59 protein-coding genes and 1 pseudogene (2 of these 60 running past the window's edge) are annotated in these 55,237 nt (G+C 55.2%); 26 read left to right on the forward strand and 34 right to left on the reverse strand.

Features of this window, described 5'->3' with window-relative positions; translation table 11 throughout:
• From glnQ to rhtA, 9 genes are all read right to left on the reverse strand, one after another.
• On the reverse strand, window positions 1-136 hold the start of the coding sequence (gene glnQ, locus J9880_RS14590; protein WP_095922760.1) for a glutamine ABC transporter ATP-binding protein GlnQ. It extends 587 nt beyond the left edge of the window; only the first 136 of its 723 coding nucleotides appear in the window; the start codon lies at window positions 134-136; the stop codon falls past the left edge of the window.
• Window positions 133-792, reverse strand: a complete 660-nt coding sequence (gene glnP, locus J9880_RS14595; RefSeq protein WP_013574682.1) for a glutamine ABC transporter permease GlnP — start codon at window positions 790-792, stop codon at window positions 133-135. Before glnP ends, glnQ begins: the two co-directional genes overlap by 4 nt.
• A gap of 109 nt (window positions 793-901) precedes the next feature.
• The gene (glnH, locus tag J9880_RS14600; RefSeq protein ID WP_013574683.1) at window positions 902-1,645 is read right to left on the reverse strand and encodes a glutamine ABC transporter substrate-binding protein GlnH; all 744 of its coding nucleotides are present in this window, start codon (window positions 1,643-1,645) and stop codon (window positions 902-904) included.
• A 401-nt stretch (window positions 1,646-2,046) separates the two neighbouring features.
• Window positions 2,047-2,313 carry a DksA/TraR family C4-type zinc finger protein gene (locus J9880_RS14605; protein WP_119822529.1) on the reverse strand — a complete coding sequence of 89 codons (267 nt, stop codon included), beginning with the start codon at window positions 2,311-2,313 and terminating at the stop codon, window positions 2,047-2,049.
• 121 nt (window positions 2,314-2,434) lie between these two features.
• Window positions 2,435-2,938, reverse strand: coding sequence for a DNA starvation/stationary phase protection protein Dps (dps, locus tag J9880_RS14610; RefSeq protein ID WP_015689551.1), 504 nt, complete (start codon window positions 2,936-2,938; stop codon window positions 2,435-2,437).
• Between the two features lie 414 nt (window positions 2,939-3,352).
• Entirely contained in the window at window positions 3,353-4,030 is a 678-nt protein-coding gene (locus J9880_RS14615; RefSeq protein ID WP_232769522.1) for an anti-sigma factor, read from the reverse strand.
• A complete protein-coding gene (locus J9880_RS14620; protein WP_119822527.1) occupies window positions 4,027-4,608 on the reverse strand; it encodes an RNA polymerase sigma factor in 582 nt (193 codons plus the stop codon). Before J9880_RS14620 ends, J9880_RS14615 begins: the two co-directional genes overlap by 4 nt.
• 65 nt (window positions 4,609-4,673) lie before the next feature.
• The gene (locus J9880_RS14625; RefSeq protein WP_095922755.1) at window positions 4,674-5,237 is read right to left on the reverse strand and encodes a fasciclin domain-containing protein; all 564 of its coding nucleotides are present in this window, start codon (window positions 5,235-5,237) and stop codon (window positions 4,674-4,676) included.
• 189 nt (window positions 5,238-5,426) lie between these two features.
• The gene (gene rhtA / locus J9880_RS14630) at window positions 5,427-6,395 is read right to left on the reverse strand and encodes a threonine/homoserine exporter RhtA (protein WP_095922754.1); all 969 of its coding nucleotides are present in this window, start codon (window positions 6,393-6,395) and stop codon (window positions 5,427-5,429) included.
• Between the two features lie 400 nt (window positions 6,396-6,795).
• On the opposite strand from rhtA, the gene ompX reads away from it, so the two are divergent.
• A complete protein-coding gene (ompX, locus tag J9880_RS14635; protein WP_095922753.1) occupies window positions 6,796-7,329 on the forward strand; it encodes an outer membrane protein OmpX in 534 nt (177 codons plus the stop codon).
• 104 nt (window positions 7,330-7,433) lie between these two features.
• On the opposite strand, the gene J9880_RS14640 is transcribed toward ompX, so the two are convergent.
• Both J9880_RS14640 and J9880_RS14645 read right to left on the reverse strand, forming a co-directional pair.
• On the reverse strand, window positions 7,434-8,444 hold the full coding sequence (locus J9880_RS14640) for an ABC transporter permease (protein ID WP_232769523.1): 1,011 nt from the start codon (window positions 8,442-8,444) through the stop codon (window positions 7,434-7,436).
• Complete coding sequence (locus J9880_RS14645) at window positions 8,441-9,922, reverse strand: sugar ABC transporter ATP-binding protein (protein ID WP_232770475.1); 1,482 nt, start codon at window positions 9,920-9,922, stop codon at window positions 8,441-8,443. The genes J9880_RS14640 and J9880_RS14645 overlap by 4 nt, the downstream gene beginning before the upstream one ends.
• Window positions 9,923-10,217: 295 nt before the next feature.
• On the opposite strand from J9880_RS14645, the gene J9880_RS14650 reads away from it, so the two are divergent.
• From J9880_RS14650 to J9880_RS14660, 3 genes are read left to right on the forward strand one after another with little or no spacing between them, the layout of a single operon-like run.
• Window positions 10,218-10,910, forward strand: a complete 693-nt coding sequence (locus J9880_RS14650; RefSeq protein WP_119822525.1) for a CDP-alcohol phosphatidyltransferase family protein — start codon at window positions 10,218-10,220, stop codon at window positions 10,908-10,910.
• On the forward strand, window positions 10,894-11,544 hold the full coding sequence (locus J9880_RS14655) for a lysophospholipid acyltransferase family protein (RefSeq protein WP_095922750.1): 651 nt from the start codon (window positions 10,894-10,896) through the stop codon (window positions 11,542-11,544). The genes J9880_RS14650 and J9880_RS14655 overlap by 17 nt, the downstream gene beginning before the upstream one ends.
• Entirely contained in the window at window positions 11,541-12,476 is a 936-nt protein-coding gene (locus tag J9880_RS14660; protein WP_095922749.1) for a phosphatidate cytidylyltransferase, read from the forward strand. The genes J9880_RS14655 and J9880_RS14660 overlap by 4 nt, the downstream gene beginning before the upstream one ends.
• Window positions 12,477-12,519: 43 nt before the next feature.
• Here J9880_RS14660 and J9880_RS14665 read toward each other — a convergent pair whose 3' ends face one another.
• Window positions 12,520-13,899, reverse strand: a complete 1,380-nt coding sequence (locus J9880_RS14665) for an NAD-dependent succinate-semialdehyde dehydrogenase (protein ID WP_133822966.1) — start codon at window positions 13,897-13,899, stop codon at window positions 12,520-12,522.
• Window positions 13,900-14,239: 340 nt separating this feature from the next.
• On the opposite strand from J9880_RS14665, the gene J9880_RS14670 reads away from it, so the two are divergent.
• Window positions 14,240-14,569, forward strand: a complete 330-nt coding sequence (locus J9880_RS14670; protein ID WP_095925176.1) for a DHCW motif cupin fold protein — start codon at window positions 14,240-14,242, stop codon at window positions 14,567-14,569.
• A 70-nt stretch (window positions 14,570-14,639) separates the two neighbouring features.
• Complete coding sequence (ddlA, locus tag J9880_RS14675) at window positions 14,640-15,737, forward strand: D-alanine--D-alanine ligase (RefSeq protein ID WP_232769524.1); 1,098 nt, start codon at window positions 14,640-14,642, stop codon at window positions 15,735-15,737.
• Window positions 15,738-15,819: 82 nt separating this feature from the next.
• Here ddlA and bhsA (J9880_RS14680) read toward each other — a convergent pair whose 3' ends face one another.
• The 4 genes from bhsA (J9880_RS14680) to J9880_RS14695 form a co-directional block, all read right to left on the reverse strand.
• On the reverse strand, window positions 15,820-16,077 hold the full coding sequence (gene bhsA / locus J9880_RS14680) for a multiple stress resistance protein BhsA (RefSeq protein ID WP_095925175.1): 258 nt from the start codon (window positions 16,075-16,077) through the stop codon (window positions 15,820-15,822).
• A 145-nt stretch (window positions 16,078-16,222) separates the two neighbouring features.
• Window positions 16,223-16,480, reverse strand: a complete 258-nt coding sequence (gene bhsA / locus J9880_RS14685) for a multiple stress resistance protein BhsA (RefSeq protein ID WP_095922746.1) — start codon at window positions 16,478-16,480, stop codon at window positions 16,223-16,225.
• Between the two features lie 167 nt (window positions 16,481-16,647).
• Complete coding sequence (gene bhsA / locus J9880_RS14690; RefSeq protein ID WP_095922745.1) at window positions 16,648-16,905, reverse strand: multiple stress resistance protein BhsA; 258 nt, start codon at window positions 16,903-16,905, stop codon at window positions 16,648-16,650.
• Between the two features lie 418 nt (window positions 16,906-17,323).
• Window positions 17,324-17,581 (reverse strand): hypothetical protein, encoded by a 258-nt coding sequence (locus tag J9880_RS14695; RefSeq protein WP_095922744.1) that lies wholly within the window; start codon window positions 17,579-17,581, stop codon window positions 17,324-17,326.
• A gap of 202 nt (window positions 17,582-17,783) precedes the next feature.
• Here J9880_RS14695 and J9880_RS14700 point away from each other — a divergent pair, with 202 nt between their 5' ends.
• The 3 genes from J9880_RS14700 (at window position 17,784) to J9880_RS14710 (ending at window position 20,654) form a co-directional block, all read left to right on the forward strand.
• A complete protein-coding gene (locus tag J9880_RS14700; protein WP_095922743.1) occupies window positions 17,784-18,443 on the forward strand; it encodes a TetR/AcrR family transcriptional regulator in 660 nt (219 codons plus the stop codon).
• A gap of 3 nt (window positions 18,444-18,446) precedes the next feature.
• Window positions 18,447-19,331: an oxygenase MpaB family protein gene (locus J9880_RS14705; RefSeq protein WP_232769525.1), complete on the forward strand. Its 885-nt coding sequence runs from the start codon at window positions 18,447-18,449 to the stop codon at window positions 19,329-19,331.
• A 216-nt stretch (window positions 19,332-19,547) separates the two neighbouring features.
• On the forward strand, window positions 19,548-20,654 hold the full coding sequence (locus J9880_RS14710; protein WP_195817366.1) for a suppressor of fused domain protein: 1,107 nt from the start codon (window positions 19,548-19,550) through the stop codon (window positions 20,652-20,654).
• Window positions 20,655-20,797: 143 nt separating this feature from the next.
• Here the strand turns inward: J9880_RS14710 and J9880_RS14715 are convergent, their stop codons facing one another.
• Window positions 20,798-22,294, reverse strand: a complete 1,497-nt coding sequence (locus J9880_RS14715) for an MFS transporter (RefSeq protein WP_131692985.1) — start codon at window positions 22,292-22,294, stop codon at window positions 20,798-20,800.
• Between the two features lie 114 nt (window positions 22,295-22,408).
• Entirely contained in the window at window positions 22,409-23,473 is a 1,065-nt protein-coding gene (locus J9880_RS14720; protein ID WP_195817365.1) for an NAD(P)-dependent alcohol dehydrogenase, read from the reverse strand.
• Between the two features lie 235 nt (window positions 23,474-23,708).
• Between J9880_RS14720 and osmF the strand changes: the two genes are divergently transcribed.
• From osmF to J9880_RS14740, 4 genes are read left to right on the forward strand one after another with little or no spacing between them, the layout of a single operon-like run.
• Window positions 23,709-24,647, forward strand: a complete 939-nt coding sequence (osmF, locus tag J9880_RS14725; protein WP_133822971.1) for a glycine betaine ABC transporter substrate-binding protein OsmF — start codon at window positions 23,709-23,711, stop codon at window positions 24,645-24,647.
• 60 nt (window positions 24,648-24,707) lie between these two features.
• Window positions 24,708-25,877 (forward strand): ABC transporter permease, encoded by a 1,170-nt coding sequence (locus J9880_RS14730; RefSeq protein WP_095922738.1) that lies wholly within the window; start codon window positions 24,708-24,710, stop codon window positions 25,875-25,877.
• A complete protein-coding gene (locus J9880_RS14735) occupies window positions 25,874-26,818 on the forward strand; it encodes an ABC transporter ATP-binding protein (RefSeq protein WP_232769526.1) in 945 nt (314 codons plus the stop codon). Before J9880_RS14730 ends, J9880_RS14735 begins: the two co-directional genes overlap by 4 nt.
• Window positions 26,815-27,585 carry an ABC transporter permease gene (locus tag J9880_RS14740; RefSeq protein ID WP_162928543.1) on the forward strand — a complete coding sequence of 257 codons (771 nt, stop codon included), beginning with the start codon at window positions 26,815-26,817 and terminating at the stop codon, window positions 27,583-27,585. Before J9880_RS14735 ends, J9880_RS14740 begins: the two co-directional genes overlap by 4 nt.
• A gap of 63 nt (window positions 27,586-27,648) precedes the next feature.
• Here the strand turns inward: J9880_RS14740 and J9880_RS25120 are convergent.
• Window positions 27,649-27,750 (reverse strand): annotated as a pseudogene (locus J9880_RS25120) (hypothetical protein); the annotation flags it as partial.
• A 224-nt stretch (window positions 27,751-27,974) separates the two neighbouring features.
• Here J9880_RS25120 and yedA point away from each other — a divergent pair.
• Window positions 27,975-28,892: a drug/metabolite exporter YedA gene (gene yedA, locus J9880_RS14750; protein WP_095922736.1), complete on the forward strand. Its 918-nt coding sequence runs from the start codon at window positions 27,975-27,977 to the stop codon at window positions 28,890-28,892.
• 324 nt (window positions 28,893-29,216) lie between these two features.
• Here the strand turns inward: yedA and J9880_RS14755 are convergent, their stop codons facing one another.
• From J9880_RS14755 to J9880_RS14795, 9 genes are read right to left on the reverse strand one after another with little or no spacing between them, the layout of a single operon-like run.
• On the reverse strand, window positions 29,217-29,753 hold the full coding sequence (locus tag J9880_RS14755) for a DUF3833 domain-containing protein (RefSeq protein ID WP_119822173.1): 537 nt from the start codon (window positions 29,751-29,753) through the stop codon (window positions 29,217-29,219).
• Window positions 29,754-29,777: 24 nt separating this feature from the next.
• A complete protein-coding gene (locus J9880_RS14760; protein WP_232769527.1) occupies window positions 29,778-30,305 on the reverse strand; it encodes a hypothetical protein in 528 nt (175 codons plus the stop codon).
• Complete coding sequence (locus J9880_RS14765) at window positions 30,305-30,805, reverse strand: DUF2878 domain-containing protein (RefSeq protein ID WP_232769528.1); 501 nt, start codon at window positions 30,803-30,805, stop codon at window positions 30,305-30,307. The genes J9880_RS14760 and J9880_RS14765 overlap by 1 nt, the downstream gene beginning before the upstream one ends.
• Window positions 30,802-32,034: an SAM-dependent methyltransferase gene (locus J9880_RS14770; RefSeq protein WP_095922732.1), complete on the reverse strand. Its 1,233-nt coding sequence runs from the start codon at window positions 32,032-32,034 to the stop codon at window positions 30,802-30,804. The genes J9880_RS14765 and J9880_RS14770 overlap by 4 nt, the downstream gene beginning before the upstream one ends.
• Window positions 32,035-32,036: 2 nt before the next feature.
• Window positions 32,037-32,753, reverse strand: coding sequence for a DUF1365 domain-containing protein (locus J9880_RS14775; protein WP_131692990.1), 717 nt, complete (start codon window positions 32,751-32,753; stop codon window positions 32,037-32,039).
• The gene (locus tag J9880_RS14780) at window positions 32,750-34,108 is read right to left on the reverse strand and encodes an NAD(P)/FAD-dependent oxidoreductase (RefSeq protein WP_232769529.1); all 1,359 of its coding nucleotides are present in this window, start codon (window positions 34,106-34,108) and stop codon (window positions 32,750-32,752) included. Before J9880_RS14780 ends, J9880_RS14775 begins: the two co-directional genes overlap by 4 nt.
• Window position 34,109: 1 nt before the next feature.
• Window positions 34,110-34,826, reverse strand: a complete 717-nt coding sequence (locus tag J9880_RS14785; RefSeq protein ID WP_119822179.1) for an SDR family NAD(P)-dependent oxidoreductase — start codon at window positions 34,824-34,826, stop codon at window positions 34,110-34,112.
• Window positions 34,826-35,278, reverse strand: coding sequence for a nuclear transport factor 2 family protein (locus J9880_RS14790; protein WP_095922728.1), 453 nt, complete (start codon window positions 35,276-35,278; stop codon window positions 34,826-34,828). The genes J9880_RS14785 and J9880_RS14790 overlap by 1 nt, the downstream gene beginning before the upstream one ends.
• The gene (locus J9880_RS14795) at window positions 35,278-36,126 is read right to left on the reverse strand and encodes a MerR family transcriptional regulator (protein ID WP_232769530.1); all 849 of its coding nucleotides are present in this window, start codon (window positions 36,124-36,126) and stop codon (window positions 35,278-35,280) included. The genes J9880_RS14790 and J9880_RS14795 overlap by 1 nt, the downstream gene beginning before the upstream one ends.
• A gap of 184 nt (window positions 36,127-36,310) precedes the next feature.
• Here J9880_RS14795 and J9880_RS14800 point away from each other — a divergent pair, with 184 nt between their 5' ends.
• The 3 genes from J9880_RS14800 to J9880_RS14810 are packed head-to-tail and all read left to right on the forward strand — an operon-like array spanning window position 36,311 to window position 37,912.
• On the forward strand, window positions 36,311-36,880 hold the full coding sequence (locus J9880_RS14800) for a helix-turn-helix domain-containing protein (RefSeq protein ID WP_232770476.1): 570 nt from the start codon (window positions 36,311-36,313) through the stop codon (window positions 36,878-36,880).
• A gap of 25 nt (window positions 36,881-36,905) precedes the next feature.
• Entirely contained in the window at window positions 36,906-37,442 is a 537-nt protein-coding gene (locus tag J9880_RS14805; RefSeq protein WP_095922726.1) for a GNAT family N-acetyltransferase, read from the forward strand.
• Entirely contained in the window at window positions 37,439-37,912 is a 474-nt protein-coding gene (locus tag J9880_RS14810; RefSeq protein ID WP_232769531.1) for a GNAT family N-acetyltransferase, read from the forward strand. The genes J9880_RS14805 and J9880_RS14810 overlap by 4 nt, the downstream gene beginning before the upstream one ends.
• Here the strand turns inward: J9880_RS14810 and J9880_RS14815 are convergent.
• Genes J9880_RS14815 through J9880_RS14825 form a run of 3 tightly spaced genes read right to left on the reverse strand, consistent with a single transcriptional unit; the run spans window position 37,909 to window position 39,956 of the window.
• On the reverse strand, window positions 37,909-38,673 hold the full coding sequence (locus J9880_RS14815; protein WP_119822182.1) for a molybdopterin-dependent oxidoreductase: 765 nt from the start codon (window positions 38,671-38,673) through the stop codon (window positions 37,909-37,911). The genes J9880_RS14810 and J9880_RS14815 overlap by 4 nt on opposite strands.
• The gene (locus J9880_RS14820; RefSeq protein ID WP_133822979.1) at window positions 38,666-39,307 is read right to left on the reverse strand and encodes a cytochrome b/b6 domain-containing protein; all 642 of its coding nucleotides are present in this window, start codon (window positions 39,305-39,307) and stop codon (window positions 38,666-38,668) included. Before J9880_RS14820 ends, J9880_RS14815 begins: the two co-directional genes overlap by 8 nt.
• Window positions 39,308-39,332: 25 nt before the next feature.
• A complete protein-coding gene (locus J9880_RS14825; RefSeq protein WP_095922723.1) occupies window positions 39,333-39,956 on the reverse strand; it encodes a hypothetical protein in 624 nt (207 codons plus the stop codon).
• Window positions 39,957-40,168: 212 nt separating this feature from the next.
• On the opposite strand from J9880_RS14825, the gene J9880_RS14830 reads away from it, so the two are divergent.
• The 5 genes from J9880_RS14830 (at window position 40,169) to J9880_RS14850 (ending at window position 46,342) form a co-directional block, all read left to right on the forward strand.
• Window positions 40,169-40,843: a heavy metal response regulator transcription factor gene (locus J9880_RS14830; RefSeq protein WP_119822184.1), complete on the forward strand. Its 675-nt coding sequence runs from the start codon at window positions 40,169-40,171 to the stop codon at window positions 40,841-40,843.
• Window positions 40,836-42,272, forward strand: a complete 1,437-nt coding sequence (locus J9880_RS14835; protein WP_232769532.1) for a heavy metal sensor histidine kinase — start codon at window positions 40,836-40,838, stop codon at window positions 42,270-42,272. The genes J9880_RS14830 and J9880_RS14835 overlap by 8 nt, the downstream gene beginning before the upstream one ends.
• A 233-nt stretch (window positions 42,273-42,505) precedes the next feature.
• A complete protein-coding gene (gene eptB / locus J9880_RS14840) occupies window positions 42,506-44,182 on the forward strand; it encodes a kdo(2)-lipid A phosphoethanolamine 7''-transferase (RefSeq protein ID WP_095922721.1) in 1,677 nt (558 codons plus the stop codon).
• Window positions 44,183-44,312: 130 nt separating this feature from the next.
• Window positions 44,313-45,422: an endonuclease/exonuclease/phosphatase family protein gene (locus tag J9880_RS14845; protein WP_232769533.1), complete on the forward strand. Its 1,110-nt coding sequence runs from the start codon at window positions 44,313-44,315 to the stop codon at window positions 45,420-45,422.
• A 5-nt stretch (window positions 45,423-45,427) separates the two neighbouring features.
• On the forward strand, window positions 45,428-46,342 hold the full coding sequence (locus J9880_RS14850; protein ID WP_095922719.1) for a LysR substrate-binding domain-containing protein: 915 nt from the start codon (window positions 45,428-45,430) through the stop codon (window positions 46,340-46,342).
• 30 nt (window positions 46,343-46,372) lie between these two features.
• Here J9880_RS14850 and leuD read toward each other — a convergent pair whose 3' ends face one another.
• Window positions 46,373-46,981, reverse strand: coding sequence for a 3-isopropylmalate dehydratase small subunit (gene leuD / locus J9880_RS14855; RefSeq protein WP_232769534.1), 609 nt, complete (start codon window positions 46,979-46,981; stop codon window positions 46,373-46,375).
• Complete coding sequence (gene leuC / locus J9880_RS14860) at window positions 46,968-48,398, reverse strand: 3-isopropylmalate dehydratase large subunit (RefSeq protein WP_133822982.1); 1,431 nt, start codon at window positions 48,396-48,398, stop codon at window positions 46,968-46,970. Before leuC ends, leuD begins: the two co-directional genes overlap by 14 nt.
• A 170-nt stretch (window positions 48,399-48,568) precedes the next feature.
• On the opposite strand from leuC, the gene J9880_RS14865 reads away from it, so the two are divergent.
• Window positions 48,569-49,444, forward strand: a complete 876-nt coding sequence (locus J9880_RS14865; RefSeq protein ID WP_232769535.1) for an alpha/beta fold hydrolase — start codon at window positions 48,569-48,571, stop codon at window positions 49,442-49,444.
• 82 nt (window positions 49,445-49,526) lie between these two features.
• Here the strand turns inward: J9880_RS14865 and J9880_RS14870 are convergent, their stop codons facing one another.
• Entirely contained in the window at window positions 49,527-51,581 is a 2,055-nt protein-coding gene (locus tag J9880_RS14870) for a choline transporter (protein WP_095922715.1), read from the reverse strand.
• A gap of 236 nt (window positions 51,582-51,817) precedes the next feature.
• On the opposite strand from J9880_RS14870, the gene betI reads away from it, so the two are divergent.
• The 3 genes in view from betI to betA are tightly spaced (at most 43 nt apart) and all read left to right on the forward strand, a layout consistent with a single transcriptional unit that may run on beyond the window.
• Window positions 51,818-52,417: a transcriptional regulator BetI gene (gene betI / locus J9880_RS14875; protein ID WP_095922714.1), complete on the forward strand. Its 600-nt coding sequence runs from the start codon at window positions 51,818-51,820 to the stop codon at window positions 52,415-52,417.
• A 43-nt stretch (window positions 52,418-52,460) separates the two neighbouring features.
• Window positions 52,461-53,930, forward strand: a complete 1,470-nt coding sequence (gene betB, locus J9880_RS14880) for a betaine-aldehyde dehydrogenase (RefSeq protein ID WP_095922713.1) — start codon at window positions 52,461-52,463, stop codon at window positions 53,928-53,930.
• A 23-nt stretch (window positions 53,931-53,953) separates the two neighbouring features.
• A protein-coding gene (gene betA, locus J9880_RS14885; protein WP_232769536.1) for a choline dehydrogenase crosses the window boundary here: on the forward strand, window positions 53,954-55,237 show its 5' portion. It continues 402 nt past the right edge of the window; the window shows 1,284 of its 1,686 coding nt (coding positions 1-1,284); its start codon is at window positions 53,954-53,956; the stop codon falls past the right edge of the window.

Consider the following 55,237-nt stretch of genomic DNA (forward strand, 5'->3'; position numbering starts at 1 on the left):
AACGCAGCAACGTGGATTTACCGGAGCCGGACGGCCCGATGATAACCACGACTTCACCCTGAGAAATGTTCAGATCGATGTCGTGGAGCACCTGGGTTTTACCAAAGTGTTTTGAGACGTTCTTGAATTCAATCATATAATTTTCAGTTTGCGTTCTAAGCGGCGCAGAACAAAGCTCAGAGCCAGCGTGATGATCAGATAGATAACAGCCACCGCACTCCAGATTTCCATGGCGCGGAAGTTGCCGGCGATGATTTCCTGGCCCTGACGGGTCAGCTCGGCGACACCGATAACGATAAACAGGGACGTGTCTTTGATACTGACAATCCACTGGTTACCCAGGGGTGGCAGCATGCGGCGCAACGCCAGCGGCATGATGATGTAACGCAGGGTCGCACGGCGGGATAAACCCAGTGCCAGACCGGCTTCACGGAAACCGTTGTGAATAGACAACACCGCGCCACGCGTAATTTCCGCGATATACGCACCGGAGTTGATGATGATTGTCACCACCGCCGCGCTGAACGGATCGATCCGCAGATCGGGCACCATCATCGGCAGTGCGAAATAAATGAACATTACCTGTACGACAATAGGCGTACCGCGAATAAGCTCGATAAAGACCAGTGCGACGTTGCTGCTGAACCAGCCACCAAACGCGCGGGCAAACCCCGCAATCACACCAATAATCAGACCGCCAACCAGACCGAGGACCGAAATCCACAGGGTCATTTTAGCGCCTTCGAGCAGGATAGGCAGAGCGGGCCAAATTACGCTCCAGTCAAACTGCATGGATTATCTCCTGGTAAAACAACAAACTGCGCCTGTCCGGATCACTTTCCGGCAGGCGCTTCTTATCAAGTGCTCTTTCTGAAAAGGAACGACTTAAATGAAAAATGACTTATTTAGGTTCGGTATCAAACCATTTTTTGTAGATGGCTGCGTAAGTACCATTCTCTTTGATGGTTTTCAGCGCGGCGTTGGCTTTTTCACGCAGGTCGCTGCCCTGAGGGAAAGCGATACCGTATTGCTGACCCGCCAGTGAATCACCGACCGCTTTGAACTGACCTTTACCGGCAGTTTTGATGAAGTACAGAATGTTTGGCGTGTCGTGCATCACCGCATCAGCACGGCCTGTGCCCAGTTCCATATAGGCGCTGTCGATGTTCGGGAACTGACGCAGATCTTTGGTCTGCACATTGGCTTTCATGTAATCCACGGAGCTGGTGCCGCTTTTCACTGCCACGGTTTTGCCTTTCAGATCAGCAACGCTTTTGATCGCGTCGTTGTTGCTCTTAACCATCACCATCAGGCCGCTGTTGTAATAGCCGTCAGAGAAGTCGATCGCTTTTTTACGTTCCGGCGTGATGGTGATACCCGCCAGCGCCAGATCGATGTTATGTGTTTGCAGGGCAGGAATGATGCCGCCGAAATCCATTGGTTTCAGTTCATAAGAGACTTTCATCTCTTTGGCGACCGCGTCCCACAGGTCAATGTCGAAGCCGACGTACTTGTCGCCTTGTTTGAATTCAAACGGTACAAACGCAGTGTCGGTAGCTACGATCAGTTTTTTATCTGCTGCGTGGGAGCTAACGGCAAAGGCCAGAGTTAACGCGGCCAGGGAAACTTTTAAGAGTGACTTCATCAGTGAATTTCCTTTGTACATATTATGGGAACGACTTTATATTACGGCCTGTTTATGCAATATTCATGCCAAAAACGATGCATATTAAAATTCAATGGTTTAACGTCGTGCTGAACCGATCAAGCTGACATTTACGGCAGCAAGGCACCATTATGGTGCGTTGTTGCAGGTTGTCATGTTCTCTCATGGTGCACAGCCTCATCATTAACCAGATGTTGTCTTTTAAACAATCATTAATTAACAAATGCGCTGCTCAAATGATAACTCGCTCTAACTTTCCCGGAACATGGGGAAAACGAGTGCTCAGTTTTGAAGCAGATGTAAAGGAAGGGAAGGGAGTATTCACGCAGGAAATAGCTTTCGTTGAACCATAATGGTGCATGGGTATATAAGAAAAAGTGCTAGCGTAACTGGCTGTCTTTGCTGCCACGACGATTATATCCGGCATGATCCTGCTGTTTTTTGTCCAGTGCGGCCTGACAGTTCACACAATACTGAACGCCCTGAAGTGCTTTTCTGCGGGCTTCGGGGATTGGCTCTCCGCACTCTTTGCAATAGTGCGCACTTTCGCCATGTCCGAGGGACTGACGTGCGCGTTCGACGGCATCGCTGACTGTCGAATCGATCTGATCCTGAACGGCGCCATCTTGCGCCCAACCGCTTGCCATGACTGACCTCCGGAATGACCTCAGAAAAAGTAAAAACGGGCCGGTGATCTCCACCCGCCCGCTTCGCATTGATCTTCATACATGTTGCCGCAGCCTAATCACTGCGGCTACCGAGTCCTGATTACTCGATATTGGATTCAATGAACCACAGGAATTTATCCAGGTCGCGCGATGCGGCAGTGAAAATATCTGCGGTATCTTCATCTTCAACTTCGCCGATGGCTTTACGGGTGTCGTTCGCGACCACGCCATAACGCTCAGCCAGTGCTTTCAGATGTTCCTGCACGGTGTGGATATTGGTCGGGTAGCTTTTCAGCGGGGTTTTATCATTCACCACCTGCACGGTACCCAGTGCCACGCCGCCTAATTGCACCACACGTTCTGCGATGGTGTCCTGATGATCAATAATCGCAGTACGGAAACCATCAAGCATTTCATGGACGGCAATAAAGTTTGCGCCACGCATATTCCAGTGAGCCTGTTTGGTGATCAGCGATAAATCGATATATTCCGTCACCAGACGGTTCAGCACCTTGATAGTATTCAGTTTAACGCTTTCATCTAAATCGTTGCGTGTGTAGATAAGTTCAGAAGATTTCGTTTTGACCAGTTTAGCGGTACTCATATTTAGATCTCCTTGTTTCGCTTACTGTTAATTAATAGGTATTTCAGAACTGCATACAGTATAGCAATAAATGGGCATTTTGCCGGGCAGTCATTCCTATCGCTATGATAGCTGCCGCCATGTGATGCGTTACACCACACAGGTATTTACCGTATCACACTGTTTTCAAAGTGAGATAGGAATGTTCCTGAACGGGCTTCATGTTTTTTGTGGTTTTCATTTTTTACGGGTGAAGTATTAATGAATGTAACATGAAATATCGGGATATATATTCGCCGGGGGAGGGTTGCGGTATATCCAGACTGGAATGAGACATATTAACAAATAAGAATGATTACAGTGTTAATCCGCAAAGATTATTATCCCGGCAGAAATGACGCCGCCGGGATAATAAGCCCACTACGATATTCTCAGCTACATTCTCAGCGCGCCACTGTAGAGTACGGCACCGGTCGGTTGTCCGGTCGGCGACCCCCCGCGCGGCTCCAGGCTTATCGCCAGCGTATAGCCCGGATCAGGCATCTTCGCGGCCAGCGTCAGTTGCGTCGGTTGTTGGGTGTTCAGCAAGCCGAGCGAGCGGGGTTTGCCGCCCGGCGGAATGGCCCACAGTTCGAGGCTGCGGTCCGTGGCAATACTCTGCGCGTTAAGCGGCGTCAGCATCAGGCTGCGGGTGCTTTTATCGACACTGACCACCCACTGGCCGCTTTGCGCACCGGCGTTGCTGGCCAGAATCGCCACCGGTGTCGGTGCTTCTGGCTGCACCAGCAGGCGCGGGATCAGCAGCAATGCGGCAAGCCCGGCGGCCAGCGCCCAGCCAACATAACCACGCACCGGTCTTTTAGATGCCGGCATCAGGCGGACAGGCTGGAGCGCGAGACTATGCTGAATGCGCTTCCACACCGACGCGGGTGGGATCACCGGCACAATCTGATTATCCAGTTGGGTGAAGGCTTCCTCCCAGCGGGCGACTTCCGCCGCCAGTTCAGGATCCGCCTGCATTTTTTGCTCGAACTGTCTCCGGGCTGCGCCGCGCAACGTGCCGAGCGCATATTCAGCCGCGAGGGCAGCATGATAATGGCTTCTGCTTTTCATAGTCCGACGCAGCTCTTTAAGTGATCCAGGGCGCGACGGATCCAGCTTTTGATCGTCCCCAGAGGTTGTTGCAGATGGGATGACACCTCGCCGTGCGACAGGCCCTGATAATAGGCAAGGATCAGGCTTTGTCGTTGTTCGGCGGGAAGGTGCGCGAGGCAGGCGGCGAGAATTTTGGCGTCGCTGTCCTGTTGCAGCCGTTGCAAGGGTTCATCGTTGTCGCTGGCATCGCTGTCGCCCATTGTGTCATCCAGTTCATCTAACTGGTTGTCGCTCCCGCGCATCCAGTCGATAGCGCGGTTGCGGACAATGTGCGTGAGCCAGGTCATCGGGGAACTGAGCGCCGGATTATAAGAGGCGGCGCGGTTCCACGCGGTGATATAGCTGTCGTGTAACACTTCTTCTGCCCAGGCATGTCGCCGCAACATGCGTAATGCGACGGCGAACAGCCGGGGGGACGTCAGACGATATAGCTGCTCAAATGCCTGACGATCGCCAACGGCCATGGCGCTCATCAGTTCGCGCTGGATTTCCGGCGCTTTCTCTGGTGTTGGCTTAACTAAAAAATTGTCATGCATTCGCCCGTCCTGACTTACTGAGGTGCTGTTTCATAAGAGAAATCATGCCCTCAGTATAGTCGGTATTATTTTGGCATCAGGACGGTATCAATGACGTCGATCACACCGTTCTTCTGCTGGACGTCATAAGTGCTGATATTGGCGACATTCCCTTTGCCATCTTTGAGCTGAATATTGTGCGGACCGTTATTCATGATCCACAGTGGCTGGCCGTTAACGGTTTTCAGTTCCGCCGTGCCGTTGCCTTTTTTCAGCAGTTTTTCCAGATCTTTCATTTCATATTTACCTGCCACCACGTGATAGGTAAGGATGCTGGTCAGCGTGGCTTTGTTTTCAGGTTTCACCAGATTATCCACGGTGCCTGCCGGTAATTTAGCAAAGGCCGCGTTGGTCGGGGCGAAAACAGTAAACGGCCCTTTGCCCTGCAGGGTATCTACCAGACCGGCGGCTTTCACTGCCGCGACCAGCGTGGTGTGGTCTTTCGAATTCAGGGCATTTTCGACGATATTTTTGGACGGATACATTTCAGCGCCACCGACCATGGTGGTGCTCTGGGACATCATTGCTGCCATTGACGCAGTGCTCAGCAGGAGAGAAGCACAGATTGCGGTACGGAGTAAGGTTTTCATGATGGTGTCCTTAGAGTGTTAAGTAGGTAAGGTCTTGCCTCACCTCTATACATACGAATGACCCCCTGCTTTTGGATGCAGGAAAAACGATAAAAAAGTGAAATAAACGAACGTTATTTTTAATGCCTTGATACCAAAGAAAAAAGCCACGTTCTGAACACGCGGCTTTTTAGCAGAAAAGGGGCAGGATTATTTACCGGAAGGCGTATTGCCGGGAATATCCACCGTTTCGATTTTGGTTTTACGTTGCAGCGTCAGCGTGGAACCGGCAGAGGCCGCGATAATCGCCGCCAGCCCGAGCCACTGTGTTGCCGTCAGGAATTCCCCGAGGAAGATAATGCCGGAAAGGGCAGCCATCGCCGGTTCCATGCTCATCAGCGTGCCGAAGGTTTTGGCAGGCAGTTTGGTCAGCGCCATCATTTCAAGTGAATAGGGGATGGCGGAAGTGAGCAGGGCGATCAGCAAGCCCAGCGGTAAAATTTCCCAGCTGAAAATCGAGGTATGCGCCTGAACGGCACCGATCGGGAAGAAGATTAACGCGGCAATCAGGGAACCCATCGCGGCGGTCCCCGGCCCGTAACTGCTGCCTGCGCGCTGTCCGGCGAGAATATACACCGCCCAGCAGGCCCCGGCGATCAGCGCAAAACATGCCCCTTTCAGATCGACGCCACCGGCACTTTGCCCGAGCGGCAACAGGAAAAACAGGCCGAGCACCGCCAGCACCACCCAGATGAAATCGACCGGACGGCGTGAGGAGAACATCGCGACCGCCAGCGGGCCGGTGAATTCCAGTGCAACGGCAATGCCCAGCGGCACCGTCCGCAGCGCCAGATAAAACGAATAGTTCATACAGCCGAGCGCCAGCCCGTACATCAGCAGCGCCCGCAAATTACCGCCGCGCATTTTCAGGCGCCACGGACGAAAATAGAGAAGCAACAGGATCGAGCCGATACCCAGACGCAGCGCCGTGACGCCTTGCGGGCCAACCACGGGGAACAGGGTTTTTGCCAGTGACGCGCCCCCCTGCAGGGAAAGCATGGCGATCAGTAACAACAGAATCGCAATCAGCGGAGAGGCTTTTTTCGGTAATGCGGGAACCGGAGGGCTGTTGTTATGCGTCGCAGATTCCTGCGGCTTATGTTGTCCTGACTGTGTCATCCATTGCGCCTTTTGAGGTGATCCCATGAATCCGGAACTTCAGATTTATAGTTTTGAAAAGAAAGGTAAAGAGCAGTCAGTGTAGTGGGAAATCAGGAGAGAAAAAATCTCTGAAAAAAAGTTTTTTTTGGAGCGGCTTTCTGAAAAAATGGCTGAAAATAGTTCATTTTTTGTCCAAAACTTTAGGATTTATCTGCTAATCTTAAAAAGTTCAATAAGTTTACCTTATAGTTTTTGTGGCAAAAATCACAATAAAATTATAAGGATACACTATGTTGGAAACTTTCTGTTACACCATATGATGCTTTGGACATCTATAATCAGGCAGAGTTTCACACTGCTTTTTGTTATATTTTCAAACGTGAAGGTTACTTTGGTTTCTCTTTTTGAGGTGGTTATTATGAAAAAAATCGCATGTCTTTCCGCATTAGCTTGCGTTGTTGCACTGGGCGTTTCTACAAGCGCATTCGCTGATACCAGCACCGTTACCGCTGGCTACGCACAGGGTGATATGCAAGGCGTTGCTAACAAAGCAAACGGCTTCAACTTAAAATACCGCTACGAACAAGATAACAACCCACTGGGCGTTATCGGTTCTTTCACTTACATTGAAGACGACAGCACTCCGGCTTCTGGTGACTACCGTAAAGGTCAATACTACGGCATCACTGCAGGTCCTGCTTACCGTCTGAACGACTGGGCTTCCATCTACGGTGTTGTAGGTGTGGGTTACGGTAAATCTCAGTACACCGAATCAGCAGCATCTACCGCTGGCCGTGAAAAATACGATTCAAGCGATTACGGTTTCTCTTACGGTGCTGGTCTGCAGTTCAACCCAATCGAAAACGTTGCTCTTGACGTTTCCTACGAACAGTCCCGCATCCGCAGTGTTGATGTTGGCACCTGGATCGCAGGCGTGGGTTACCGCTTCTAATTCTTCGCTTTTGCGTAACGTCTCGTCGTTACACGAAAACGAAAGCAAAAACCGCTCAGCTGAGCGGTTTTTTTATGCCTGAAATCTGATATCACGGAAAAAAATCACCGCTTCTGAATATACGTCAGCGCCAGCGCCACTGCCAGCACCAGCCCTTTAATGATATCCATCGCATAATACGGCACCGATAACATCACCAGCCCGTTCGACAACACGCCTAAAATCACCGCGCCGAGCAGGGTTCCCAGCGCATTCGGCTTACCGGAACCGGCCAGTGAGAAACCGATATACGCGGCGGCAACGGCGTCCATCAGATAACCGCCACCGGCATTGACCTGAGAAGAACCAATGCGCGAAGCCAGCAATATTCCGCCCGCACCGGCAAGCACCGATGACATCACATAAGCAATCACCCGGTAGCGCGCGGTGCGGATACCGGCCAGACGTGCGGCCAGCGGGTTGCCGCCAATGGCGTACATGCGGCGGCCATGTTTGGTCAGTGACATAAACAGCTGCACCGCGACAGTGACAACGGCCATCACGATCACAATCACCGGCACCTGACCGAGCAGGCTGAACACCGCAGGGACCGTGCCTTCGGCCATGTCGCCGCTTGGCAATAACATGTTTTCAGTGATGGAACCGCCGTAGCTGTAAGTCATCGCTGCGCCCTGAATCACAAACAGACTGGCGAGGGTGGCCAGCATGTCAGGAATTTTCAGGATCACGATCAGAAAGGCGTTAAACAGGCCGACCAGCGTACACAGCGCCAGCGTGATCAGAATGGCTTCGGTGGTGCCGAATCCGTGCCAGACGAACATCGAAATCACCAGCGCATTGGCAAGCGATGCCGTTGAGCCGACGGATAAATCGAAGCCGCCGACGGCCAGTGAGATCGACACGCCGATGGCAATCACCGTGACGATGGCAATCGAGCGCAGAATATTGATGATATTCGAAGGTTCGAGGAAGTTATCGGAGGCGATGCCAAACGCGGCGATCAGCAATACCACGGTCAGCAACATGCCCCATTTATACAAAAACTCAAACAGCTGATGACGCCACGGTTGTGGGGCGTAGGGCACGTTTTCTTTACTCACCACGGCTTTGTTCACGCGGGGATTCCTCCGGTTGAATAGGTTAATAAGGTTTCTTCGTCGACGTCTGCGGCGTTCAGTTCGGCGACAATCCGGCCGTCCCATAACACCAGAATGCGGTCGCATAAACCGACCAGTTCGGCGAACTCACCGGAAGCATAAATAATGCCTTTTCCCTGTTGCGCCAGGCCGTCGATCAGCCTGAACACGTCCGTTTTGGCCTTGATGTCTACGCCTTTGGTCGGTTCGTCAAAGATCAACACCTGACTCTCACTGCGCAGCCATTTCCCGATGGCGACCTTTTGCTGGTTGCCGCCGGAAAGCCGGGCCAGCTTCTGCATCGGCCCGGAAGCGCGAATGCCCAAGCGGCTGATAATGTCTTTTGCCCACGACAACGACTGACGCCCGCTGAAAATGCTCCAGCGCGAAAAGGTGTCGTCGGCGGTGACGCTGAGGTTCATCGGGATATTTTCGTCAATGAAAATCCCTTCCTTGCGCCGTTCTTCCGGTACCAGCGCCAGTCCCTGTTCCACGGAAAGATGCGGTTCTTTCGGCTTCCACGGTTTGCCGTTCAGCTCACCGCTGTCGACCTGACTCGGCGTCGCACCAAACAGCGCCTTGCACAGTTCGGTTTTCCCGGCACCGGCCAGCCCGGCAATACCGAGGATTTCCCCGCGATGCAAACGCAGAGAGATATCACGCAGTTTGTCTTTATCGTGCATACCCTGAATGCTCAGCAGGGTTTCACCGCTGTGCGGCGGGCGGCGCGGCGGATAAATATCGTCGAGCTGATGGCCGATCATTTTCTCGATAATGTGCTCATTGCTCAGGCCGTCCATACTGTCATCACTCACCAGACGCCCGTCGCGCAATACGGTCATGCGATCGCAGATATCGCGCAGTTCATGAATACGGTGCGAGATAAACACAATCGCCATTCCGGCGGCTTTCAGCTTGCGTACCAGCGCGAACAGTCGTGCGCTTTCCGCCTGATCCAGCGGGGCGGTGGGCTCATCGAGGATCAGAAAACGACATTTATGCGATAACGCCCGCGCCAGCAAAATCAGCTGTTTTTCTGCCAGCGTACAGCTGTCGATGCGCGCCCTCAGGCTGATGTTCAGCCCGAGTTGTTCGGTCAGCAACTGCGCCTGACGATAAAGCTGCGGCCAGTTGTGCAGATGACCCGGTTCGGCAAGGCGATCGAGCATGATGTTTTCGGCGACGTTAAGCGTCGGCACCAGCGCGACATCAACCTCCTGCTGAACCAGATGAATACCGTGCCCGCGGGCATGATGCGGCAGACGGATGTTAACCGCCGTGCCGTCGATGCTGATTTGCCCGCTGTAATGGTCATGTGTGCCGGAAAGCACCGCCATCAGGGTCGATTTTCCCGCACCGTTCGCGCCGACTAATGCGTGGACGGATCCGCCTTCCAGCGTGAAATCCACCTGGCGCAGGGCAGGGAAACCGGCAAAGGAAATCGAGATGTTGCGCATCTCAAGGAGGGAGGAGGTCACTGGAGGTTCGGCCTTATTAAATAGACGGATGGGGATTCAGACGTTTAGCCGTCTAATACTCTGTAGCAGAGTTTTAACATATCGGCTGATTTTCGCAACCAATTAAATAATCTAAGCCCGCGTCAAAAAAGCATAAGCTGTCGCATGGAAAAAGTTCACGGTGATTTCAGAACAAAAAAGTGTCATCAGGCAGTCAACTTTTATACTATCTGCTCGCCCGTTCAGGGCGGACAAAAAACAGGGTTAACCCCTGACATATAAAGGGATGTTATTTATGGATCTGAATTTAAAAGACCGGCGGCCGATTACCACGCGGGATAAGCGTTGGGCGAAAGACAGTGCGCGCTGGCTGAAAAATAAGGGTGTGACGCCCAACCAGATTTCGGTCGCCAGCATGGCCTTTGCGCTGGTGTCCGGGCTGAGTTTTCTGCTGGCATTTTATGTCGGGTCAGCCGTCGGGCGGGGGATTTTCCTGCTGCTGGCCGCGCTGATGATTCAGGGGCGGCTGATCTGCAATCTGCTCGACGGCATGGTGGCGGTCGAAGGCGGCATGGGCAGCCCGGCGGGGCCGGTGTATAACGAGTTGCCGGATCGCGTTTCCGATACGCTGATTTTACTCGGCGTCGGTTACAGCCTGACGGCCTGGCCGGAGGCGGCCATCCTCGGCTGGGCAGCGGCATTGCTGGCGCTGATGACGGCGTATCTGCGTCTGCTCGGCGGGACCTGCGGGCTGAAACAGCAATTTCTCGGGCCGATGGCGAAGCAGCACCGTATGGCAATCTTGTGCGCCGGTGCGGTGGTGGCGATCTTCCTGCCCGTCCAGTGGGGGCAACTGCTGTTGCTGACCTGCCTGACCATAATCTGCCTCGGCGCGCTGGTAACCTGCTGGCGTCGTGGTGCAGGGATTTTGCGTGACCTGCAGACGCAGGCTGACAAACAAGGAAATGATGATGGATTATCAGACTAAATTACCGCTGGATGGCCGTCTGGTGGCGGGTTTTCTGGTGCGCTTATGCCGTTTGCTGACGGGCATCCGCGCCCGCTGGCTGGCACCCTTGCCGGGAAAACAGGCACGGATTTACTACGCCAATCACTCCAGCCATCTTGACGGCATGGTGATCTGGGCCAGTCTTCCCGCGCGGTTACGCGGCAACGTCCGTCCGGTGGCGGCAGCCGATTACTGGCTTTCCTCAAAATTGCGCCGTTACATCGCCCGCCGCGTGTTTAACGCGGTGCTTATCAAACGTCGCCCTGCCGAAAAGCAGACCGAACAGCCGAATAACGCGCTGGAGCTGATGAATGACCCGCTGCGCAAAGGCCAGTCGCTGATTATTTTCCCCGAGGGCACACGCGGCAACGGTGAAGAAATCTCCCCTTTCAAAAGCGGGATCTGGCATCTGGCGAAAATGAATCCGGATGTGGAACTGGTGCCGGTGTATCTCGAAAACCTTAACCGTGTGTTGCCGAAAGGCTCACGGCTGGTGGTGCCGATCCTGTGTTCCGCCACCTTTGGTGAACCGGTAGAAGGGATCAGGGAAGGGGAAGACAAAACGGAATTCCTGCTTCGTGCAAGGACGGCTCTGGAGGCACTGGCATCATGAATTTTCAGGATAAATCATTAGTTTATTTATTGTGCGGATTGTTCGGTCTGTTACTGATCGCCAGCATTCTGGGGTATCTGATTGCGCTGGTAAAAGGCAATACGCCGGTCGTCGCTAACCTGAATGCCCGCATCCGCGCCTGGTGGATGATGTGTATTTTATCCGTGATGGCGATGTGGTTCGGGCCAGTTGGCTCGACGCTGCTGTTTGCGGTGATGTCGTTTCTGGCGCTGCGCGAATGCATCACGCTGACCCCGACGCGACGCGGCGACCACGAGGCGCTGTTCTGGTGTTTCTTCATCATGCTGCCGCTGCAATATCTGCTGGTGGGCGAACGCTGGTACGGCACATTTGCCATTTTCATTCCGGTGTATGCGTTCCTGTTTATTCCGACCCGTATGGCGCTGGCTGGCGATACCGTGAATTTCCTCGAGCGCAGCGCGAAAATTCAGTGGAGCATGATGCTGGCGGTGTATTGCATCAGCCACGCACCGGCGCTGCTGATGCTGAATATTCCGGGCTATGAGAATCAGAACATCAAGCTGCTGCTGTTCCTGATGATTGTGGTGCAGATTTCGGACGTGTTGCAGTACGTGTTTGGCAAACTGTTCGGTAAACGCCCGATTGCGCCGCGTCTCAGCCCGAATAAAACCCTCGAAGGCTTTGTCGGCGGTATCCTCAGCGCCACGCTGGTGGGTACACTGCTGTGGTGGATCACGCCGTTCGCTCCGTGGCAGGCGGCGCTGATTTCCCTGATTATCACCCTGCTCGGATTCGCAGGTGGCCTGTGCATGTCGGCGATCAAACGCGACCGGGGTGTTAAAGATTTTGGGGCCATGATCGAAGGGCACGGCGGCATGATGGATCGCATCGATTCCCTGTGCTTCGCCGCACCGGTGTTCTTCCACATTATCCGGTTCTACTTTACGTAGTTTCCCGCTTGCACCTCCCCTGCGAAGGGGAGGTGCAAGGAAATCAGGACTTCGCGGCCAGCACCACCAGTTTCTGGTTCACAAATTCTTTGATACCGAGATCAGACAGTTCGCGGCCAAAACCGGAGCGTTTCACGCCGCCGAACGGCAGTTCTGCTGCGGTATCCGTCGGGGAATTGACGTATACCATGCCGGTCTCAATCTGGCTTGCCAGCTTACGGGCGCGGGTCAGGTCCGTGGTGAACAGGGAACCGCCGAGGCCGTAATGGGAGTCGTTGGCAAGTTTCACCAGCTCCTCATCATTTTTCACCACATACACCTGTGCAACCGGGCCAAAGAACTCCTCGAAATAGGCCGGGTTATCGCGGGTGATGTGCGTCAGGATCGTCGGCTCATAAAAGTTACCCGGATTGTTTTCGACTTTTTTACCGCCAAAGTGCAGTTTCGCCCCATGTTTCACGGCGTCATCGACCTGTTTGCTGAGGGTTTTCAGGGCTTCTTCTGACGACAGTGGCCCCAGCGTGGTGGACGAATCCAGCGGATCGCCAATCTTCAGCGCCTTAAAGTGTTCGGTGAATTTTTTAAGGAACTCATCGGCGATTTTTTCATGAACAATGAAACGCTTGGCGGCGGTACAGACCTGACCGGCGTTGGAAACACGCGCCTGCGCACCCGCTTTCGCAGCCTTGTCGATATCCGCATCATCAAGCACGGCAAACACATCGTTGCCGCCCAGTTCCAGCGTCGATTTTTTCAGCTTACTGGCAGCGCGTGAGGCCACTACGGCACCGGCTTTTTCCGAGCCGGTGAGCGCGACACCCTGAACGCGATCATCATCGATGATGGCACTGACCTGATCCTGAGAGATAAACAGATTGGTATACGCCCCTTTTGGCGCGCCCGCTTCGGTAACCAGTTTCTCAAATGTTTGGGCACAATGCGGCACGATGCTGGCATGTTTCACCACCACACTGTTACCGGACGCCAGATTCGGTGCCAGCACGCGCATCAACTGATAGAACGGGAAGTTCCACGGCTCGACGGCCATGATGATCCCTATCGGATGATGCTCAACCCAGGCTTCGCCGAGATCGGATTTATAAGGCACAGGTTTGAGAAATTCTTCGGCGTTTTCCGCGTAGAATTTCGCAATATCTGCGCAAATTTGTACTTCGCCGCGGCTTTGACCGATGAGTTTCCCCATCTCAACACTGACCACTTCCGCCAGTTCATCGACGCGGGAAGCCATCAGTTCAGACAATTTATGCAGTACGTTAACGCGCTGCTTAATATCGCCCTGGCCCCAGTCAGATTTGTACAGGGCGTGGGCGGTGGAGAGCGCTTCTTCAACCTGCTGATCATTATGTGTTTGATATTCTTTGATGAGCTTATTGTTGAACGGATTGATTGTTTGATATGGCATATGTTGCTCCTTGTTTTGTGGCGCGCTGTGAATAAATGAACAACGCGTTGGAATTGAGGTGCGTGCGCCTGTCTGTGTTCTTTCTCAACAGAACATTAAGCATAGTCGATAAAATGTGAACTCTGTCCCACAGACACCTCATGCAACACAACCGTTTTAAGCACTCAGCCTGCTTTCTCAGCAGCCCCGCCATACGCGGGCTGTCGTCTGTCTCTCAGAAAAGTCGGCTTTACGTAACTTTGCGGCAGACTGTTAATGATTTGTTTTCAGCAAGCGATTGATAAATTTACCGCTCACTTTTATGCTGGCTTTCCTTCCATTTTCCGACTTTGAGAAACTCATGAAACTTGAGGCGATTCCGTTTTGCACGACAGACTGGAGCGACGTCACACCGACGCAGCATCCGGGTGATGCCGGTATGGCGCTGTGGCGTACGCAAAAATTTGGCGATATCCGTGTGCGTATCGTCGAATACTCCGCAGGTTATGAAGCCGATCACTGGTGCAGTAAAGGGCATGTTTTGTTTTGCCTTGAGGGAGAGCTTCACACGCGTCTTGAAGACGGGCGTACTTTTACCCTGTCGCCGGGCATGAGTTATCAGGTGGCGGACAACGCCGAAGCGCATCGTTCATCCACACCGGTTGGCGCGAAACTGTTTGTTGTTGATTAGTCGTGGTGGCTTAGCAGGATTGTTTACAGAAAATTGGCCGTCCGCTGAGGCGGGCGACAAGGAGCAGCAGGTGAGTAAATTACGGGTTGGTATTATTTTTGGCGGTAAATCGGCAGAGCATGAAGTGTCACTGCAGTCGGCAAAAAACATTGTGGATGCGATTGATAAACAGCGTTTTGAGGTGACTTTGCTGGGCATTGATAAGAAAGGTGAGTGGCACATTAACGATGCCAGTAATTATCTGATCAACGCTGAAAATCCGTCGCTGATTGCCCTGAACCGCTCGAATAATCAGGTCGCGCTGATCCCCGGTCAGACTGAAAATCAGCTAATCGAAACCCACAGTGCCAGCGCGCTGTCGCAGGTGGACGTGATCTTCCCGATCGTGCACGGCACGCTGGGCGAAGATGGTTCATTGCAGGGGTTGCTGCGCATGGCCAACATCGCCTTTGTTGGCTCCGGCGTGCTGGGTTCGGCAGTCAGCATGGATAAAGATGTCACCAAACGTTTGCTGCGTGATGCCGGTTTATCCGTGGCGCCCTTTGTCTGTCTGACCCGCGCCAACCGTCAAAAAAATACCTTTGCCGATGTGTCGAAAAAACTCGGTGTACCGCTGTTTATCAAACCGGCTAATCAGGGTTCTTCCGTGGGCGTCAGTAAAGTCAGCGATGAAGCGGGCTTTGTACGCGCCATGGATCAGGCGTTCAGTTTCGATCATAAAGTGCTGGTGGAATCGGCAATCAAAGGGCGTGAAATTGAATGTGCGGTGCTGGGTAATGATTTCCCGCAGGCCAGCGTCTGCGGCGAGGTGATCCTGCACGACGATTTTTATTCCTACGACACCAAATACATCAATGAATCCGGTGCATCGATTGCCGTTCCGGCGGATTTACCGCAGGAAACGCACGACCGTATCCGTGCTATCGCTTTACAGGCATTTCAGGTGCTGGAATGTCGCGGTATGGCGCGCGTTGATGTGTTCCTGACGGAGCAGGGGGAAGTGATCATTAATGAGATCAACACGCTGCCGGGCTTCACCAATATCAGCATGTATCCGAAACTCTGGGCCGCCAGCGGCGTAGGTTACAGCGAATTGATCACGCGCCTGATCGAACTGGCAGTGGAGCAACATCAGCAGGACAACCAGCTGAAAAGTTCGGCTCACTGATTTTTTTGGTGTAAACCCCGGACACGAAAAAGGCGGCAAACGCCGCCTCTTCTGCTTACTGCTCTTTACTGCTTACATCAGCTTATTTATACAGCTCTGCAGTACCGTACAGGTGGTTTTCACCGGATGCACCGATGATGCGGTATGAACTTGCACCGGCGTCATTGGCTTTGGCATTCAGTTTATTCTGCAGGCTGGACAGGTCATTGCTGGATGTCGCACTGACCACACCGATTGCTTGCTGACCAGCAGGCGCAGACTGAACTTCTGTTGCCGCCAGGGTAGAGAATGAAGCGGTTGCCAGCGCAATGGCGGCGAGAGTCATAGTAATGTTTTTCATGATGGTTTCCTCAATTCGATTTTTTAAGCTTTGCCAGGCGTTGTCATCAACGTTCATTTAATGGGCAAAGCTGTCTTCTGTCCGATACAACATTCAGTTTTTTAATCGTCAACTCAATGTCGTTTTACCCTTAAAAACTCAGTGCTTATTTATACAGCTCTGCAGTACCGTACAGGTGATTTTCACCTGATGCACCGATGATGCGGTATGAACTTGCACCGGCGTCATTGGCTTTGGCATTCAGTTTATTCTGCAGGCTGGACAGGTCATTGCTGGATGTTGCACTGACCACACCGATAGCTTGCTGACCGGCAGGTGCAGACTGAACTTCTGTTGCCGCCAGCGTCGAGAATGATGCGGTAGCAAGGGCGATTGCAGCTAATGTCATTTTTACGTTTTTCATGATGGTCTTCCTTATATCTCTTTATCAGCAGGTGATTTTTCAGTCCGACGTTATTTATTAACGTTCGATAAGTAAATGTTAGACCTTGATCACAAACTGCGCAACTGATTTATTTATTAATCGTTAACTAATTGTGCGGAACAATCTTCTAACGGATCCCAGCGGGCTTATTTATAAAGCTCTGCAGTACCGTACAAGTGGTTTTCACCAGAAGCACCGATGATGCGGTAAGACGTTGCACCGGCTTCTGTCGCTTTCGCATTCAGTTTTGACTGCAGGGTGCTCAGGTTGCCGTTTGAAGAAGCACTGATGGTCCCGATGGTTTGTTCACCTGCCGGAGCGGACTGAACTTCAGTAGCTGCCAGGGCAGAGAAAGAAGCGGTAGCCAGTGTCAGTGCTGCGAGTGTCATTGCGATGTTTTTCATGATGTCTTGTCCTGTTCATTAATCTGTTGTTCGGGGGTTCTTCTTTCGAACCCTCAGTGTCGGGTCAACGTTATTTATTAGTTAACGTTCGATAAGTAAATGGTAAGGGGTGTTGAGAGTTTGTGCAAGATGTTTTTTTAATGAGCGTTAACTTATTGTGCTGTGACACGCATCACATCAAAACGGTATCTTGTTTTGGTTTTGTTAAATTTATGTTTTTAAAATGATTCACGAAACTCACAGGGATAGGGCTTATCTAAAAATGAGCTGAATGAATCTTTAATGATCGCTAAGTTAATGGTTGGTTCTGACCGGAGAGGGTGATAAAACAGGGGGCGGCGACGAAAAAGATAAGGCGACACAGGCCGCCTTATCGTTATTCCTGCCCTGACAATCTGTCGTCAGGTGCCACTCTTCTTTAGTAATAGATAGAAGGGGGCTGATGACCAGAGGTCGAAGGTGCAGGTGGCTGAGTCGGAGAAGTTGGAATTCGGCCCTGTTCGACTTTTTTGTTCGCGCAGGTAGCCGGGTTACAAAAGTTACTGTCACCGGTCACATTGACCATGGCGACTTCCTGACTCTGTAAAGGCATCATGATAACCTGCTGTGCGGCAACGTTGGCAACCGGTACAGCGGTCAATGCCAGAACTGCAAGAAGGATTTTGAAGTTACTCATGATGTTACGTCCTGGGTTTATTGCTTATAAAAAGCGTCTTTAGCTGTGCTGCTTTGCGGGTGTGAGTGATTTTCTTATCGCTCGATAATTAAATGATAAACTCCGCTGGACTTGTGCGCAACTATTTTTAATAATGATCGTTAACTTATTTCAACGATAAGTTTTTATAACCATAATCACAATGGTGATGGAAGGAGGGTGTATGAGCACTGAACAGACGGCTTTGGTCCGGAAAAGTCGCGGTCGCCCAAAACAGTTCGACCGTGGAACTGCTCTGAGCAAGGCCCTGAATTTATTCTGGCGCCATGGTTATGAGGCCACGTCATTAGCTGATTTGGTCGAAGCAACCGGTGCGAAAGCGCCTACTCTGTATGCCGAATTTGGCAACAAAGAAGGGCTTTTCCGCGCAGCCGTTGAACATTATCTGAAAAACTTTTACGAAAAGAGCTCATGTTTACTGAGCAGAACAGATTTGTCCGTCGAGGATACGGTCGGGCGCTATCTGCGTGCCATCGTTGAGCTGTTTACCGACTGCGACACGCCAAGTGGCTGCTTTATGATCAGCGCATCATCCGGGATGTCTTCATCGTCTGCGGATATTGCCGAAATGCTGCGTGCACGCCACCTCTCGCAGGAACGCACTCTGTTTGAATATTTCGAGAAGAAAAAACAGAGCGGCGATCTGACCGCTGTGACCGACAGCGCCCTGCTGGCGAAATACCTCGCCTGCACCATTCAGGGCTTCTCGGTTCAGGCGCGTGATGGCGCAAGTTCGGATGAACTGAACCGGCTTATCGACGTGGTCATGAATATCTGGCCGCAACTGGCTAAAGCGACCGTTATCAGCACTGCTGCACATTAACGCATGCCGGATTTCAGACAATTGTTGAGAAAGAGAATAGAACGCCAGGTGCTGAGTATTTCGGGCCTGGCGTCAGGCGGTATAGACTTTGAGAAACCGCCGGGCGACCCGGGATTATTCGGTCCGGAAAGCGTCACCTGGCGGATCCACGGCGATTTCTCCTCCATGCTTTGCGGCGGCGTCAGTGCGTTGCTGTTGCAAATGCTGCACCCGCTGGCGCTGGCCGGTGTCTGGGATCACTCCTCGTTTCGTGAAGATATGCTCGGCCGTTTGCGCCGTACCAGCCAGTTTATTTCTGCCACCACCTTTGCCCCTGTCGGCGAGGCCAACCTGTTAATCGACAAGGTCAAATCCATTCATCTGCGGGTCACCGGAACCGATGCCTGTGGCACGCCGTATGCCGCCAGCGACCCGGATCTCCTGGTCTGGGTGCATGTGGCCGAAGCCTACAGTTTCCTGCAATCTCACCTGCGTTACCGCAATCCTTCGCTCAGCCTGGCGGATCAGAACCGTTATTATCAGGAATTTTCCCGCGTGGCGAAAAGCCTCGGCGCGGTGAATGTGCCGGAAAGTGTCGCGGCAGTAGAAACCTATTTGCAGGCGATGCGCCCGCAGTTGCGTTGCGACGAACGTACGCTGGAAGTGGTCAAACTCTTGCGAAATGCGCCCGCGCCAAGCCGTCTGGCGAAACCGGTTGGCAGCCTGATGATTCAGGCGGGGTTTGAATTATTGCCTGACTGGGCCGCCACGCAACTGGGGATTTCCCATTCCCCGTCTAAACGTAAAATTGTGCGTTTCTGTACCCGCCGCATTGCAGGCGTGCTGCGCTGGTCGGTAAGAAACGGCTCATGGCATCGCGCCATGCGGCGGATGGGGCGTCTTCGCTGATCGTTAACGCTGCGGATATGCGCCCGGCCCGGTCGGCGTTCAACCGATTCTCCCAGTGTGCGACTTATCCGTAAGTCTTGCCGCTTAGGTAAAAAAGCGCGTGTTTTAAAGCCTTATCGGAGATTTTTGGGAATATTGCCCGTTATCGGGCTGGCATAACCGTTCTACACTGACCATCACAGGGAATAATAAGCTTCCTAATCTTGCTGAGGTCATATGCGCCAGTCCGACATTGTTGCTGAAGTCAGTAACGACAAACAAACCCTGACCGCGCTGGTCGAGCAGGATAACCGCGTGGTGTATTTCTACATTTTCGCCCGTGAAGATTTGCGCGACCGTTTTCCGAAAATGCGTGCCTGCTGGGTGCGTAATCTGGTGCCCGCGCCGGTGAAAGATGATACCGACGCGATGGAGCAGGGGATGGCTCCGATGCTGGCGGCGCAGTATTGCCGTAATCTGGAAGGCGAAGCGCCGCTGGATCCGGCACAAATCCAGATTTTATGGAACGAGAGCGACGACGGCGCGGCACTGTGGTATCAGGGATTGTTACTGGCGGTGATCCCCGGCTGGAGTTTGTATATCGACCATTCGGTGTGTTATTCCGCCGGATGCATTAAACAGAATCCGCTGACCTTCCCGCTGGGTTCTGCCTCGACGAACACGCAATGTGAGCTGGCGGAAAAGACCCGTTTGTTCTGGCGTGACTGGCAAAATGAGTTTAGTAATCCGTGGCCGAGAATTCAGCGCAAGCTGCTGGAATCCTACGAAGATCGTTTTGGTCCCTCGCTGAAATATTATCTGATCAATCAGGGCAGCTGGCCGCCGATGGCGATATCCCAGCATGAAGACGAAGAAAATTACTACTTCTTCACGGTCGGCATGAGCATCCGCCCGATGCCACAAATCGACATTGTTTTTAATGACGAAGCGGAAAAACACCGCCGCATAGAACTGGCTTTTTCGGTCGGCAAGGAATACGTCACGGAAGAGAATGCGGTGCAGATGGCCAGCGCGTTATCCGGTTACGCACAAGTTCCCTGGACCACCCTCAGCTGGCTCGGCGAAGGTCACACGCTGATGTCACCCATGGCACCGCTCGGTTTCGAAGGCCACGTGATTTCCTCCGCACTCTGCGGCCCTGCCGACAAAGTGCGTTTGCCGAAGATTTACGGCGATCCGGTGAATCAGTTCTGGGTCAGCCCGGTATTCACCAGCGAACTGGAATTTGCGCAGGCCAAACCGAACGGCGGATTTGAACTGGTCGCCGCAATGATCGAGAACGACATCGGGTATGTGTTTGCGCCGAGAAGCGCGGTGGTCTGATGTCAGGGATCGGCGCGGAGTGCTTGCTCCTCCCCCTGCGAAGGGGGAGGCCGGGAGGGGGTTTAGCAGGCAACTCAGATGCCATTAATACCCCACCCCAGCCCTCCCCTTCGCAGGGGAGGGAGCAAACTAAAGATCTGCCGTTATTTACTCATTTCCGGCTGAAAATCCTCAGCATCCACATCATATCCCGACGGTTCCCACCGTACCGCTGTCAGCACGATTAAGCCTGCCAGTGGCGCTAACGCGATCACCCAGAACACGCCGGTGCCCAGTGCCGCGGAAAGGACCGGGAACAGGAACAACGAGACCGTGGAACTGCCGCGCATCAGCGTCTGGTTGAATCCGACACCCATGCCGCGCAGCGACGTCGGATAGCTCAGTGACGCAAATGTCATGGTGTGCGAACCCGGACCGAAGCCCTGACCGAACAGGAATAACGCCAGCATGGCGATGGAAATCGCTGCTTCTCCGCCGTCGGCCGGTCGGCCCACCAGCGCCAGGCCGATCATCGCGACCAGCTGGCAGGCGTAACCGGCGTAGGTCATTTTCCATGCGCCAAATTTCGAGACATAACGCACCGCAATCAGGCCGCCGACAAAGGCGAAGCACAGGTTCAGGCCAAGCGAGAACAGAATGGTGCTGATCATCGACTGTTGCAGGAAGCTGGATAAGATCACCGGCAGCCCGAACGCCACGGCGTTATAGGCAAAGGACGAGGCCACGGCAGTGACGGTCGCCAGCACGGTGCGGCGCAGATAAACGCCCTGCAACAGCGTGCCGTAGTTGCGCCATGCGGCTTTACGTACTTTCACCTGCGGTGTCTTATCGGCATCGTCTGCCACGACGGCATTGATGTTATAGGATTTTCTCAGGATCGCCGCCGCACTTTGCAGGTCGCCCTGATTGGCTGCCCAGACCGGCGATTCATTCATATAACGGTGGCGGATAGCGATAATCAGGATCGCCGGTACTGCGCCGAAACCGAGGATCAGACGCCATAACCAGTCGGTATGGGTAGCCGGCAGCACCGCGTAAAGCAGCAGAACCAGCAGATACGACACGCTGATCGCCGCATACCACGTCGGACACCACATCGCCACGCGCGAGGCTTTATTGCCGCGTCCCTGAAGTTTTGAGAACTCCGCCAGAAACGCCATGGCGACCGGTAAATCGATACCGACCCCCAGACCCATCACAAAGCGTGAGCCGCCCAATACCCATTCGTTTGGCGCAAAGGCGCAGGCCAGCGCGGCAATCACGAAGAAGAACATATCAGCCATAAATACGCGGTAACGGCCGATTTTGTCGGTCAGATAGCCACCGAACAGTGCGCCGACAATCGCCCCGAAGGTGATGGCCGATGCCACAAAGCCCGCGCCGGAAGGCGTCAGGCCGAACTGGCGGGTAATATCTTTCATCCCGAAAGCCAGCGCACCGAGGTCGTAGGCGTCGAGGAAAACGCCGCCCAGTGCGATAGCAATCACGATGCGCGCGTCGCTGATTTTGGCCGCGCCACGGTTCACTAACTGAGTAATATCGGCAGCGGAACGAATCACCACCGGCTGGTCAGACGCAGTGTCGGCTGCGCTGTAATCCCCTGAAGAGGCGGCCTGAGAGGCCGCAATTGAATCAGACATTGTTGTGTTTACGCTTTTTGACAAAAAACCAGCATAGAGGCGACGTGATACCGGTCACAAGTCCTGATTAGCGGTTGAGTGAAAATAAATGGCTATAAGTTAAAACTAAGTGATCTAAGCGTGCTGTCGCCAGCGCAAAACTGCCTTAATCACCTTGCCGTTTCTGCTGTCTTCTGCCGCCTGATTAATGGCCTCAAAATCGTAAAAATGCAGTAAGCGATCGAAGGGGAATTTCCCCGCCTGCCACAATGAAATCATTTTCGGGATAAATTCCTGCGCGACCGAATCCCCCTGAATGACGCTGAGAATTTTCCGCCCGCGTGACAGCGTCGCGCCACCGGCACCGGTCAGGCGCACCATCACGCCGCCGTCATTCAGCGCCTGTTGTCCGAGGGTGTCCAGCGCCGGTACGCCCGCCGTATCAATGACGTAATCCAGCGTCCCTTGCAGATTGCGCTCCTGGCCGGTTTTCAGCACGTCTGTTGCGCCCAGTTCACGCGCCAGATCCAGACGGTGCTGATGCTGATCGAGGGCGATAATCTCCTTCGCTCCGGCGATTTTTGCCGCCATCACCGCCGCCATACCGACTGCGCCGGTGCCGGTGATCAGCAGGCGGTCACCTTTTTTCACCTTCAGGGTATTCATCACCGTCCCCGCGCCGGTTTGCAGGCCGCAGCCGAGGGGCGCGAGTGTGGCCAGCGGCAGCGATTTATCCACTTTCACCAGATTCTGTTCCGTCACCAGCGCATAACTGGCAAACGACGACTGACCGAAAAAGTGCCCGTCGATACCCTGCGGATAGGCGCTGCTGCCGTCGAGGCGTGAGAAGCCAAAATTCAGGGTGGAGAAGTGTTCGCAGTCCACCGGCCGGTGATTTTCGCAGGCGTCGCACCGGCCGCAGGACTGAAACGACAGCACCACATGATCGCCCGGTTTCACCCCGGTCACCGCGCTGCCGACCTGATCGACAATCCCGGCGCCTTCGTGGCCCGGCACCACGCCGGGCGACAGAAAACTGAGATCGGTGTGGCAGATCCCGCAGGCGACAATGTGTACGCCGACTTCATTACGACGCGGCGCGCCAAGGCGGATCTTTTCGAATTTCAGGTGATGATCACTGTCAGCGATAGCCGCGCTGATCATGCGGGGATGCGTTCTGTGTGGATGTTGCACTGACATCGGGTTCTCCTGTCTGCAGGGAAAACGGACGAGGGTGGCCTAAGTGATGCGGCGGATAAGCTTCGAACATTTACGCATTTTACAGCGATACCGCCGCCTGCTTTTATGGCTCACCATCCATTCCCCTGCGCAAAATTGGACTATTCTTGTTAGCAGCTTGTTTTCATGAGTGAAAGAATAAAAAAGAGCAGTCGCCGGGCGACAAAACCAACATAACCCGATAAGAGGATAGAACATGACTGTAATAACCGGGCGAGTACGGGGATTTTCCGTGGCAGCGCTGGCACTGGTGTCAGCCATCAGTTTCAGCGCACAGGCGGCGGATGACGCCGTGCGTGTCGGCTCCAAAATTGATACCGAGGGTTCGCTGCTCGGCAACATCATTATTCAGGTGCTGGAAGCTAATGGCATTCACACCACCAATAAGTTACAGCTGGGGACGACCAAAGTAGTGCGCGGCGCGATCACCGCCGGTGAAATCGACCTCTATCCGGAATACACCGGTAACGGCGCGTTCTTCTTCTCCGACGATAAAGATCCGGCGTGGAAAAATGCCCAGGCCGGTTTCGATAAAGTGAAAAAGCTCGATTACGACCAGAACAAAATTGTCTGGCTCAGCCCGTCTCCGGCCAATAACACCTGGACCATCGCGGTGCGTCAGGACGTGGCGAGTGCGCATAACCTGAAATCCCTGGGCGATTTGGGCAAATTCATCAGCAGCGGCGGCGATTTTAAACTGGCGGCCTCGGCGGAATTTATCGAGCGCCCGGATGCGTTACCGGCGTTTGAAAATGCCTACGGTTTCAAACTGAATCAGGCGCAGTTACTGTCGCTGGCGGGCGGCGATACGGCGGTCACCATTAAAGCGGCTGCCGAACAGACTTCCGGCGTCAATGCGGCGATGGCTTACGGCACGGACGGCCCGGTGGCGGCGCTGGGCCTGCAAACGCTGGAAGATCCGAAAGGCGTGCAGCCGATTTACGCGCCAGCGCCGATCATCCGCGAGGCGGCGCTGAAAGCGCATCCGAACATTCCTGATTTACTGAAACCGGTGTTTGCGTCGCTCGATACCAAAACGTTGCAGGGCCTGAACGCGAAAATCGCGGTGGATGGTCAGGATGCGAAAAAGGTCGCGGCGAAATATTTGCAGGAAAAAGGTTTCGTTAAAAAATAACCGGGCAGTGACGCCCTGAGCACGGCCTGCGGGTCGTGCTCACCGGACTCAGGTATTGTTTTGACTCATCATTCTCCCGTCAAAAACCGCGTGCTGCTGACGCTGGTTTTGCTGCTGTGGCTGGCCGGTTTCGGCCTGGCCTTTCTCAGCCATGCGCCCAACCGGCTGGTGTCCGGCAAGGGCATTTCGCTGGCGAGTCTGCTGCATGGCTACTCCGCGTTATTACTCATTCCGGCTTTATTGCTGCTGGCCTGCGCCTTCGTGACGCTGTATGGCCGCCATCATTTGCTGGTGATGTTGCTGGCGGAAATCCTGCTGACGGCGCTGGTCTGGCTGGCCGGACACGGTGCTGTGCAACTGGCCGGCGGCGATGAGGACAGCATCGCGCGCACCTCGCTCGGCGGCGGCTTCTGGTCGGCTGCCGCGCTGTGTCTGCTGATTGCCTCCGACGCCATTTCCCGTTTCACCCGCAATCACAGCCTGCGGATTGTGCTCAACGTGCAGATGATCGTGCCGGTGGTGTTGCTGCTGGCGTACGGTCAGCTTGCCCAGCTGTCGCTGCTCAAAGAATACGACAACCGTTCCGACGTGTTTAACGACGCGCTGTGGCAGCATCTCGGCATTCTGTTTGGCACGCTGGTGCCTGCGGTGCTGATCGGTCTGCCCGCCGGATTGTTGTGTCACCGCAAACCGCGCTGGCGCGGACCGGTGCTGTCAGTGCTCAATATTATTCAGACCGTGCCGTCGATCGCGCTGTTTGGTTTACTGCTCGCGCCGCTGGCGGGACTGGCGAAAGCGGTGCCGTGGCTGGCGGAACACGGTATCAGCGGTATCGGGCTGGCCCCGGCGATCATTGCGCTGGTGCTCTATTCATTGCTGCCGCTGGTGCGCGGGGTGATTGCCGGGCTGGAGTCGGTGCCGGAAGCGGTGATCGAATCCGCGCGTGGCATGGGCATGAACCGGGTGCAGATCTTCTTCCGTGTACAGATGCCGATCGCCTTGCCGGTGATCCTGACCGGTATCCGCATCGTGGCGGTGCAAACCGTCGGTATGGCGATGGTCGCGGCGCTGATCGGCGCAGGCGGACTGGGTGCCATCATGTTCCAGGGCTTGCTCAGCAGCGCGCTGGATCTGGTGCTGCTCGGTGTGATCCCTGCGGTGCTGATGGCCGTCGTCGTCGACAGTGCTTTTAAATTCGCCGTCTCAATGCTGGAGACCACACGCAGATGATTCATTTCAAACAGGTAAGCAAACACTTTGCCGGAAAAGCGGTCGTGCGCGACCTGACGCTGGAAATGGCGAAAGGCGAATTCACGGTGCTGATCGGCACGTCCGGCTCGGGGAAATCCACCACGCTGAAGATGATTAACCGGCTGGTGGAGCACGATCGCGGCGAAATTCTTTTTGCCGGTGAACCGATAGAAAAATTCCGTGCGCAGGATTTGCGCCGCCGCATGGGCTACGCCATACAGTCGATTGGCCTGTTCCCGCACTGGACGGTGGAAGAGAACATCGCCACGGTGCCGCAACTGCTGAAATGGCCGAAAGCCAAAATCCGCGACCGCGTGACCGAGCTGATGAACCTGCTCAATCTTGACCCGAAACAGTTCCGTCAGCGGTATCCGCATCAGCTTTCCGGCGGGCAACAGCAGCGCGTCGGCGTGGCGCGTGCGCTGGCCTCCGACCCGGAAGTGTTGCTGATGGATGAACCCTTCGGTGCGCTGGATCCGGTGACCCGCGCGACCTTGCAGGAAGAGGTGGCGCGTATTCATAAAATCACTCACCGCACCATTGTGCTGGTGACCCATGATATCGACGAGGCGCTGGCGCTGGCCGACCGTATCGTCCTGCTTAACGACGGGCAGGTGGTGCAGCAGGGCACGCCGCTGGAACTGCTGACGCAACCGGCGACGCCGTTCGTGCGCGATTTCTTCGGCGGCAGCGACATGGGGATTCGTTTGCTGTCGCTGCGGGAAGTCGGTTCGCTGACGCGGCGCGGTGAACCCTACACCGGCAGCGGCAAACCGCTGACCGACAGCATGAGCCTGAGTCAGGCATTGTCGGCGTTTGTCGCGCAGCAGGTTCAGCATTTGCCGGTGGTGGATGAACAGGGGCAGCCGCTCGGCGTGCTGCATTTTGCGGATCTGACCGCGCAAAGGAGCATCGCATGACACGGGTTGTGGTGCGGGTCATCACGGATCCGCTGATCTGGCTGTTTGCTTTATTGCTGGCGCTGATTTTTGGCATGACCTCGCTCGGCGGCCTGTTCCACTGGCTGTTTCCTGAACTGAGCAGGCCGGTCTATCAGCAGGAAAGTTTCGCCGCGCTGGTGCAGGCGCATCTGTTGCTGGTCGGGATTTCCAGCCTGATTGCGGTGGTGATTGGCGTGGCGGCAGGCGTCGGGGTCACGCGTCCGGCGGGTAAAGAGTTCCGCTCACTGGTGGAAACCCTGGTGGCGATGGGGCAGACCTTTCCGCCGGTCGCGGTGCTGGCCGTCGCGGTGCCGGTGATGGGATTCAGTGAAAAACCGGCGATTATCGCGCTGGTGCTTTACGGTTTACTGCCGGTGTTGCAGGGAACGATTGCCGGGATCGAATCAGTGCCGCCTTCGGCGCGCGAGATTGCGCAGGGCGTCGGCATGAGCCGCTGGCAGATGTTGCGGAAAGTGGAAATTCCGCTGGCCGCGCCGGTGATCATTTCCGGCATCCGTACGTCAGTGATCATCAATATCGGCACGGCGGCGATCGCCTCGTCGGTCGGCACGTTAAGCCTCGGCTCACCGATTATTATCGGCCTGAGCGGGTTTAACACGGCGTATGTATTGCAGGGCGCGGTGATTGTTGCACTGCTGGCGATTTGCGTGGATATGCTGTTTGAACGCTGGAGCCTGTGGTTACAACGCTGGCAGCAGCGGTCAGGAGAGGGATCAGTTCGCTGATGCCGCAGGCGGCGCAGGCACCACAGAAGGGGCGTCGTTATCGCTGACCGGTTTAGCGTCGTCCTGGATCACCACGGCATAACCGGCAACCATCACGCCACCAATTGCGCCAATTGCCATCAGACCAAACAGCGCGATAAATAATTTTTTGCCAAGCGAATTCATGTGCAATACCTCAGAAATTTGAACGACGAATTATAAATCGTTTCCTCACCCCTGCAACAGACTATTCATGCTGTGATTACTTTTAGCCGGATGCACAGGCATTTTTTGTCATATACAGAAACTTTTTAGCAACATTTTGACGCGATAGCACAGATTTCCTTGCCGGTAATCAGGCCAATAGCGTTAACTGTCTGCCTTCGTTATCACGCTAATAAGTTATTTCTATGATGGGTTCTGCCGGACGTGCTCTGCTGCCGTTAATCGCCTCACTGTTTGCGTTGTATTTTATCTGGGGTTCTACCTATTTCGTCATCCGCGTGGGGGTAGAAAGCTGGCCGCCGCTGATGATGGCGGGTCTGCGTTTCTTCGTCGCCGGATGCATTCTGTTTACTTTCCTGCTGTTACGCGGGCATCACGTTCCGACCCTTAAACAATGGATGGCCGCCGGTGCGGTGGGCATCTTGCTGCTGTCGGTGGGTAACGGGCTGGTGACGGTTGCCGAACATATGCAGGTGCCGTCTGGCATTGCGGCAGTGATGGTTGCTACCGTGCCGCTGTTTACCCTGTGCTTCAGCCGCCTGTGGGGCATGCCAAACAGCCGTCTGGAATGGACCGGCGTTGCCATCGGTTTGTTCGGCATTGTGCTGCTCAATACCGGCAGTAATCTGCAAGGCAACCCGTGGGGCGCGGCGCTGATTCTGCTCGCCTCGCTGAGCTGGGCGTTTGGTTCGGTATGGAGTTCGCGTCTGCCCCTGCCAAAAGGTCTGATGGCGGGTGCGGCAGAAATGATTATCGCCGGTGTGGTGTTGCTGGTCGCCAGCCGGTTCAGCGGTGAACACCTGACCGCCGCCCCCTCGCTGAGCGGCTTTCTGGCGCTCGGCTATCTGGTGGTATTCGGCTCGATGATTGCCATCAGCGCCTATATGTTCCTGCTGAAAACCGTACGTCCCGCCGTCGCCACCAGTTATGCCTATGTGAATCCGATCGTCGCGGTATTGCTCGGCATAGGTTTCGCGGGCGAATCCCTGTCGCCGGTGGAGTGGGTGGCCTTAGGCGTGATCCTCTGCGCAGTCCTGCTGGTGACGCTGGGGAAATTCGTGTTCGGGCGTAAGAAAACTAAGATCACGGAAGTGAAGGTTTAAACCGCTTCCCTTTCGCAGATGTGACAGCTGGGTTGTTTTACTCCTCCCCCTGCGAACGGGGAAGGCGGGAGGGGGTTTTTAAGGGCTAACACCTGGTCAAAGCATGCTTCAACTCATTGATTTTACTTTAATACCCCACCCCAGCCCTCCCCTTCGCAGGGGAGGGAGCAGATCGCGCTTCCCTCCTCCCCCTGCGAAGGGGGAGGTTGGGAGGGGGTTTTAAGGGCTAGCACCCGGTCAAAGCATACTTCAACTCATTGATTTTAATTTAATACCCCACCCCAACCCTCCCCTTCGCAGGGGAGGGAGCAGATCGAATTAACCTCATTTTTTCTCAAAGAAGATCGTCACCCGCGCCACTTCCACGCCAAATTTTTTCAGCGACGTGACGTTAAACAGGTGCTGTTCGTCCTGCTGGTAAATCCAGTCATCGAACGTCAGGCGGTAGGTGCTGTCGCCTGATTTCACGTCCATCACGTATTTCCAGTTGAAGGCATTGCCTGCGGATTGCCCGGTGGCGGTGCCGATAATGTCACCCGCCGTGCCGGTGTAATGGCCATCCGCCAGTTTACGGATACGCCAGACGCGGGTCTGTTTTTCGCCGTCGTCATAGACAAAGTCTTCATGCAACGTCAGCGTATCGCCCGCCACGTCACCATGGATTTTGACGGTGAAGCGCCGCGTCTGTTTGTTGCTGTGATCCTGCACCATGCCGTACGCCACGCTGTCACCGGCAAACCAGCTGAAAATATCCAGCTTCGGTTGTGCCTGCGCGTAATCCTGAACAGTGGCTTTACAGCCAGTCAGTAGCAGCATTGTGCCGACGATCAGCGTTAAAAAAATCTTGCGCAGAACAGTCATAAAAACTCCCCCAATAAGATGGTATTAATCGGGCGCAGATGCGCCGGTCAGCCTGCTGCGTAAATCAGGATATTGCGTGGCGGGCGAGAGCCAGATCGCCAGAAAAGCATCGCGGAATGCCGGGCTGAATGGCTGGCCCACCGGCGTACTCAGCACGCTGTTCGCGGGCTGGCTGTAAAACTGGCCGCCATTCTCAGTGGCGACAAACACAATTTCGCTGCCGTTGCTGACATCCGGCCAGGTGTTCTGCACCGCGTCCAGCCAGCCATTTTCCTGTGCCTGCGCCAGTAATCCCAGCGCCTGCCATTGTTCTTCGGTGGCTTTGGTCAGCTCCTGATGATCAATGTTGCGCAGATACTCAATCTTCAGTGCCTGCGGCCATTTCCCGGTCTGATACTTACCGTCGGGTGTCAGCAGTTGCGAGTGATAAACCTCAAACGGCCCCCAGCTCAGGGTCGCGCGCCCGACCTGTTGCCACGGGCTCCAGGGCGTGGCGGCAAAGGCAGAGCAAGACATCATCAGCCAAAGTGCTGCGAGAAATACGCGCATCATCAGGTTTTCCGCCCTGTATGGTTGCTTAGCAAAACCGGCAGGCTTATCAGCGGTAAAAATATCGCCCAGCCCGCCGCCAGTAAGAGCCAGACATACACCGGTGCGGCGAGAAGTTGCATAGCACCAAGCTGCATACCGAGGTAATAGGCCAGCGGGCCGCTGACCGCGCCGATGAGAGGAAGCCAGTACCACGTCAACCGGATAGTGCCCAGTAACCACAGCCACCAGGCGCTGAAACCCAGCCATAACGCCATCATCCACGGCGGTACGGCGGCAGAATCAGTAAATTCAAACAGACCTGAAATACACCACAGCGAATCCATCATGATGCCAAGTGTACAGGCGGTCGCGACCCACAAACGGCGGCGCGACGGGGTGAACGCCAGCATCAGAAAACTGCTGATCAGCAGAAAAATAATAAAACGGTCGCGCCCCCAGACGGCCAGCGTCCACCAGACGTCAAAGCCCAGTGTCAGCAGCCAGAAGCGCAGCGATTTCATCCGCGCCGCTCGGCGACCAGTTGCACGGTGCTGATGGTGCGGGCGCGGAAACCGGCCTCGCAGTAGCACAGATAAAACAGCCAAAGGCGGCGGAAATATTCGTCCTGCACGCCGTCAGTCTGCGCATTCCAGTAGTGCTGCACCCGTTCGCGCCATTCATGCAGGGTGCGGGCGTAATCGGAACCGATATCGAACAGGTCACGCACCACCAGACTGGTGCAGCGGGTCATGGCGTCGTTCATCGCGGTGATCGAGGGCAGAAAGCCGCCGGGGAACACGTAGCACTGAATAAAATCGACGTTACGGCTGTAGGCGGCGTATCGCTGATCGGCGATGGTGATCGCCTGAATCGCCATGCGCCCCTGTGGTTTCAGCAGCGCGTTGCAGCGTTTAAAAAAGGTGGAGAGGTAGCGTTTACCCACCGCTTCGATCATCTCGATGGACACCAGTTTATCGAACTGGCCTTTCAGCGCGCGGTAGTCTTCAAACAGCACCGTCACGCGGTCACTCAGTCCAGCTTTTTCGATCCGCTCACAGGCATAGCGATATTGCTCGCGGGAAATGGTGGTGGTGGTCACCTGACAGCCGTATTCGCGCGCGGCAAATTCGGCCATCGCACCCCAGCCGGTGCCGATTTCCAGCAGATGGTCGCCCGCGTGTAACTGCAACTGTTCACACAAACGGCGCATTTTGGCTTCCTGCGCCTGCTCCAGCGTCATCTGCGGTTCCTGATACCAGGCCGAGGAATACAGCATCTTCTCATCGAGAAAACCCTGATAGAAATCGTTGCCCAGATCGTAATGCGCTGAGATATTTTTCCGCGCCTGCGCCGGACTGTTGCGGCGGAAAAAATGAATAATTTTTTTGGCGGGTGTGCTGAGCCAGCTGAGGCGCGCACTGATTTTATCCACCAGCTTCATGTTCTCGGCCAGCAGCTGTAAAACCGTGGTCAGATCGGGCGTGGTCCAGTCGCCATCAATAAAACTTTCACCTGCCGCCACGCTGCCGCCCAGTAAGACACGCCGGTAAGCGCGCAGATGGCGGACGTCAATTTCGCCCTGCAACAGCGCGGTCGGATCGCCAAAGAATATCGCCTGCTCACCGGGTTCACGCAGTGTCAGACCGGCTCCTTTGAGCTGCTTCAGCACGCCAAGGATCATGGCGCGTGCCGCTTTGCTGCGCCGGTTATTCGCCGCGGCACGGGCGAGCTGCATTTCAGGTTGGCTCATGGTCAGTCCTTATCAACGGGAGGGTGAGAATAAACAGGTGCCCGTTTCAGCCACAGTTTCAGCGCCTGCCAGTAGATGGTCAGCGCGGTTTTTGCGGTCATGACAGGCAGCCGCCACAATTGCTGACGCAGCGCCTCGCGGGTCAGCGGGCGGGCTGTCAGTGAAAGGGCGGCATCGAATTCCCGTTCTTTGCGGTGATTTTCGATCGTGATGTGTAACTGCTTTCCCGGGGGCGTCAGCCGCCAGTGATAGACCATGTCCATCGGATTAAAGGGCGACACATGAAAGGCTTTCGGCACAGGTTGCGAGCCGTCGGGGAGCACGGCGTAGGTGTGGCGTTCATTCCAGGGGGTGTTGCGCACTTCGGCCAGCATCCAGCGCAAAATACCCTGTTGATCATAAAGATAGTAGAAGTTAACCGGGTTGAAATAGCAGCCGAAATAGCACAGCTGGCATAACAACATCACCCGCCCGTCGGGGCGTTCACCGGTCAGTTCGGCGATCCGTGCCTGCGCTTTGGTTTTGATGTCGCCACCGCCGAGATAATCTTTGCGGCGAAAACTGGCCGGGGAGAATTTTTCCAGCCGGATCCCCCGCGCGGGCAGCTGTTCCAGCTCATCAAGATCAATCAGCGGCATGAAAATATCGTAATCGAAACGGTGCTCAACCGGCGTAAAGCGGCGATGTCGTACCGTGCCGACATACAACTGGCTGTTCATGACGCCTCCCGCTTTTCCTGCTCATGCTGCAACTGCACACTGAAAAGCTGCTGATTAAGCTGTTCCACCACGTCACGCGCGCTGTTGACGCCATCTTCGTGAAAGCCGTTGTACCAGTACGCGCCGCAGAACCAGGTGCGGTGATGACCGTTGATGCGGTAGCGTTCCTGTTGTGCATGATGGCTGGCCAGATTGAGCACCGGGTGCCTGTAGGTGGTGCGGAACAGGATTTTGCTTTCGTCGACCGGCGTCAGCGGATTGAGCGACACACAGAACGTCTGCGGCGCATCCAGTCCCTGCAAAATATTCATGTTATAGGTCACGCTGGCGCGGCGGCGGTGCGACGGATTGCTGTCGCGCATATCCGCACGCGCCGCCAGATGCAGCGAATTCGGCAACTGATAATTCCAGCTCGCCCAGGCGCGTTTTTCCCGTGGCAGCAGATGGGTGTCGGTATGCAAAATCACGTCGTTACTCTGATACGGCAGCGCACCGAGAATGCTCCGTTCGTCGGCGCTGGCGGTGTCACCGAGGATCGCCAGCGCCTGATCGGAATGGCAGGCGAAAACAATCTGATCAAAATGCTCTTCGCCACGCGCCGAATGCAACGTCACGCCGCACGGCGTCCGCACCACCTGACTGACCGGCGTACCGGTCAGCAGCCTGACGCGGGACGGCAGTTTTTCCTGCATCCGGCGGATATATTCCCGCGAACCGCCGGGCACCACCATCCACTGCGGGCGGTTACTCACCTCCAGCAGCCCATGATTATTGAAGAAACGCAGAAACATCGACAGCGGGAAATTCGCCATATCGCTCAGCGACGAAGACCAGATTGCCGCGCCCATCGGCAGCACATAGTGCAGGGCGAAGAACGGCGAAAATCCGTTTTGATCCAGCAAATCGGCCAGTGTGTCTTCGTCATTATGCGGATTGAGCAGGCGCGCTTTGCACAGTTTGTTAAAGCGCAGGATCTCGAAAATAAACCGCCAGAACCCCGGCCTGAACAGATTACGGCGCTGGGCAAACAGGCTGTTGAGCGAGTGGCCGTTGTATTCGAGTTTGCTGAGCGGATTACGCACAGAAAAGCTCATTTCCGTCGGCTGACCTTCAATGCCTAGCTCTTTGAGCAGGGCAATAAAATGCGGATACGTGCGGGTGTTATAGACAATAAAACCGGTATCGATGGCGTACTCTTTGCCGTCGGAAATCACATCCTGCGTGGAGGTGTGTCCGCCTAAAGTGGCCGAGGCTTCGAACACCGTGATCTCGCAGTCGGGCTGGCTTTTTGCCAGCAACCACGCGCAGCTCAGCCCTGAAATTCCACTCCCGACGATGGCCACTTTTGTTGTCATTTTATTTCACCATTTTCCGGCATAACCATTTTTGCACACTGACGGGCAGCCACGAAGCCACCTTGAGAAATCCGACAAAGAGCGGGGGAAAGGCAATTTCGCTGGCACCCTGCGCCAGTTTTTTCCGGATGTGTTTTGACGCCTGTGCGGCGGTCACGATCATCGGCATCGCGAAATCATTGCGCGAGGTGAGCGGCGTTTCGACAAATCCGGGCTGGATCAGTGAAACGTGGATCTGACGTTTTGCCAGATCCACCGCCAGTGAACGGGCAAAAAAGGCCAGCGCGGCTTTGGACGCACCGTACGCTTCACTGCGTGAAAACGGCAGCAGCCATGCGACGGAACCGACCAGCGCCACCCGGCTGCCGGGCGCCAGGCCGGGGAGCAGGGCATCGAGGCAATTGACCGGGCCGTTGAAATTGGTGTTCATCACCCGCGCGACTTTTTCGGCATCCACGACGCCGTTGTCGAGATATTCGCAGGTGCCTGCACAGAGGATCACGATATCAGCCTGTACACCGCCCAGCGCCTCGCGGGTGGCGGCTAAATCGGTGATATCAAAAGATAACGGCACGATCAGCGGGCTGGCGGCGGCCACCGCCGTGAGCTTTTCGCCGTCGCGCCCGCAGGCCATGACTTCCCAGCCTTCAGCGGCATAATCCAGCGCCAGTTGCTTTCCGATGCCTGAACTGGCACCGGTGACCAGCACGCGGCGCATTATTTCAGCCTGGCTTTAACAGCGCGCACGGCACCGCCGAGCACCGGCACATGCTCATACAACATGGCCCCGAGATCGTAATAATCGCGCTGATACACGATGCGGTTTTCATTCAGCCGCAAATGGCTCGCGCCATTCAGAAACGTCGCCTGACCTTTTCTCAGCGCCGGATGGGAAAACTCCATCCGCCAGAACAGCGAGGCTTCATCTCCCTGCACCAGCGGCGGCTGGATCTCAAAACGGCAGTAGTTGACCTTTTTGAGTAACTGCTCGAAATAGCGTTCAAGCGCATCCACCCCGTCGTAATGCGAAACGGGGTCGATAAACACGATATGCGGATGATAAATACGGGAAAGCTGGGTCAGCCGGCTCATGTCGAGTTGGGCATAAAATTCGCACACACGGGTCAGCACATCCGCCGGTATGGCGGGTTCAGGGAAAGGTTTAATCATTATTTTTTCCTTTCATGACGGTCAGGCACGATATGCAAAAGAGTGTGGGGATCTTCTTCCGCGATGTCTTCACCAGCCTCTGCGCTGTCAGACTCTTCCGCGCCCAGTAACCGCGCGGTGCTGCCCAGAAGAATGATCGACAATCCCTGTTCCACCCACATGAGCAGGCGCTGGCGCTGAACCTGCGTCAGCTTGCCTTCAGACCACAGCAGGATTTGCGAATCGCTGAGGCTTTCAAGATGCGGATCGCTGAGCGGCACCGGCAATATCTCAACCTGCATGCCTTCTTCACAGCGGACAATGGCTTCCAGCCACAACTCGGTGCTGTCGGTGTGTCCCCAGGCCACCAGCGTGGCGGGCGGTCCCGGTCGTTTGCGGGCTGCATTCATGCACATGACGGCGTGTTCGATGATCAGGCCGTCAAGCTGGCTGCGTAACATCAGCAGCCGCGAATCGCCCGAACTCAGCCGCGCACGCAGCGGACGAAGAACATTATTCACAAACGCCGCCGCCGGATATTCGCGCCCGAATTCCATGATCAGCTGGCGGACCTTTTGCGGGCGTCCGTCCTGCAGGGCGTTCAGCAACTGATGCTCTGACTGCGACCAGCCACCCGGCAGCGCGTCGACTTTACCTTCCAGCAGGGATTTGACCTGACCGACCGGAATGCCCCGGTTGATCCAGCCCAGAATGGTGCGGATGGTATCGAGATCGTCATCATTAAACAGACGGTGACCGCCTTCCGTGCGCTGGGGTTTCAGCAACCCGTAACGCCGCTGCCAGGCGCGCAGGGTGACCGGATTGATTCCACAAATACGGGCGACTTCGCCGATGCTGTAAAGAGACATAGTTGAATCCAAAATATTCATAACACTTATGAGATAACTCTAGCGCCAGATCGCAAAGCTGTACAACTTTATTATTTTTGTACAACTTAACAAAAACTTTTCGCTCACATCATTTTAACTTGCGCAATTCCCATATAAGAGATAATTTCCCGATATTGAGATTTAACGCATCAAGGGGAAGATGATGGAAGAAGGGCAGGAGAGTCAGGATCTGCGGCTGGCGGAAAGGCTGGCAGAATTGCGGGTAAGCCGGGGCTGGTCGCTGGAACAACTGGCGCAGCTGACCGGCATCAGCCGCGCCACGCTCTCGCGGGTGGAGCGGGCAGAAACCAGCCCGACGGCATCGTTGCTTGGCAAACTCAGTGCGGCGTACGGGCTGACCACATCGCGCCTGCTGATGGCGCTGGAAGACAATCCGCCGGAGCTGATCCGCGCCTCACAACAGCCGGTGTGGCATGACCGCGAAACCGGCTTCGAGCGCCGTTCGGTTTCCGCTCCCGCCCCCGGTTTTCGCGCTGAACTGATTTCCGGCGTCCTGAAAGCCGGTGCCACGATCACCTACGACGCACCGCCGGTAGAGGGCCTTGAACAGCATATCTGGATGCTGGACGGTGTGCTGGAATTCACCCTTAACGGGCGCGGCTACCGGCTGGAACCGGGCGACTGCCTGCGTTTTCATCTTCATGGTACCTCCTCCTTCCACGTACCCGGCCCGGAAGATGCGCGTTACGCCGTCGTCATTTCACGTCCTTAATCTCTGAGAAAAAAGGTTTATTCCTATGCAAAACAGCAATGAAGTGGTGATCAGTGAAGTGCAGGGCGGCGTACTGCCAGCGGAAGATCTGGACGCGCTGGCCGAAACGCTGATGCAGTCGGTGGCGCTTGGCGCGAGTATCGGATTCATCCTGCCTTTTGGTTTTGTACAGGCGCAGGCGTTCTGGCAAAAACTGTTACCGGCGTTTGAGCGTGGCGAAAAACGGCTGCTGGTGGCGCGGTATGAAGGGAAAATTATCGGCACCGTACAGTTGGTGGTCGATCAGCCCGCCAACGGCATTCATCGCGGTGATGTGGTGAAACTGATGGTGCATCCCGACGGACGCCGCAAAGGGATCGCCCGCAAACTGATGGACGCCGTGGAAACGCTGGCACGTCAAGAGGGCAAAACCTTGCTGGTGCTGGACACCGTCACCGGCAGCCCGGCGCAAACGCTGTACCACGATCAGGGCTTCACGCTGAGCGGCACAATCCCGCACTATGCGATGTCAACGGAAGGCATGCTGGAGTCCACCAGTGTGATGTATAAGGTGCTGGTGTGAACTGGCGGATTGCGCCGGAGGCTGTCGGTACGCCGGATGCCGCACAATTGCTGGATGCGCTTTCGCAGACGCTGGCGGCCATCACCGGCGACAGCGGGCGTTCATCGTTTTCCGTAGATGATATGCAGGAGGCCGGGGCGTGTTTTGTGATCGCCCGTGACAGCCGCGGAAATGCCGTCGGATGCGGCGCAATCCGGCCGCTGCAACATGACACTTGTGAGCTTAAAAGGATGTACGCAACGCCCGGACATCCGGGACTGGGCAGTGCGATTCTGGCATTTCTCGAAGCGCAGGCCGCGGCCTCAGGCTATCAGGCGTTATGGCTGGAAACCCGTCGGGTAAACCTGAACGCGGTAGGTTTTTATCGCAAGCGGGGTTATACGGAAATCGATAATTACGGCAGATATCGCGGCAGACCGGAAGCCGTGTGTCTGGGGAAAACGCTTGTTTGTGTTTCCCCCGGTGACTAAATCCCGCTAAACCAGTTATAGCCCTGATCTTCCCAGTAGCCGCCCGGGTTTTCGTTGGTGACGAAAATCGCGCCGATGTGTTTGGCGTTTTTGAAGCCCAGCTTGGTGGGCATCCGCAGGCGTAGCGGATAGCCGAAATCCGGGGGCAGAGGCTTATCGCCGAATTCCAGCGCCAGAATGGTTTGCGGATGCAATGCCGTCGCCATATCAATGCTGGAATAGTAGCGGTCGTCACACTTGAAACCGACATATTTTGCCGTCAGATCCGCGCCGACGTGCTGTAAAAACGTTTTCAGCGGCACGCCTTTCCACTGGCCAATGGCACTCCAGCCTTCAATGCAAATCAGACGGGTGATCTGGCTTTCCTGCGGCAGGCGACGGAGTTGTTCCAGTGTCCACGATGCTTTTTTTTGCACCAGTCCCGAGACTTCCAGCCGGTAATTAGGAATATCGATTTCCGGCACGTTGTATTCCGGATAATAGGCGTTGAAACGAAACGGCGTGGTGATCTGATCTGCGCGGTAGGTTTGCGCCAGCTTCTGACCGCTGAACAGCCAGCCCTGCACACGGTCATTCCAGCGCGACATCGCCCACAGCACTTTGTCGACCTGATCCCCATCCTGCAAATTACAGCCGGTCAGCATCGACACGGCACCTAATGTCAGCCCGGAGCGCAGCAATAAGCGGCGCTGGATATTGACCAGTTGCTTGCGCTGGTCCGGTTCAATAATGATTTTTGGCCGCGGTGATTTATCATTCATCCGTGCTTTCCTCTGTCACTGTTTTTTTGCCACCGGTCAGCATGGCCACCAATGTTTTCGGCACTAGCAGCACCATCAGTACGTGGATCACCACGAACAACATCACGCCGCTCATCGCGAAAAAGTGCACATAGCGGGCGATATCAAAGCCGCCAAACAGCCACACCAGCCCGCTGAACTGCACCGGTTTCCAGATGGATAACCCTGACAGCACCAGTAACAGACCGAGCAACAACACGCCGCTGTACATCAGTTTTTGCACCGCGTTGTACTGCCCCAGCTTGTGCGGCAGTGTAAAGGTCAGTGCGCGAACGGTATCGCGCCAGACGCTACGCGGCGTAAAGGGGAAAAAGTCTCGCCGGAAATGCCCGCTGAACATCCCCCACACCAGATAAAACACGGCGTTGGCTGCCATCAGCCACATCACCGCCAGATGCCAGGCAATGTTGCCGCCCAGCCAGCCGCCCAGCGTGGTGTTTTGCGGGAAGGTAAACGCAAAAATCGGGTCAGCGTTATAAATGCCCCAGCCACTCATCACCATGCCGGTCATGGCCAGCACATTAATCCAGTGACAAATGCGGACCGGCCAGGCATGGATCCGGCGTTTACGTGGTGAAGAAGGCTGAGGTTTCACGGGTTATCTCCTGTTACGCAGCGGATTACATCGGTGGCGCGATGCCGTCTTTACCGGCGGCAATACCCCGTGCGACCAGCGCACCTTTGTCATCTTTCATCGCAAACAGCACGATTTTTGTGCCCGGTTTCAGCAGGCTGCGGTCGCCCGGTGCCAGCAGAACCACCGGGACATCGTCCGGCACGACCACGGTTTTCTCGGCGTCATGGTATTTCACGGTCAGCGTGCGGCCATTGCTGTTCACCAGCTTGCCGACGGTGCCGTTGGTCATGGTGTTGATTTTGCCGTCCGGCGATTCAAACGGATTGAAGCCTTCACCGCTGCCGCGCAGGCTTGGCGCGAAGACATGCACTTCCAGCGCTTTCAGTGTGCCGTTGGCTTGTGGCACGGCGGCTGTCCCGATAAAGCTGTCGGCTTTGATATCGCTGATTTCGCCTTTGGTCACCGCATTGATTTTGGTCTGATCGGTGAGCTTAACGTCGAGCTTTTCGCCCTGGCGGGTAGTGATTTGTACCGATGAGTCATTAACTGAATCAATGGTTCCGCGTGTGGGTTTAATCACATTATCGGCGGCAAAGGCCGGGGACATTCCGCTGCACATCAGCAGGGAACCCAGTAACAGACCAGCGAGACGTGTAGGTGTATTCATGATGAGATCTCCATTTTACAGCGTTATTTCATTAGGTTAAGTGAATCACTGAAGCTGCCAGTGACGAATAACTTCCTTAAGAGTGGACGATAAACCGGGATTGGCTGATGACAAATTGATGACAAAATTGTCATCAAAGGTGTCTGATGAAACTGATAAACTTCCGGTGAATCATTCTTTAGGTGAATGGTCATGCGGCACTGAGGGCCTGAATGCGAATACTGGTAATTGAAGATGATGTCAGTACAGGCGACTACCTGAAAAAAGGGCTGACGGAAGCCGGTTACAGCGTGGATCTGGCGCGTAACGGTGCCGACGGGTTGTTTCTGGCGCTGGAGGAGGGTTACGACACGGTGATCCTCGACGTGATGCTGCCGGGACTGGACGGCTGGCAGGTGATGGAAGTCCTGCGGAAAAAAAGCGACGTGCCGGTGCTGTTTCTGACCGCACGCGATGAAGTGCAGGATCGTATTCACGGGCTGGAACTGGGCGCTGACGATTATCTGATTAAACCGTTCTCCTTCACCGAGCTGGTGTTGCGTATCCGGACCTTGCTGCGCCGTCCGGCAGCGCGGGAGCCGGATATCTATTCTGTCGCCGACCTGCATCTTGATGTGCTGCGCCGCCGGGTGACGCGTCAGGATCAGACCATCGCGCTGACCAACAAAGAGTTCATGTTGTTGCAATTGCTGATGCGCCGCGAAGGCGAAGTGCTTTCGCGCACCATGATCGCCTCACAGGTCTGGGATATGAATTTCGACAGCGATACCAATGTGGTCGACGTCGCCATCAAGCGTCTGCGCGCCAAAGTTGACCGCACCTTTGATGTGAAACTGATCCATACCGTACGTGGTATCGGCTACGTTTGCGAAGTGCGCCATGACTGAGCGCCCGTCTGCCCGTCGCCCGGAACGCGCCATGTCGCTGACCCTGCGCGCCACCTTACTTTTCGCGCTGATCGCCTCGCTGGTGGTCAGTGCCGTGGGGTTTTATCTTTATTACTCGATAGATAAAGAACTGATGCGCCGCGCGGATTATCAGGTCAGCGGACGCGTGCAGTATTTCCGCCATCTGCTGGCGAACGAATTCCCGCTGTCACAACTGAGCCGCAATCCGGGGCTGTTTGAAAATATGCTCGGGAACGAACGCGATATCCTGACGTTCGGGCTGAGCAATGAAAAACCGCTGATCAACGTCAATCCCTCCCGGCTGGATTTGCCGCCGGTTGCGGCGGTGGCAGACGGCCAGCCGCTGACGCTGAAGACTGTGCATCAACTGACCGCGCCCGACGGGACGCCGGTACGTTTTGCCCGCGCGGCGGTAAAAATGGAAGACGGGCGGACGGTTGAAATTACCGGTGCGCATTTCATGACGGAAGAATCACGCCTGTTACAGACCTTCCGCTGGGAAATTATCGGCGCGGTGCTGTTCGCGTATCTGCTGATTGCCGGACTCGGCTATCTGGTGATCCGCCGCGGACTGCGGCCGCTGCGCCATATGGCGCATGAGGCAACGCAGATCCATCCGGCCAGTTTGTCCACACGGCTGACGGCAGCAAAAGCGCCGCAGGAATTGCAGCAACTGATTTATTCCTTTAATGACATGCTGGACCGGCTGGCGGAAGGCTATCAGCGGCTGACGCAGTTTTCCGCCGATCTGGCGCATGAGATCCGCACGCCCGTGGGGGCGCTGATGGGGCATTGTCAGGTGGCGCTCTACCAGCCACGCACGGTGGAAGAATACGAAACGCTGCTGGCGAACAATATGGAAGAGCTGGAGCGTATTTCGCGCATGGTGGAGAACATCCTGTTTCTGGCGCGGGCCTCCGACGCGCGGTCTGTTCTGACCATCACAGCCATTGATGTGTCCACGGAAATGACCCGCATTCAGGACTATTTTGAGGGGCTGGCCGAGGAGCGCGAGATGACGCTGGACAGTAAAGGGGCGGGCGTGCTGTACGCCGATGCCATTTTGTTCCAGCGCGCGCTCAGCAATCTGGTGGCTAACGCGGTGCGTTATGGCCGCGCGGGGAGTGCCATCGTGTTGCGCGCCGAACCGCATCCCCGCGGTATGGATATTCATGTGATCAGTCAGGGCCATCCGATCCCGGCGGATAAGCTCGGCAAACTGTTCGATCGTTTCTACCGGGCGGATGCCTCGCGCAGTGAAGGCGGCAGTTCCAGCGGTCTCGGTTTATCCATTGTTCAGGCCATTATGGCGCTGCATCAGGGCCATGTGACGGTGGAAAGTTCAGCGCAGGGGGAAACGCGTTTCACGCTCTCTTTTCCGGCGGCTGATCACACGTTTTCTCAATAGTTCCTCAATGAGAGGGAAAAATTGCGTAAGAATTGGCTAAATATTTCTGTGTTATGTGGTTGAATCATAAGAAATTCGTTAATTTCGTTACATTATCACATTGGAAGAAACCAATCAGTTTGAACGAAAATACGCGGCCCGGGGTCTGATTAGTCCTAAGGAGTGGGTTCCATCCTCCGGTACGAGCGGTCTGTACGACGCAACCAGACTCACCAAAGAGCCACTTATTTCTGATGCATAAACTACGTTCACTTTCGCAACAAAGCATTTCTTTGTTCATTGCACTTTATCTCGGGCTTCTGCTAAACCTTCCGATTTTCATCCGCCGTTATCAGCAACTGCATTATGACAATGCCTTGTCGATTGCTGTCGAAATGGTGGCATGTTTCGCGCTGGTCTATTTCCTCTGTATGTTGCTGTCGTATACCGGAAAAACCGTTTTCCGCGTGCTGATGACCGCTATCGTGATTTCTTCCGCAGCGGCCAGCTATTACATGATCCTGTTTAACGTCGATATCGGTTACGGCATCCTGGCGGCGGCTCTGGCTTCTGATTCCATTGATTTATCAAAAGAATCGGTCGGCACCCACTTTATCGCCTGGACCGTACTGGTGAGCCTGTTGCCGGTTCTGTTGCTGTGGCTGAGTAAAATGCCGGGCGCGGGGCTGAAACAGACCACGGTTAAAAAGCTGGCGGTCAGAACCTTGCTGCTGGCGGTGTCCGGCCTGCTCTGCTATATGCCGTTGCGCCTGATGGGCAAGGTGCAGGATCGCCACGACATCGTGAACAACCGCATGATGGCCAGTTATGGCGGCGTCGTTGCCGGTACCTACTCGCCATCCAACTGGCTTTCGGCGTTAGGTCTTTACACCTACAGCAGCTACAGCCAGGCGGAAGACACTAAAAATCTGTTCGATCCGGCCAAACATTTCACTTATACCGCACCGGCAGATGCCAAAGACATGTACGTGGTGTTTGTGATCGGTGAAAGTGCCCGCCGTGACCATATGGGGCTGTACGGCTACGACCGTGACAATACGCCAAATCTCGACAAAGAGAAGAATCTGGTCGCCTTACAGGGCTATTCCTGTGACACCGCCACCAAGCTTTCCCTGCGTTGTATGTTTGTCCGCGAAGGCGGGGCGTCGGAAGAACCGCAGCGTACCCTGAAAGAGATGAATGTCTTCTCCGTGCTGAAAAGCAACGGCTGGAGTTCAGAGTTATATTCCATGCAAAGTGAAGCCTGGTTCTATAACAAAACCCGTGCGGATGATTATTCACTGCGCGAAAACATCGCCTCTGAAAAGCGTAACGCCGGTAAGCCGGTAGATGACATGTTGCTCATCGATGAAATGAAAGATTCGATGAATAACCATCCGGACGGTAAGCACCTGATTATCCTGCATACCAAAGGCTCGCATTACCTGTATTCCGACCGCTATCCGCGTTCTTTTGCCAAATATAAGCCGGAATGTATGGGCATTGATGATTCCTGTTCCACCGGGGAAATGATCAACGCGTACGATAACTCGCTGTTGTATACCGATTACTTCCTGTCGCAGGTCTTTGACCAGTTGCGGGATAAGAACGCGATTGTGTTCTACGCCTCCGATCACGGCGAGTCGATTTCTCAAAGCATGCATTTCCACGGCACACCGCGTGATCATGCGCCGATCGAACAGCGTACGGTGCCGATCATGGTCTGGGCGTCAGATAAATTCCTGGCTAACGATCAGAACAAAGCCAGCTTCGAACAACTGCAAAAAATGGCAGCGGCGAAGACGCCGGCGTTCCACGAAAAACTGTATGACACTATTCTGGGCTGTATCGGTTACACCTCGCCAAACGGCGGGATTGTGGAGCAGCACAACTGGTGCCATGTGCCTGATCAGGCCGCTGCAACAAAATAATCTGTGCTAAATCTGCCGCCTTTTTCTAAACAATGAAGAGGGCGGCGACATCCCCCGCGTTTTAAGTCACAATCGGTTAACATGCCTTTAAGGTATTTAAATTTTGCTTTTTTATCAGGGCCGATAACCGATGCAAGCACTCCGAATCACAATCTGTGTCCTGACGGTCATCATGACGTTACTGACGCTGCTCCCCTTTTCTAGAAATCAGCGCTGGTGGGTGCGTGTCTGGGATTTTCCGCGCTTACAGATGGCGTCACTGTGTCTGGTTTTCCTGCTGACGGAACTGGCGATCATGCCGTTCGGCGATGGCATTACCTTCACGGTGATTATCCTGACCGTGGCCTGCATGGCATATCAGACCTGGTGGATCCTGCCTTATACCCGCCTTTACCGGAAACAGGTGAAGAAAACGGTATCCGACGGTCATTCGCGCATCAAAATCATGAACAGCAACGTGCTGATGACCAACCGTAAGCCGGAAAAGTTACTGGCGCAGATCCGGCAATACCAGCCGGATATTCTGGTGCTGCTGGAAACCGATCAGTGGTGGGAAGATCAGATGGCAGAACTGGATGCCAACTATCCGCACAGCCTGCGTTGTCCGCTGGATAATCTGTACGGTATGCATGTGTATTCACGTCTGCCGATGCATGCCGCGAAAATTCAGTATCTGGTGGCTGACGATATTCCTTCCATGCATTTTCGCGCTGAACTGCCATCCGGTGAGCAGGTGATCTTGCACTGTCTGCACCCGATGCCGCCCAGCCCGACGGAAGCCGACGAATCCACTGACCGCGATGGCGAACTGGTCGCTGTCGGTCATACTGCCGCTAAGGCGCGTTATCCGACCATCGTGACCGGCGACCTGAACGATGTGGCATGGTCGCGCACCACGCGTCTGTTTATGAAAATCAGCGGCCTGCTGGATCCGCGTCGTGGCCGTGGCATGTACAACACCTTTCACGCCAGCTATCCGTTCCTGCGCTGGCCGCTGGATCACGTGTTCCACAGCAAGGATTTCACCCTGGTTGACCTGCGGCGTCTCGGTTTCATGGGTTCAGATCACTTCCCGATCCTGGTTGAACTGGCGCTGACACCTTGTGAGGGTCAGGATCAGGAATCGCTGGAAATCGAAGAGGAAGATCTCGAAGAAGCGGAAGAAAAACTGACGAATGCCGGTGTGAAAAGCACTGACGTACACAGGGCGGAAAAACTTAATATGCCGGTCTGCGGATAATCATTATGACAAGTGAACGCGACCGTCTGCCGCTGGCGGAAGATTTACGGGTGTTTCTGGCGGTGGTGAATAAACAAAGTTTTGCTGCTGCCGCCACTGAACTTGGTCAGTCTCCGGCCTATGTCAGCAAGCGGATCCAGATCCTTGAAGAGTCGCTGAATGCCCGTTTGTTGCACCGTTCCACTCGCGGTGTGCGCTTAACCGACGAGGGTGAAAGAGCCCGTCGCTGGGCGCTGCAAATTCTGGATAACTTCGAGCAGTTTATCGGTGACCTGTCGGATTCGCGCACCGAACCGCGTGGCAATGTGCATATTTGCAGTTCGTTCGGTTTCGGGCGCTGCCACGTGGCACCTGCGGTGGCTGAACTGGCGGAACAGTATCCGCTGCTGAATCTGCGGCTGGATTTGTTCGACCGGGTCGTGGATCTGGTCGCCGACGGGATCGACTTGGAAATTCTGGTCGGTGACGATATTCCACAGCAGCACATCGGCAAAAAGCTGGCGCAGCATCAGCGTATTTTGTGTGCCTCTCCGGCGTATCTGGATGCGCACGGCGTGCCGGAGTCAACGGATGCGCTGGCGCAGCATCAGTGTCTGGTATTAAAAGAGCGCGATAACCCATTTGGCATCTGGACTCTCACCGCCAGAGACAAAGAGGTTCGCGCCCGTGTAAAAGGACCGCTTTCATCGAACAGCGGCGAAGTGGTTCTGCAATGGGCACTGAAAGATCACGGTATTATCCTGCGCTCAGAGTGGGACGTACGTCCTTATATCGAACGAGGGGAACTGGTTCAGATATTGCCAGACTATTCACAACCCGCCAGCGTGTGGGCGGTTTACCCGACGCGCCTTGCGGACTCCGCCAAACTGCGGGTATGCGTCGAATTCCTTCAGCAGCGGTTCAGTCAGCTACTGACCTAGCGCCGTTTTTATCCGGCGCTTATGAGATCATCAGACCAGCCAGGGATTTTTTTGCAGATGTGACTGCTGAAACTGACGGATGTCGTCGCTGTACCGCAGCGTGTTACCGACAGCATCCAGCCCGTTAAGCAAGGACAGCTTGCTCAGCTCATCAATGGCAAAATCAATCACCTGACTGTTATGCAAAACAATCTTCTGCTGCGGCAAATCGACGGTGATTTCGTTGCTTCCCGCGAGCGTCACGTCCTGTGCGACCTGTTCCCATTGTTCAGGACTCAGCTGCACCGTCAGTACGCCGTTACGCTGGCAGTTATCGAAAAAAATCCCCGCAAACGTCGTGCCGATCAAGGCACGGATCCCCAGCTGTTTTAATCCCCATACCGCATGTTCGCGACTGGAGCCGCAGCCGAAGTTCGGCCCGACCAGCAGGAATTTGGCATTCTGCCAGTCAGCCTGATTGAGGATAAACGCCGGATCAGGAGAACCGTCCGCCAGAAAGCGCAAATCGAAAAATACCCCGCGATCTAATCCGTTGCGATCGATACCTTTTAAAAACTGCTTCGGCATGATCACATCGGTATCGACATTCGCGGCGGGTAACGGCGCCGCCACGCCAGTTAGTACGTTAAAAGCCTGCATTGTTTTCTCCTTCGAGTTCCCGGATATCGGTCAGATGACCGGAAATCGCTGCGGCAGCTACCATTGCCGGGCTCATCAGATGGGTACGCGCGCCCGCGCCCTGACGGCCTTCGAAATTGCGGTTGGTGCTGGAGGCACAGCGGTCGCCCGGCGAAAGCACATCATCGTTCATCGCCAGACACATCGAACATCCCGACTGACGCCATTCAAAACCAGCGCGGGTGAAGATCTCCGCCAGACCTTCCTGCTCGGCCTGCGCGCGAACCTGACTGGAACCCGGTACGATCATCGCACGAACGGTGGGGGCGACGTTTTTTCCGCGAACCACTTCGGCGGCGGCACGTAAATCCTCGATGCGCGCGTTAGTGCAGGATCCGATGAAGGCATGACTGATGCTGATGCTGTTCAGCGGCTGACCGGCGCGCAGTCCCATGTATTGCAACGCACGCTGTAAATCTTTGCGGCGCGAGGCATCGGATTCTGCCCGCGGATCCGGCACCAGGCCGCTGATCGCCAGCGCCTGATCCGGACTTGTTCCCCAGCTCACCATCGGCGCGATTTCCGCGGCGCTCAGTTCAACTTCGCGGTCGAAAACGGCGTCCGCATCGCTGTGCAACTCACGCCAGACATTCACCGCCGCCGCCCATTGCGGGCCTTTCGGTGCACGTGGTTTGTCTTTCAGGTAATCAAAGACTTTGTCGTCAGGAGCCATAAATGCACCGCGGGCACCGGCTTCAACGGCCATATTACACATCGTCATACGGCCTTCCACGCTCAGCGCGTCGATGCCTTCTCCGCAGAATTCAATGGCGTAACCGGTGGCTCCTGCCGCCCCGATTTTTGCCACCAGCGCCATCACCACGTCTTTGGCTGTCATGCCTCTGGCGAGCGTACCGTTAACCGTCACCCGCAGGGTTTTCAGGCGTTTGTAGACCAGCGTCTGGGTCGCCAGAAGATGTTCAATTTCTGAGGTACCGATACCAAACCCGAATGCGCCTAATGCGCCGTAAGTGGTGGTGTGGCTGTCGCCGGCGGCAATCACCATCCCCGGCAAAATAAAGCCCTGTTCGGGGGCGACAACGTGCTCAATACCCTGACGGCTGTCGAGAATATCGAACAACTCAATGCCAAATTCTTCGCAGTTTTCTGCCAGATAGGACACCTGCCGTGCGCCACCGGCGTCCGGCATCTGACGGGTACGTAAGGGGGCCGTCGGGTTGACGTGATCGACCACCGCCAGCGACGTTTCCGGACGCCATACGCGGCGGCCTGCTTCACGCAATCCGCTGAAGGCCTGCGGGCTGGTATATTCGTTAATCACCTGCCGGTCGATGTACAACAACACGTGTCCTTTATCGTCGAGCGTACGCACGGTGTGGCTGTCGATATGTTTTTCGTATAGCGTTCTTGGCTTCATTGCATTGCCCTGATAAACGAAGTGGATAACGTCAGCGTCGCAAACTCGCGCGTATCGGGCAACGGGCTGAGTGTGGAGCGTTAAAACACGATCCGTGAAGCGGCAATCTCCACTTGCGGCCTTGTTGCCGGTTCATCAGCGACTAAGATGGGTAAAAAAGGAGAAGACCCATGTTTGAACATTTTACCCAAAGCAGGATGTCCGTTAACGGCACCGAAATTGCCTGTCGCATTGCCGGGCAGGGCGAACCGTTGTTATTGCTGCACGGGCACCCGCAGACTCAGGCGATCTGGCATAAAGTCGCACCTTATCTGACGTCTCAGTTCACCGTCGTACTTGCCGATTTACGCGGCTATGGCGACAGCGGTAAACCGGAGCCTGATGCGGAGCATCTGCGCTACAGCAAGCGCGAAATGGCACAGGACCAGTTTGAGCTGATGGCAGCGCTGGGCTTTCATCAGTTCAGCGTGGTGGCTCACGATCGCGGTGCCCGTGTGGCGCACCGGCTGGCGCTGGATCATCCGCAGGCGGTGAAGCGGTTGGTGCTGATGGATATCGCGCCGACGCTTTCCATGTATTGCCAGACGACGGAAACCTTTGCCCGCGCTTACTGGCACTGGTTTTTCCTGATCCGCCCGGCACCGCTGCCGGAAGCATTAATCATGGGCGACGCCGACCTCTATCTGCGCAGCGTAATGGGCAGCCGCAGCGCGGGTATGCAACCTTTCACCGAAGAAGCTTACGCAGATTATTTGCGTTGTCTGCAACTGGATGGCACGGCACGCGGGATTTGCGAGGACTATCGTGCGTCGGCGGGTATCGACCTGCAACACGACGAAGTGGATCTGAATGCAGGCCGCAAAGTGAAGTGTCCGCTTTTGGTTCTCTGGGGAGAGCAGGGGACGGTAGGGAAATGTTTTGCGCCGCTGGCAGAGTGGGAAAAGGTGGCAGAAAACGTGCAGGGAGAGGCGCTGCCTTGCGGGCATTACATTGCCGAAGAACAGCCGGAACTGCTGCTGGAAAAAGTCCTGCCATTTTTACGTTAAGCGCACGTTTCCGTTTCCGGACATAAAAAACCCGCATTACGCGGGTTTTTTATGTGAGGCGGTTGTGTTAAGGCTCAGGTGATCAGGCCGGTTGTTCCGGGAAGGTGAGGGTGTTGCCCGGCGCTTCTCGGTTGATGTGCAGAAAGTTCAGATGACGTTCGTACTGATCCAGAATGTCGTTGATCACCTGATGTTTGGTGAAGTCCATCAGGTCATTGCCCTGCGTGCCTTCCAGCAGGAAGGTTTCCAGACGGTAATAATGTGATTTACCGGCGCGTGCGCGATAGGTAAAGGCAGGCACCGCATAGCGCACCGGCCAGATCTGATAGACAAAGTTCTGCTCTTCACCCAGCGCGACCTGCAATTCCAGCGGCCCGATTTTTTCGTCGTCCTGCGGTTCGTGCCCGGTAAAGGTCACTTTGGCACCGCGCAGTTCCAGTTCCTGCGCCACTTCCTGCATCGCCGGGCGGCATACCGTATCCATCATTTTTTGCGTATGGCGCGTGCCGGGGTAATTCATCACCCGCGACAGACGCTGTTTCCAGTTCAGGGCCGCATCGCTGGTCGCAGGCAGCGGAGCCAGTGACTGCTGGGTGCTGGCGCGACGATAATCTTCCAGACGCAGTGATTTATACAATCCGGCCATGATGAAGAAAATCACAAAGCTGAACGGCAGTCCCATGATCACCGTGGTGTTTTGCAGCGCCGACACGCCGTCAGTCATCAGCATACCCAGCGTCAGCACGCCGATGGTGACAGACCAGAAAATCCGCAGCCAGTTTGGCGCATCGTTATTAATGTCCGCGAGTTTTGAGGTGAAGTTCCCCAGCACCAGCGAGCCGGAATCCGCCGACGTGACATAAAACAGCAGGCCGGTAATGGTGGCAACGGAAGCACTCAGCGTAAAGCCGGGATACTGCGCCAGCAGGCTGTACACGCCCCGCTCAGGGTGCGAAATCACTTCGTTGGCGAAATCCAGATTGCCATGCAATATCTGATACAGCGCGCTGTTACCGAAAATCGACAGCCACAGCAGGGTGAAGACAAACGGGATGATCAAGGTGCCGAGCACGAACTGACGGATGGTGCGCCCGCGCGAAATACGCGCCAGGAACAGGCCGACAAACGGCGACCACGCCACCCACCACGCCCAGAAGAACAGGGTCCAGCTGTTCATCCATTCCGTCGGGCGGTCAAAGGCGAAGGTGTTGAGCGTCATGCCCATAAACCGGTTGATGTAATCGCCGATATTGAGCACCAGCGCATTGAGCAGGAATTCGGTATTGCCGAAGAACAGCAGGAACAGGATCAGCCCCAGCGCCAGCAGCACGTTGAGTTCCGACAAAATACGGATACCTTTATTGACGCCGGACGTGACCGACACCGTCGCCATGATCACCGAAAGCAGGATCAGCGCGGCCTGCACCGTCAGGTTTTCCGGAATATGGAACAGCACTTTCAGGCCGTAATTGAGCTGAACCACGCCGATGCCGAGTGTGGTGGCGATGCCAAAAATAGTCCCGACCACGGCAGCGATATCCACGCTGTGGCCGATAGGGCCGTTAATGCGTTTGCCGAAAATCGGATACAGCGCCGAACGGATGGTCAGCGGCAGGTTGTAGCGGTAGCTGAAATAGCCCAGCGCGATGCCCATCAGCGCGTACATCGCCCAGCCGGTCAGCCCGTAGTGGAACAGCGTCCAGGTCATGGCCTGCCGCGCGGCTTCCAGCGTTTGTCCGTGACCTTCCGGCGGTAACATGTATTGCGTGACCGGTTCCGCGACCGAGAAGAACATCAGATCGATGCCGATCCCGGCGGCAAACAGCATCGCCGCCCAGCTCATCATGCTGAATTCGGGTTTGGATTGTTCAGGGCCCAGTTTGATCGAACCAAAACGTGAACAGGCTATGAACACTACAAACACGATGTACAGCGTGGCAGCCAGCATGTAATACCAGCCGAAGGTGGCGGATACCCAGTTAAGGGTCAGGCTGATCCATTTTCCCGATAAATCGGTGAAGAAAATGGTCATTAATGTGAAGGCTAAAATCAGCCCGGCGGAGGTGAAGAACACGACCTTGTTCAGCTGGTCGCGAGGTTTTTCGCTCTGTTTCTCTGTCGTATCGGCAATCGCCATCTTTTCCCCAATCTTGTTAATTAAACGCTATTTTTCAATAAATTGGCTGTTAATAAAACCAAAAATACATACAAATTACTAACGTATTGGTAATAAAATATATGCATTTTTAATTGAACGTTCAATCAAAAAAAAGTTAAATAGGTGACGTCAGAGCGTTAACAAGGTTGTACGAAAGCGTAAAAAAACGGTTTTTTAAGCGCGTTACAACCCGCTCATTTTCAGGAGCCGGCACCATGCCCAAAGTAGGAATGCAGCCCATCAGACGGCAGCAATTAATTGAGGCAACCCTGGCAGCGGTCAACGAAGTCGGGATGCACGATGCCTCGATTTCGCAGATCGCCCGCCGTGCAGGCGTTTCCAACGGCATCATCAGTCACTATTTTCGTGACAAGAACGGCCTGCTGGAAGCGACCATGCGTTATTTGCTCAGTCATCTGGGAGAAGGGGTGCAGTTGCGGTTATCGCAGCTGACGGATACCGCACCGACGGCGCGGCTGCATGCGATTGCAGAGGCTAATTTTGACGACAGTCAGACCAACAGCGCGGCGATGAAAACCTGGCTGGCCTTCTGGGCAAGCAGTATGCATCACCCGCAGTTGTACCGGCTGCAACAGGTCAACAGCCGCCGGCTCTATTCCAATTTATGTTCTGAATTCAGACGTTTTCTGCCAAGGGATCAGGCGCGTATTGCGGCGCAAAGTACCGCCGCCTTAATTGATGGTTTGTGGCTGCGTGGCGCACTGAGCGGTAAAGCGTTCAACCGCGCCGAAGCCATCCACATTACGCATAGCCATATCGAATCACAGATTGCTCAACAGGTTACTGAACAGTAACCGGGCAGAAAACTTTCAGACCGCACAGACCGAGGAGAGAAGTATGTCCCGCTACGGCAAGCAAAAACTGTATATCAACGGGCGTTTTCAGGACAGCACCGGTGATGAAACCTTCGACGCCATCAATCCGGCCAACGGCGAGGTGATCGCCACGGTACCAGCCGCGACCCACGCTGATGTCGATCTGGCGGTGAAAGCGGCACAGAAGGGCCAGAAAGTCTGGGCCGCGATGACGGCCATGAGCCGCGCCCGTATTCTGCGCCGTGCCGTGGACATTCTGCGCGACCGTAACGACGAACTGGCGGCCATTGAAACCGCTGATACCGGCAAACCGCTGTCTGAAACGCTGGCCGTGGATATCGTCACCGGCGCGGATGTGCTGGAGTATTACGCGGGATTAATTCCGGCGATTGAAGGCCAGCAAATTCCGCTGCGCGATTCCTCCTTCGTTTACACCCGCCGCGAGCCGCTGGGTGTGGTGGCCGGAATTGGTGCGTGGAACTATCCGGTTCAGATTGCGCTGTGGAAATCCGCCCCTGCACTGGCGGCCGGTAACGCGATGGTATTCAAACCGAGTGAAAACACCTCGCTGACCGCACTGAAGCTGGCAGAAATCTACACTGAAGCAGGCGTGCCAGACGGCGTGTTCAGCGTGGTCACCGGCGCGGCCAGCGTCGGACAGGCGTTAACCGATCATCCAGATATCGCCAAAGTGTCGTTCACCGGCGGTATCAAAACCGGCAAGAAAGTGATGGCCAGCGCGTCAGCATCGACGCTGAAAGAAGTGACCATGGAACTGGGCGGTAAATCACCGCTGATTATCTTTGATGATGCCGATCTCGATAAAGCCGCCGACATCGCCATGATGGCAAACTTTTACAGCTCGGGTCAGGTGTGCACCAACGGCACGCGGGTGTTCGTGCCAAAAGCCCTGCATAAGGCGTTCGAAGCCAAAGTGCTGGAGCGGGTAAAACGCATCCGCATGGGCGATCCGACTGACGAAAACGTCAACTTCGGCCCGCTGGTCAGCTTCGCGCACATGGAATCCGTGCTGCGTTATATCGACAGCGGCAAGCGTGAAGGCGCGACACTGCTGACCGGCGGCGAACGTGTCACCACCGGCGAATACGCCAAAGGCGCTTATGTCGCGCCGACAGTCTTCACTGATTGTCGCGATGACATGCTGATTGTGCGTGAAGAAATCTTCGGACCGGTGATGAGCATCCTGACCTATGAAAGTGAAGAGGAAGTGATCCGCCGCGCCAACGATACCGAATACGGTCTGGCCGCCGGACTGGTGACGCAGGATCTCAACCGCGCCCACCGCGCTATCCACAAACTCGAAGCCGGGATTTGCTGGATCAACACCTGGGGCGAATCTGCCGCAGAAATGCCGGTCGGTGGCTACAAACATTCCGGTGTGGGACGCGAAAACGGCATCACCACCCTTGAGCATTACACCCAAATCAAATCCGTGCAGGTCGAACTGGGCGAATTCAGCTCAGTATTCTGATCCGCTGCAACAGAGGAGATTCAATGGATTACGATTACATCATCATCGGTGCCGGTTCTGCCGGCAACGTACTCGCTACCCGTCTGACGGAAGACAGCGACGTGACCGTTTTGCTGCTGGAAGCGGGCGGACCGGATCATCGTCTGGATTTTCGTACCCAGATGCCTGCCGCGCTGGCTTTCCCGTTACAGGGACGCCGTTACAACTGGGCGTATGAAACCGATCCGGAACCGAATATGAATAACCGTCGCATGGAATGCGGACGGGGCAAAGGGCTTGGCGGTTCGTCGCTGATCAACGGGATGTGTTACATCCGGGGTAACGCGATGGATTTCGATAACTGGGCGAAAGCGCCGGGTCTGGAAGACTGGAGCTATCCGGACTGCCTGCCGTATTTCCGTAAAGCGGAAACCCGCGATATCGGTCCGAATGATTTTCACGGCGGTGACGGGCCGGTCAGCGTGGCGACGCCAAAAAACGGCAATAACCCGCTGTTTGGCGCGATGATTGAAGCCGGAGTGCAGGCGGGATATCCGCGCACCGATGACCTGAATGGCTATCAGCAGGAAGGCTTCGGCCCGATGGACCGGACGGTGACGCCAAAAGGCCGTCGTGCCAGCACGGCCCGGGGGTATCTGGATCAGGCCAAACCGCGTGCCAATCTGACCATTGTGACGCACGCGCTGACCGACAGAATTCTGTTCGACGGCAAGCGCGCCGTGGGTGTCAGTTATTTTCATGGTGATGAATACAATGCCAAAACGGCAAAGGCGAAACGCGAAGTGCTGCTGTGCAGCGGCGCGATTGCCTCTCCGCAAATCCTGCAACGTTCGGGCGTGGGCGCAGCTGAGTTGCTGAACCGACTGGATATCCCGGTCGTGCATGATTTACCGGGCGTCGGCGAAAATCTTCAGGATCATCTGGAGATGTATTTACAGTACAGCTGCACACAGCCCGTCTCTTTGTATCCGGCATTGCAGATGCATAATCAACCGGCGATTGGCGCGGAGTGGTTGTTTAAAGGCACCGGCGTCGGTGCCAGCAATCAGTTTGAAGCAGGCGGATTTATCCGCAGCCGCGAAGAGTTTGCCTGGCCGAATATTCAGTATCACTTCCTGCCGGTGGCGATCAATTACAACGGCAGTAACGCGGTGAAAGAGCACGGTTTTCAGGCGCACGTCGGTTCCATGCGTTCACCAAGCCGGGGCCGCGTGCAGGTGAAATCGAAAGATCCGCGCCAGCATCCAAGCATTTTGTTTAATTACATGGCGACGGAGCAGGACTGGCAGGAGTTCCGCGATGCGATC

The organism is Rahnella victoriana (assembly GCF_021276285.1).
GTDB classification, from domain to species: Bacteria; Pseudomonadota; Gammaproteobacteria; order Enterobacterales; family Enterobacteriaceae; genus Rahnella; species Rahnella victoriana.

What these genes read in the sequence shown, in the direction of transcription:
- J9880_RS14705 (WP_232769525.1), top strand. Translation starts at nt 18,447, where the DNA reads ATGCCGGATTTCAGACAATTGTTGAGAAAGAGAATAGAACGCCAGGTG.
- osmF (WP_133822971.1), top strand. Translation starts at nt 23,709, where the DNA reads ATGACTGTAATAACCGGGCGAGTACGGGGATTTTCCGTGGCAGCGCTG.
- J9880_RS14755 (WP_119822173.1), bottom strand. Translation starts at nt 29,753, where the DNA reads ATGACTGTTCTGCGCAAGATTTTTTTAACGCTGATCGTCGGCACAATG.
- glnH (WP_013574683.1), bottom strand. Translation starts at nt 1,645, where the DNA reads ATGAAGTCACTCTTAAAAGTTTCCCTGGCCGCGTTAACTCTGGCCTTT.
- J9880_RS14805 (WP_095922726.1), top strand. Translation starts at nt 36,906, where the DNA reads ATGCAAAACAGCAATGAAGTGGTGATCAGTGAAGTGCAGGGCGGCGTA.
- J9880_RS14835 (WP_232769532.1), top strand. Translation starts at nt 40,836, where the DNA reads ATGACTGAGCGCCCGTCTGCCCGTCGCCCGGAACGCGCCATGTCGCTG.
- J9880_RS14645 (WP_232770475.1), bottom strand. Translation starts at nt 9,922, where the DNA reads ATGCGCAACATCTCGATTTCCTTTGCCGGTTTCCCTGCCCTGCGCCAG.
- leuD (WP_232769534.1), bottom strand. Translation starts at nt 46,981, where the DNA reads ATGCAGGCTTTTAACGTACTAACTGGCGTGGCGGCGCCGTTACCCGCC.
- J9880_RS14735 (WP_232769526.1), top strand. Translation starts at nt 25,874, where the DNA reads ATGATTCATTTCAAACAGGTAAGCAAACACTTTGCCGGAAAAGCGGTC.
- glnP (WP_013574682.1), bottom strand. Translation starts at nt 792, where the DNA reads ATGCAGTTTGACTGGAGCGTAATTTGGCCCGCTCTGCCTATCCTGCTC.
- rhtA (WP_095922754.1), bottom strand. Translation starts at nt 6,395, where the DNA reads ATGACACAGTCAGGACAACATAAGCCGCAGGAATCTGCGACGCATAAC.
- betI (WP_095922714.1), top strand. Translation starts at nt 51,818, where the DNA reads ATGCCCAAAGTAGGAATGCAGCCCATCAGACGGCAGCAATTAATTGAG.
- J9880_RS14800 (WP_232770476.1), top strand. Translation starts at nt 36,311, where the DNA reads ATGGAAGAAGGGCAGGAGAGTCAGGATCTGCGGCTGGCGGAAAGGCTG.
- J9880_RS14615 (WP_232769522.1), bottom strand. Translation starts at nt 4,030, where the DNA reads ATGAAAAGCAGAAGCCATTATCATGCTGCCCTCGCGGCTGAATATGCG.
- J9880_RS14695 (WP_095922744.1), bottom strand. Translation starts at nt 17,581, where the DNA reads ATGAGTAACTTCAAAATCCTTCTTGCAGTTCTGGCATTGACCGCTGTA.
- dps (WP_015689551.1), bottom strand. Translation starts at nt 2,938, where the DNA reads ATGAGTACCGCTAAACTGGTCAAAACGAAATCTTCTGAACTTATCTAC.
- J9880_RS14790 (WP_095922728.1), bottom strand. Translation starts at nt 35,278, where the DNA reads ATGATTAAACCTTTCCCTGAACCCGCCATACCGGCGGATGTGCTGACC.
- J9880_RS14720 (WP_195817365.1), bottom strand. Translation starts at nt 23,473, where the DNA reads ATGTCAGTGCAACATCCACACAGAACGCATCCCCGCATGATCAGCGCG.
- bhsA (WP_095922746.1), bottom strand. Translation starts at nt 16,480, where the DNA reads ATGAAAAACGTAAAAATGACATTAGCTGCAATCGCCCTTGCTACCGCA.
- J9880_RS14815 (WP_119822182.1), bottom strand. Translation starts at nt 38,673, where the DNA reads ATGAATGATAAATCACCGCGGCCAAAAATCATTATTGAACCGGACCAG.
- eptB (WP_095922721.1), top strand. Translation starts at nt 42,506, where the DNA reads ATGCATAAACTACGTTCACTTTCGCAACAAAGCATTTCTTTGTTCATT.
- J9880_RS14670 (WP_095925176.1), top strand. Translation starts at nt 14,240, where the DNA reads ATGAAACTTGAGGCGATTCCGTTTTGCACGACAGACTGGAGCGACGTC.
- betB (WP_095922713.1), top strand. Translation starts at nt 52,461, where the DNA reads ATGTCCCGCTACGGCAAGCAAAAACTGTATATCAACGGGCGTTTTCAG.
- J9880_RS14775 (WP_131692990.1), bottom strand. Translation starts at nt 32,753, where the DNA reads ATGAACAGCCAGTTGTATGTCGGCACGGTACGACATCGCCGCTTTACG.
- J9880_RS14825 (WP_095922723.1), bottom strand. Translation starts at nt 39,956, where the DNA reads ATGAATACACCTACACGTCTCGCTGGTCTGTTACTGGGTTCCCTGCTG.
- J9880_RS14850 (WP_095922719.1), top strand. Translation starts at nt 45,428, where the DNA reads ATGACAAGTGAACGCGACCGTCTGCCGCTGGCGGAAGATTTACGGGTG.
- J9880_RS14650 (WP_119822525.1), top strand. Translation starts at nt 10,218, where the DNA reads ATGGATCTGAATTTAAAAGACCGGCGGCCGATTACCACGCGGGATAAG.
- J9880_RS14625 (WP_095922755.1), bottom strand. Translation starts at nt 5,237, where the DNA reads ATGAAAACCTTACTCCGTACCGCAATCTGTGCTTCTCTCCTGCTGAGC.
- J9880_RS14785 (WP_119822179.1), bottom strand. Translation starts at nt 34,826, where the DNA reads ATGCGCCGCGTGCTGGTCACCGGTGCCAGTTCAGGCATCGGAAAGCAA.
- J9880_RS14870 (WP_095922715.1), bottom strand. Translation starts at nt 51,581, where the DNA reads ATGGCGATTGCCGATACGACAGAGAAACAGAGCGAAAAACCTCGCGAC.
- J9880_RS14620 (WP_119822527.1), bottom strand. Translation starts at nt 4,608, where the DNA reads ATGCATGACAATTTTTTAGTTAAGCCAACACCAGAGAAAGCGCCGGAA.
- yedA (WP_095922736.1), top strand. Translation starts at nt 27,975, where the DNA reads ATGATGGGTTCTGCCGGACGTGCTCTGCTGCCGTTAATCGCCTCACTG.
- J9880_RS14605 (WP_119822529.1), bottom strand. Translation starts at nt 2,313, where the DNA reads ATGGCAAGCGGTTGGGCGCAAGATGGCGCCGTTCAGGATCAGATCGAT.
- leuC (WP_133822982.1), bottom strand. Translation starts at nt 48,398, where the DNA reads ATGAAGCCAAGAACGCTATACGAAAAACATATCGACAGCCACACCGTG.
- J9880_RS14780 (WP_232769529.1), bottom strand. Translation starts at nt 34,108, where the DNA reads ATGACAACAAAAGTGGCCATCGTCGGGAGTGGAATTTCAGGGCTGAGC.
- J9880_RS14795 (WP_232769530.1), bottom strand. Translation starts at nt 36,126, where the DNA reads ATGTCTCTTTACAGCATCGGCGAAGTCGCCCGTATTTGTGGAATCAAT.
- ompX (WP_095922753.1), top strand. Translation starts at nt 6,796, where the DNA reads ATGAAAAAAATCGCATGTCTTTCCGCATTAGCTTGCGTTGTTGCACTG.
- bhsA (WP_095925175.1), bottom strand. Translation starts at nt 16,077, where the DNA reads ATGAAAAACATTACTATGACTCTCGCCGCCATTGCGCTGGCAACCGCT.
- J9880_RS14845 (WP_232769533.1), top strand. Translation starts at nt 44,313, where the DNA reads ATGCAAGCACTCCGAATCACAATCTGTGTCCTGACGGTCATCATGACG.
- J9880_RS14765 (WP_232769528.1), bottom strand. Translation starts at nt 30,805, where the DNA reads ATGAAATCGCTGCGCTTCTGGCTGCTGACACTGGGCTTTGACGTCTGG.
- J9880_RS14665 (WP_133822966.1), bottom strand. Translation starts at nt 13,899, where the DNA reads ATGCCATATCAAACAATCAATCCGTTCAACAATAAGCTCATCAAAGAA.
- J9880_RS14760 (WP_232769527.1), bottom strand. Translation starts at nt 30,305, where the DNA reads ATGATGCGCGTATTTCTCGCAGCACTTTGGCTGATGATGTCTTGCTCT.
- J9880_RS14830 (WP_119822184.1), top strand. Translation starts at nt 40,169, where the DNA reads ATGCGAATACTGGTAATTGAAGATGATGTCAGTACAGGCGACTACCTG.
- J9880_RS14710 (WP_195817366.1), top strand. Translation starts at nt 19,548, where the DNA reads ATGCGCCAGTCCGACATTGTTGCTGAAGTCAGTAACGACAAACAAACC.
- J9880_RS14655 (WP_095922750.1), top strand. Translation starts at nt 10,894, where the DNA reads ATGGATTATCAGACTAAATTACCGCTGGATGGCCGTCTGGTGGCGGGT.
- bhsA (WP_095922745.1), bottom strand. Translation starts at nt 16,905, where the DNA reads ATGAAAAACATCGCAATGACACTCGCAGCACTGACACTGGCTACCGCT.
- J9880_RS14865 (WP_232769535.1), top strand. Translation starts at nt 48,569, where the DNA reads ATGTTTGAACATTTTACCCAAAGCAGGATGTCCGTTAACGGCACCGAA.
- J9880_RS14660 (WP_095922749.1), top strand. Translation starts at nt 11,541, where the DNA reads ATGAATTTTCAGGATAAATCATTAGTTTATTTATTGTGCGGATTGTTC.
- J9880_RS14770 (WP_095922732.1), bottom strand. Translation starts at nt 32,034, where the DNA reads ATGAGCCAACCTGAAATGCAGCTCGCCCGTGCCGCGGCGAATAACCGG.
- J9880_RS14700 (WP_095922743.1), top strand. Translation starts at nt 17,784, where the DNA reads ATGAGCACTGAACAGACGGCTTTGGTCCGGAAAAGTCGCGGTCGCCCA.
- J9880_RS14715 (WP_131692985.1), bottom strand. Translation starts at nt 22,294, where the DNA reads ATGTCTGATTCAATTGCGGCCTCTCAGGCCGCCTCTTCAGGGGATTAC.
- J9880_RS14740 (WP_162928543.1), top strand. Translation starts at nt 26,815, where the DNA reads ATGACACGGGTTGTGGTGCGGGTCATCACGGATCCGCTGATCTGGCTG.